The following is a 57,671-nucleotide window of genomic DNA, read 5'->3' as shown; positions in this document are numbered from 1 at the left end:
ACTTTCCAAGCTGGTCCGGTTGAGCATGCCGCTCGTTCGGGTGGGCGGGGAGATGGTGATCCTCAAGGGGCGCAGCGTCGCGGAGGAGGTCGACCCGGCACGGAAGGTCCTGCGGAAGTACGGGGCGGGCGACCCGGACATTCTTGAGGGCTCCACGGTCGAGGGCGTGGAGTCCACGACGATCGTGCGCGTACGTCGGGGGAAGTAGTCCTCGCGAGGAAGATGTTTCACGTGAAACGGGAGCGGCTGCCTGAGGGTGGCCGCTCCCGCTTTGGTTGAGAACCTGGGCGGGAGATTATCTCGTTCGAGGACTGTCGGGCGTTGGGGTTCAAGTCCCCCTCCGGACAGTCTTTGGGATGACACCGGGCAAGGGCGCTGACTGAGGACTGACCATCATGACCGACGGGCCGGGCCGCGACTTCCCGAGCACGTCGGCTCGTTTCACGTGAAACGGAAGCAGTGCTGGAGGTCGTATCGGCGGTGGCTCTCGCCAGGCGGCGAAAGCGGAGGGCCAAGACGTCAACGGCGTGGACAGACTCGGAGGGGCGATTCCTCGGATGTGCGGAGGCAGATGGCTGTGGGCTAGCGGCAACCTCGACGGGGGAGGAGCGAGCGGGCGGCGTCTGGCCGGCGACGATGGGGATCCGGTTGGGGACCGCTCCGACGGTCTGTTTCACGTGAAACCAGACCGGGCGGATCGTCTGCGACGCCGGATCGTACTTCGGGCACCTTTCGGACTCGGAGTGGCCGAAACGCATCGCCTGACGCTGAGCGAGCCCGAACGTCGACAAAGAGTGGATCTGATCACCCTGAGGTCGGCGTTTCGACGGAGCTGAACAGGCCGCCGACCTTAGCGTTACTCGGGTGTGCTTCTTCAGACGAAAGTCCAAGCGAGTAGCGGCAGCCAAGTCCGTTGCGGCGCCGGCTGCCGCCACAACGGCGCCCGACTCGTCCGCTTCCGAACCGGGCCCCGTTCTGGAGGAGCCCGCGACAGAGGGCGCGCGGTCGGCGGCTATGGCGTCGTCACCGGCGGCGAGCTTCACTGTGCTTGCCGACCGCCCGGAGTCGGAGGACAGCAGTGGGCAGCAGGAGGCAGTTCCGGTGAGTGATGGCGCCCTGACCGACGCCCCGGTCGAGCGCGTTGCTCCCTCGGGATCTCCTGAATTCCAGGATGGTGTCCCGGCACGCGCTGACAGTGAATCGAGAACTGGCTCCGTCGATGACGCCGCAGGCTTCGTCACCACCGAGCCTGCCACCCCCCGGCCCGAGGGCGACACCGCAGACGTCACCATCGAGAGCCTCGGAGCACCGGAGCCTCATGCGGATGGAACCGAGCGCGGCGATCCGGAGGTGGATGAACCTCCGACAGCGGCGCCGTCGACCGCCGGCGCCGAGAACCACGAGGCGACGCCCATCTCGTCCGAGGACATGGCGCCGTCCCAGCCTGAGATCGCAGGCAACGTGCCGCGGGATCAGGTCTGGGGCCAGGACCGTCCTGGCGATGAGAGCAAGAGCGTCGCTGCGCTGAGCGAGCTGATCGAGTCCGTGACGATGCCCGCTTCCGGGACCGAAGATCAGGAACCAGACATGACCGCTGTGACGGAGTCCGCCGAACCGACCAAAGTGCTGGAGCGTGCCGCGGACCCGGGCACGACCGAGTGGGGGACCGACGCGGCACCCACCGACGTCGATCCCGATCAGATGGAAGAGCTGCCGTCAGATCGGCCTGTCCCGGCGGACGCGATCCGCCGAGCGAGTGAAGCTCTCGACGCTGCGGTGAACGCTGCGCCTGCAGTCCTCGGACCGCCCACGCCGGTCGACGATGACGAGTCGGTGGTTCTCGTGGACGCGGAATTCACACATTTCGACGGAGAAACAGAGCCGGAGTCCGGGCCAGAAGGCGTAGCCAGCGATTACAGTGGCCGCGTGACGGATCCGATTCCTGTGCAGAGCCTCTCCGCTCCCGGTGTTTCACGTGAAACACCCGGGTCGGCGCAGACGCCCAATGGCACGCAGCAGCCCACGGGCGGCCCGCACGGTGGCGATGACGAGCGTCGGTCAGCCCTCATCGCAACCGTTCCGGCCGTTGACGATACGACGCCTGTCGCCGCCGAGCTCGCGATGGACGCTCGCCGACGTATTGAACTGCAAGGGCGTAAGTTCCCGCGCCCAGCCAAGACGCGGATCATCACGGTGGCCAATCAGAAGGGCGGCGTCGGCAAGACGACTACGACGGTGAACGTCGCCGCGGGCCTGGCCCAGTCCGGCCTGAACGTGCTGGTCATCGACAACGACCCGCAGGGAAACGCCTCCACGGCTCTCGGCATCGAGCACCGTGCGGGGACGCCCTCGGTGTACGAGATTCTCGTGGAGGGAGAGTCGCTGGCCAGCACGATCCAGCAGTGCCCCGACGTCCCGAACCTCTGGGGTGTTCCGGCGACGATCGACCTCTCGGGTTCCGAGATCGAGCTCGTGTCCCTCGTTTCACGTGAAACAAGGCTCCGGAAGGCGATCGACAAGTACCTTGCCGACCGCGTCGCTGCCGGCGAGGAACGGATCGACTACGTCCTCATCGACTGCCCGCCGAGCCTGGGACTCCTCACGGTCAACGCGTTCGTGGCAGGCCGCGAGGTCTTCATACCGATCCAGTGCGAGTACTACGCCCTTGAGGGCCTGAGCCAGCTGCTCAAGACCATCGACCTGATCCGCTCCCACCTCAATCCAGAGCTGCGCGTCTCGTCGATACTGCTCACCATGTACGACGGTCGAACCAACCTTGCGCAGCAGGTTGCGGGCGAGGTCCGCTCGCACTTTCCGGCCGAGACGTTCAAGACGACGATCCCGCGGTCGGTGCGTATCTCCGAGGCCCCAAGCTACGGCCAGACGGTGATGACCTACGACGCGACATCTACGGGTGCGCTGGCGTACCTTCAGGCATCCCGTGAACTGGCCGAGCGCGGCCAGGGTGGTTCGAGCCCGCGTCGTGCGATGCAGGCGGAGCCGGTCGGAGCACAGGACTGATGGTGCGCAGTGAAGCACGGGACGCGACGCGGACCGTGGCGATGGAGAAGATGCCTGTCCGCGCTGGGCGCGAGACCGGAACCGACGAGGAGACACGATGAGTGCGAAGCGACGCGGGCTCGGGCGGGGCCTGGGCGCCCTGATCCCGACGGGTCCCGAGCCGGATGAGCTTGGTGCCGGAACAGGGCCGGGCGAGTCCGACGGCGCCGAGTACGCATTGGGGGGTTCGGTAGCGACCGTCGTGGAAGAGCGCCCGTCACCGGCGCTGGACGCGACGGACGAGGTGCCGGTGAGCACCATCTCTGTGGACACCGCCTCGGCGGAGCCGTTGGCGGAGAAGAAGGCCGCCAAGAACAGCGGCCCTCGACCGAGCACCATGAACTGGGACTCCGCGATCGCCAGCGGCCGACTCTCGGTCGCGAACGAGGCCGCGGAGGGTGGTGGTGCGTCCGCCCTCGACGACACGTTCTTCAGCCGTGAGGAGGGCGAGACGTCCTCTGTTTCACGTGAAACAGGGGACCTCCTTCCGGTTCCGGGCGCGCGTTTCGCCGAGCTGCCCGTCACGTCGATTCGACCGAACACCTGGCAGCCCCGCACGGTCTTCGACGAGGGAGACCTCGACGAGCTGGTCGAGTCGATCAGGGAGATCGGTGTCCTCCAGCCGATCGTCGTCCGTCCGGACAAGGAACACCCGGGTGAGTACGAGCTCATCATGGGCGAGCGGCGCTGGCGAGCGACGCAGGCGGCCCAGCTCGAGACCATCCCGGCGATCGTTCGGGAGACCGACGACGGCGACATGCTCCGTGACGCGCTCCTGGAGAACCTGCACCGCTCGGACCTGAACCCGCTCGAGGAGGCCGCGGCCTACCGGCAGCTCCTCGATGACTTCGGCTGCACGCACGAAGAGCTTGCGAACCGGATCGCGCGTAGCCGTCCCCAGATCTCGAACACGCTTCGTCTGCTCAGGCTGCCTCCGCTGGTACAGCGACGTGTCGCCGCGGGGGTGCTCTCGGCCGGACATGCTCGCGCACTCCTCGGCCTGAGCGACGGTGCGGAGATCGAACGACTCGCTCAGCGCATCGTGTCGGAAGGACTCTCGGTGCGGGCGACCGAGGAGATCGTCATGCTGACGGAGTCCGACGGCAGCGGCAGCAAGACCCGCAAGGCGCCGCGAGCCGGCACCCGCAGCGAAGCGGTGGACGAGCTGGCGACCCGGCTCTCCGACCGGTTCGAGACCAGGGTCAAAGTGGCGCTCGGCAAGACCAAGGGCCGCATGACCGTCGAGTTCGCCTCGGTCGAAGACCTCAACCGGATCCTCAATGTGATGGCTCCCGAGGAGCGCGGTCTTCTGAAGCCGCCCTCTGGCGCCTGACCCGCCGCAGCGCGACCGCGGAGGCGGTAGCCGCACAGAAAGACGCTGGGCCGGTATCTCTCACGGGGAGATACCGGCCCAGCGTCGCTTCAGCGGTGGGCGCTGTTGTCAGCGCACCGGAGCCAGCGTCGTGTCGACTATCTCGCGGTACAGCGCCGCGACGTCGCGACCGCTCGCGGCGATCGCCTGGGGCAGGACCGACATCTCTGTCATGCCCGGCGCGACGCTGACCTCGAGGATCTGGGCGGTGCCCGAGGCGTCGAGGATCAGGTCGGTGCGGGACAGGTGACGCAGGTGCAGAGCCTGGTGGGCGCGCACCGCGACGTCGGACACCAGGGTGGTCTGGGCCGGCGTGAGGCGAGCGGGTGCGAAGAACTCGGCCTCGCCGGCGACGTAGCGAGCGGCGTAGTCGTAGCCGCCGTCGGCGACTATTTCCACAGCCGGCAGCGCCTCCGGCCCGCCGGGCCCGTCGATCACGCTGACGGCCAGCTCGATGCCGATGATCGCCTGCTCGATGAGTGCTGTCTCGCCGTACGCGAAGCACTCCACCATCGCTCGCGGCAGGTCTTCCGCCCGGGTCACGACGGTGACGCCGAGCGCGGAGCCGCCCTCTGTCGGCTTGACCACGAGGGGCAGCCCCAGCCGCCGCACCACCGTGTCGAGCACCGGCTGCGCCCCGAGGTCCCGGAAGAGGCTCTGGGGGAGTGTCACGTAGTCGGGCGTCGAGAGGCCCGCGTCGAGGAGGGCCGCCTTCGAGATCGGCTTGTTCCACGCCGCACGGCTGGCGCGCGGGCCGGTGCCCACGTACTGCAGGCCGAGCATGTCGAGCACATCGCGCACCGAGCCGTCTTCACCGGAAGTGCCGTGCAGCAGCGGCCAGACGACGTCGGGCCGGGCATCGCGGAGGAACGCCAGGAGGTCGGCGTCGACATCGTGCAGCACGACCTCCAGACCGGTGGAGCGCAGCGCCTCCGCGACCCGACGCCCTGACCGGAGCGAGACGTCCCGCTCGTGCGACAGTCCGCCGGCGAGGATGACCACCAGCGGAGGGTTGTCCGCGGAATCGGGCCCGGCAGGGCGCTTGGGCAAGTCAACGGCGGCGCCGGCGGACGTCGGAGCGGACGGAGCAGGGGCGGAACTGGTCATCGAGAGACTCACTCGGTTGTGATCGACGGGTCAGCTGCCATCGTGCCAGACAGCCCGATCTTCGGGGTGGCCCGCACTTGCGACGTCGGGCACGACGTCATGCCAGGTTCGGAGCCGGGGCTTCGACGTCGTCCGTGTCGGGGTCGGGGCGCGCCGCGGTGCCGAAGATCCGCACCAGCTCGGCCTCACCGTTGACGACGCCGGCCAGCCGGCGCACACCCTCACGGATACGCTCCGGCGTGGGGAAGCAGAACGACAGCCGCATGTGGTCGGAGCCGCTCCCGTCGTAGTAGAACGCCGTGCCGGGGACGTACGCCACGCGCGCGGTGACGGCCCGGGGAAGCATGGCGCGGGAGTCGAGGCCCTCCGGCAGCCGCACCCATACGAAGAACCCGCCCTTCGGCACGTTCCACGACGCGCTCGGGAGATGTTCGCCGAGCGCGCCCACCAGAGCGTCGCGCCGTTCGCGATACAGCTCGCGGTAGGCCTTGATCTGCGCCTTCCAGTCGCATGTCTCGAGGTACGTCGCCACGGCGAGCTGCGAGGCGTTGGAGGGAGACAGGACCGCCGACTCGCTCGCCAGGACCAGCTTGTCGCGCACGGCGTGCGGTGCGATCACGAACCCGACGCGGTATCCAGGGGCGAACGTCTTGGAGAACGAACCCAGGTACAGCACGCCGTCGCTGTCGTAGGAGCGCAACGCGGGCAGGGGCTCCTCGTCGAAGCCGAGCAGACCGTACGGGTTGTCCTCGACGACGAGGACGCCGTGCCGGCGGCAGATCTCCAGCAGCTGCGGGCGACGCTCGGCGGAGAGCGAGACACCCGCAGGGTTCTGGAACGTCGGGACCGTGTAGAGGAACTTCACGCGGCGGCCCTCGGCCGCGAGGCGGGTCAGCGTCGCGTCCAGCTCCGCGGGGACGAGCCCGTCGGCATCGAGCGGCACCTGGACGACGTCGGCCTGGTAGGACCGGAACACGCCGAGCGCTCCGACGTAGGACGGCGCCTCGGCGATGACGACGTCACCCGGGTCGATGAAGATGCGGGTCACCAGGTCGAGCGCGGACTGCGAGCCGGTGGTGACGACGACGTCGTCAGGGTGGGCTGAGACACCTTCGAGCGCGACGACCTGCGTGATGTGCTCACGCAGGCTCTCTTCGCCCTGACCGGAGCCGTACTGCAGGGCAGTGGTTCCCTTGGTGGCTATGAGCCGCTGCATGGTGTCCGCGATGACGTCGAGGGGGAGACCCTCGAGGTACGGCATCCCACCCGCGAGCGACACGACCTCGGGACGGTTCGCGACCGAGAAGAGTGCTCGGATCTCCGAGGCTCGCATGCCGTGCGCCCGCGCCGCGTACGCGCCGAACCACGGGTCGAGGCGGTTTCCGGCGGTCTCGGGAAGCTCGTTCACGCGGCCCAGTCTCGCACGGGGGTGGTGTGGGGCAGAGTGCCCGTCCGTGGCGAAACGGTGAGACTACGCGGCCTGCGACGACAAAGAGCGCGTGTCCCGAGCCCCCCGATGACGGCATCGGGCGAGACGGACACGCGCTCTTCGGCGCGGTGCACGCGGGGTCAGCCCGCGAGGACCTCGTCGATCTCCTCGGTCAGCGCGCGCTTGGGGCGGGCACCGATGATCGACTTGACGACCTCACCGCCCTTGTAGACGTTGAGCGTCGGGATCGACACGATGCCGTAGTCCATGGCGGTCTGGCGGTTCTCGTCGGTGTCGATCTTGACGATCTTGATCTTGCCCTCGTACTCCTCCGACAGTTCCTCGAGGATCGGCGCCACCATGCGGCACGGGCCGCACCAGGTTGCCCAGAAGTCGACGAAGACAGGAATGTCAGAGTCGAGGACCTCGGTCTTGAAGGTGTCGTCGGTGACCTTGATGGTGCTCATCCAGCATCTCCTTGTTCGTGGCCCATGGGGGGGGCCGAGAGGGGCGGGGGCGGTGGGAACCGGCCGGGAGATCAGTCGTTCAGCGAGTCGAGGAAGGCCTGAGCGTCGAGCGCCGCGGAGCAGCCCGACCCGGCGGCCGTGATCGCCTGGCGGTAGGTGTGGTCGACGGCGTCACCGCAGGCGAAGACACCGGGAAGGTTGGTCCGAGTGCTCCGACCCTCGACGAGGATGTAGCCGTTCTCGTCCAGGTCGACCTGGCCCTTGACCAGGTCGGTACGGGGCTCGTGACCGATCGCGACGAACAGGCCGGTCGCGTCCAGGTCCCGGATCTCGCCGGTGACCGTGTCGCGCAGGCTGATGCCCGAGACCTTGCTGTCACCGGAGATACCGGCGACCTCGCTGTTCCAGGCGAACTCGATCTTCGGGTCCGCGAGGGCACGCTCGGCCATGATCTTCGAGGCGCGCAGGTCGTCGCGACGGTGCACGACGGTGACCTTGGACGCGAACCGGGTGAGGAACGTGGCCTCCTCCATCGCGGAGTCACCACCACCCACCACTGCGATGTCCTGGTCACGGAAGAAGAAGCCGTCGCAGGTCGCGCACCACGAGACGCCGCGCCCGGAGAGGCGCTTCTCGTCGGAGATGCCCAGCTCGCGGTACGCGGATCCGGTGGCGAGGATGACGGCGCGGGCGCGGTAGGTGTCGCCGCCGCCGGTCACGACGGTCTTGACGTCACCGGACAGCTCGACCTGCTCGGCGTCGTCCCAGATGACCTTGGCGCCGAACTTCTCGGCCTGCTCGCGCATGGCCTCCATCATGTCGGGACCCTGGATCCCGGCAGGGAAGCCGGGGAAGTTCTCGACCTCGGTGGTGTTCATGAGTGCGCCACCGGCAGTGACCGAGCCCGCGATGACAACGGGCGCAAAACCCGCGCGCGCCGCGTAGATGGCAGCGGTATATCCCGCGGGGCCGGACCCCACGATGACGACGTCGAGCACGGGGGCGTCGGTGGTCCCGGCAGCCGCAGCGGTGGTCTGTTCGGTCAAGGTGTTCTCCTCGAGTTCCATGGGCACACGCCATAACACGCGACCGTGTCCTAGTGTTCCAGGCCAGGCCATCTGTGGCGCCATCGCGAGCGTGAACCTCGCCACACAACATCGACATTCTTCGATGGACCACCGGACCCACGTGCTGAGACGCCCAGAACGCCGGGGAAACGAACCATCGACATCATGTGTTCGTTCCCACCGGCGTTCTGGATTGCTCCTGCTGGCTGACGACAGGTCAGCTCAGGACTACCTCGTACAGCTCCAGCCGGAAGCCGTCCGACACCTGCGGCAGCTCGGTCACCCAGATGGTGAACGCATCACTGACGACGGGTTCGGTCAGCTCGAACGTGGTCGTCTTGGAGAAGGTGCCCTCGGCGAGCACCTCACCGCCCGCACCGCCCTTGAGGATCTGCACCTTGCCGCCCGGAGTGTTGGTCAGCAGCTCCACCTTGCTGACCGAGGCCGGCTCGCGCAGCTTGAGCTCCATGCCGAGCGAGTCCTTGAAACCACCGAAAGCGGCCTGCTGGTACGTGGTCGTGTAGTAGAACGTGGCCGGGTCGGTGTCGTAGGCGGACTCGACCTTCTCGGGGTGGTCGATCGTCTCGCCGTTCCAGTCGAGCGTGCCGAGGAGTGCGGCCGAGTCGATCACCGGTCGCGCCTCCGTCTGCGCCGAGGGAGAGGGCGGTGAGCTGCCCTCACCCTCACCGCCTGCGCCACCGGCGGAGGCGGTCACCTCAGGCGACGGCGAAGCATCGGCGATCAGCTCCGGAGTAGGCGAGAGCACCGAATTGATGGCCCAGATCAGACCGGCCACCACGGCGACACCGACCAGCCCGAGCACGATCGGCGTCGGGTTGACGCCACCGCGCTTCGGCGCGGGCTGCGTGGCGAACCCGCCGTCCTGGTCGTAGTAGCCGCCACCCTGGTCGTAACCGCCCGGGGCGTACTGCGGCGGGTACTGCTGAGGCGCGCCCTGCTGGGCGTACTGCGCCTGGTCGTAGCCAGGCGGGACCTGGCCGACCGGCTGGCCGAACTGGTCGTAGCCGACCGGTACGCCTCCGTCCGGAGGAGGTGGCGGCACAGGGGCGTGCCCGCCGAACGCCTGCGGCTCGTACGTGTAATCGTTCTGCGGCTCGGGATAACCGGCGGGCACGTTACCCGCTCCCGTCGCCATCGTCTCGTCGTTGCGTGCGATCCGGCCGGTGACTGGGCGTCGAACGGGCGGCGTACCGTCGCCGCCGAAAGCGTCGGCGATTGACTGCCGTCGCGGCCCCTCCGGCTCGGGCTGCACAAATCCAGGCAGCGATGCCACTACGGAAACCTCTCCCCACGGCTGAAGAGCCGTGGTCACGTCGTCGGGGTTCATCGGTCCGTCGGTGCTGCCGGTCGCGTCGAACGTCCGGCCCACCAGAGCATCGATGTCGGGGTCCACGTGGGGAACCAGCGTGGAAAGCGGCGCCACAGCGCCGGAAGCGTCGAGCAGCGCGGGCAGTGGGATCAGGGTGTCCTTGGCGATCCAGTCGGCCTCGAGATCCTGGCCCGGCCAGCGTGCCGTCATCGCGTAGTAGAGCAGGGCCACCAGACCCTGAGCATCGAGCTGCGCGGGCTGGACGTTGAGCGTCTCACCGGAAGCGAGACCGCCGTCGAGCCCCAGGCCGGTGATCCGGACCTGGTGGCCGTCCACCCGAACGGCCTCGGGGCGCAGCGCGGTGTGGTGCACACCGCGCGCGTGCGCCACGCCGAGGGCGGCGGCCGCCTCACCTGCGATCGCCCGGGCCTGCTGCTCGTCCACCAGACCGCTCGAGACGATCTCGGTCAGCGTTGAGCCGGTGTGCGGTTCCGTGACGACGTACTTGCGGTCGTCGGCATCGGACCCGGCGTCGAGGACCCGGACCAGACGAGGGTCCGTGACGAGCGCAGCGCGTCGGGCGGAGTCCAGGGCGTCACCGGCATAAGGCCCGGTCACAAGAGTCACGCGGACCTCGCGGTCCAGGATCAGGTCGTGTGCCTCCCAGGCGGTTGCCGCGGCAAGGTCGGTCGACACCTGCTGGCCAAGCCGGTATCTCTCGACCAGCACAATGCCTGGCTCGACGGTGCTCACGCGGACCTCCTCGCTCGCTCGGGGGACAGTAGCAGGTGCGCGACCGCAGGGGTCGGGCACCGTCGCCATGCTACGCGGAACCGCCGACAGCCCGTCGAAATGTCGCCGAGACGCAACGAAAGCGCAGATCAACGATCTGCGCTTCCGGTACGACGACGGAGCGGGTCAGCGCTTGAGCCGCGCGAGCAGCGGGCCGAGCAGGCGGTCGAGCTCCTTGACCCGGAGCAGGCGGAGCAGCACCACGTAGATGACGACCATGGCCAGGCCGCACAGTGCCGAAACCCACAGGCCGCTGAGCATCGTCAGCACCCAGCCATTGCCGAACGAGAGCACCTCGAACCCGCCGACCAGCCGGTACACACCCCAGCCGGCCAGGCCGGAGACGACGGCAGCGAGGAGCGTCTTGGCGTGGAGCGTGAGCACGCGGCCGCCGTCGAGCCGCCCGCCGAGCTTGGTCCTGAGGCCCCGGGTGCGCAGGAGCACGGTGATCCAGTTCGACAGGGCGTAGGCGCCGGCCGCAGCGATCACCCAGGTCTCGATCGGCAGCCAGATCTGCGCTGCGATCAGCCCGGCCACCAGTGCCAGCGTGGACGGCACGGTGATCCAGAAGACGGAGCGCCCGTCCTCGTACGCGTAGTAGACCCACTTCATGAGGGCCATCGCGCCGAGCGGCACCAGACCGAACGAGAGCGCGACCAGCACCGGCGCGATGAGCGCGGTGCCTTCCTCGCCCGCCGTGGGGACGATGAACGCCGTGGCCGGGGCAGCCAGCACCGTCAGGGCGGCAGTGGCGAACACCGTGAAGACGCCGATCGTGCGCAGACCCGTCGAGAGGTCGTCACGGACGCGGTCCGTGTCGCCCTCCTGTGCGGCCTTGCTGATGCCCGTGAACAGGGCGGTCGCGATGGAGACCGTGACGAGGGAGTGCGGCAGCAGGTAGATCAGGAGTGCCTGCGCATAGGACATATTGCCCGCGACCGCCTCCAAGGGAGTGCTCATCGCGCCGGCCTCGGACGTGACCCGCGTCAGGTACAGGACACCGGCCTGCTCCAGCACCACCGCGGCGAACGTCCACAGGGCCACCGATCCGGCCGATCGCAGTCCCACACCGCGCAGGCCCAGGCGGAAGTGCCAGCGGAAGCCGGAGCGGAGCAGGGGGACCAGCAGGACCAGCGCCTGCACGGCGATGCCGAGGGTGGCGGTACCCGCAAGCAGGATCGTGCGCGGGGTGTCCCATTCCGACAGGTCGTTGATGCCGAGCACGGGCGAGGTGCCGAACACCACGAGGAAGATGCCGAACCCGATGACCGAGACGACGTTGTTGGCCACCGGCGCCCACATGAACGGGCCGAACTGCTCGCGCGCGTTCAGCACCTGGCCCAGCAGCGTGTACAGGCCGTAGAAGAAGAGCTGCGGGATGCACCAGAAGGCGAAGACGGTGCCCAGCGCGAGCTGCTCCGCGCTCCAGCCGTTCGTGTAGAGCATCACCACCCACGCCGACGCGCCGGTAAGGATCGCGGTGACGGCGAGGATGCCCACCGCCGAGACGGTGAGCAGCTTGTCGATCCGCTCCTGCGTGTTGTGCGCGCGGAACGCCTTGACGATCTGCGGCACCAGGACGGCGTTCAGCATGCCGCCCGCGAGGATCGCGAACATCACGTTGGGCAGCTTGTTCGCGACGTCGAACGCGATGGAGACGCTGCCCACCGAGCCGACGGCGGCCACAAGCATCAGGTTTCGCACGAGGCCGCCGAGGCGGGAGGCGGCAGTACCTGCCGCCATCACCATCGAGTTGCGGCCCAGGCCGCGGGACGGCGGCGACGCGGCGGGCGCGCCCGGACCGCTCGCGGCCTCCGCGCTGGGGTCCGACGCTGGGTCGGTCGGTACGGTCACGGCTTTCTCCTGGGTCAAGCGACTACTCCCGTGGTCTGGGGCCTTGCCCGGTGCTGCGCGGCCGAAGTGTGCGGCGGCCGAAACACTACTCTGCCCGGACGGCCACGGAGTCCGCCGTCGTCGTCGAGGTCGACTCGGGTGCCTCGGCCGCCGTCACCGTCGCCTCTTCGACGTCCTCGCGGGTGGCCCGGTACGGCGAGCGGCCGCGCCGCACCGTACGCCAGATCCCGGCAATGAACAGCAGTGCGACGAGCCCCGCCGCGATCCAGGTGCCGACCTCTTCCCAGCCCGCGCGGACGCGGACCTGGAACGACGAGTCGTCGGTGATCTTGGCGCCGGTCGGCGTGAGGACCTGTGCGGTGACCTCGACGTCGCCGGAGCCGATGGCGCGCACCGGAACCTGTACGTCGATCTCCTGCCCTGCCGGCACCGTCTCGGCCTTACGGGCGCCGACCGTGAGGCGCGGGTGGTCCGGGCGTAGCACCACGGTCACCGTCGCGTCCATGCCGAGCGAGTTGCGCACGCGCACCGGGATGTTGCCCACATCGGTGATGAAGTTGATGTCCTGGCGGGGCACCACCGATATGGACTGCTGCGTGAGCTGGTTGCTCGCATCCAGCGTCCGCCGGACGAGCAGCTCCCGGAGGCCTGGGTCCGCCCGCTGCGCGACGGCCAGCGGTGCGGTCAGGCGGGTCACGCCCGGCCGCCAGATCGTGCCAGGGTTGTCGACGGCGACCGAGGAGAACGTCACCACCGCGTCGCGTGTCTTCTCCAGCGCCGCGACGCTGGTGGTGGACAGCTCGGCGTCCGCCACGCGGCGGTTCGGGAGAGACGTGCGGACGACGTCCGGCGCATCGTGCGCGAACACCTTGTCCAGCGTGGTCGTCTCGACCCACTCGGCCTCGTCGAGCGCCTTCAGGATCGCGGTAGCGGCTGCGGCGTCAGGCGTCCAGGTGCGCGGCGCGACTATCGACATGGTCGGCGGATCGGCGGGCGCCTGGCTGACGACAGCGGCCGTCTCCGCGAGGAGGCGTTGGGTCCCCTCCGCGGCGGTGGTGGTCGTACCCGCCGACCTCGTGTCGGCGGTGTTCTCGGTGCTCGTGGCCTCTGCCTGCGACAGGTCGGTCGCGGACAGGAAGGCGTGCGTGAGGGTGGAGTCCGTGACGGCGGCGTGCGCGGTGCCCGACGAGGTGCGGACCTCGGCGCGGCCGGTCGCCGTGCCACCCTCCTTGACTCCCAGCCCACCGCTGACCACGACGTTCGGCCGACCGGCGGAGACGGCGAGTCCGAGCGTCTGCACGTCCGGCACGAACCCGTCGGCGGGCCAGGCGAAGTTCGACCGCCAGTTCTCCGGGACGGGCCAGCTGCCCATCCGGGGTGCACGGAGGAAGCTCCGCGGGCCGGTCGTACGGATGTTGGCGTGCGCCAGCGCGGCGAGGTCGGGGTCCCGGTCGGGGAGCGCGTAGGTGGCGGTGTTGTCCGCGGCCTCGAGCAGGCGGTCCGACCAGGCGGCGAGCGCGGAGTCGTTGGACCTCACTGCCACGGCAACCACCGCGGGGTCCACCGCGAGCGACAGCATGCCGCCCTCCGCGACCTCCACCACGCCGTCCAGGCGCTGACCGGCAGCCGCCAGCTGCGCCAGCTCGATCTCCACCATGCTCCGGTCGGCGGGATCGGTGGCGGGCCCTGTCACCCCGGCGAGCACACTGAGCTGCACGGGTGGGCGCTCGGCGCCGTCGGCGTCGTAAAGCAGGAACGAGCGCACGATGCCGAGCCGGCCCGTGGCGTCGTCGGCGCTGACCGCGATCCGTCGAGGGCCGAAACCTTGCAGTGCGTCGACACCAGGGTCGTAGGTGAAGGACACGTCCTTGGACGCACCCGGGCTCAGCCGCCCGAGCGGCTTCGTGGCGGGCGCTCCCTTGACCGGGTCCAGCAGGTCGGCGGACGCCCACTGGGAGACCTGGCTGCGGGACGTCAGCGCCGCGTAGTCGACGTACAGGCTCGCGCCCGCGCCCGAGACCGCGGCACCGGTGTGGTTGGTGACCTTGGCCCGGATGGTGACCTTGTCGCCCGGCTTCGCCGTCGGGTGCGAGATGGCGGTGATCGAGACATCCAGCGTGCCCTGGGCCGACGGCGCGGCGGGGACACCCTCGGAGAGATCGGCGGCGACCGTGTCGGAGACAGGAGCCGGGGCCGTACCGGTGGTGGCACCTCCCGACGTCGGAAGGGTGGCGTGCGCCGGAACCATGGTGGACCCGGCAAGCAGCATGGCCGCCAGGAGCACGGCGCCTGTCTTGCCGGTGTGGCGGGCCGCCCGGCGGAGGGCGGAACTGTGTGCGAGGTCGGGGTGCTGCGTCATGGCAGGTCGGGGCGCTCCGTGGGAAAGGCGTCAGCACGCAGCGCGTCCCGGAGATTCCTCGACGACTCGAGGAGGTCCAGGGCGGCGACGGCCAGTCGCTGCTCGTTCGGGTACGACAGGCGCGCAGCGAGCTCGTCGACCCTGACCCAGAGAGCGTCCTCGGCTTCGCCGTCCGGATCGTCCTCCACGGTCAGGCGACCGCCCTCAGCGCGCAAGAGGTAATGGTGCACCACCTTGTGGACTCTCCGGTCCTCACCGGTGAACCAGTAGTCGATCACGCCGAGCTCCGCCTGGATCGAGCCGCGGATCCCGGTCTCCTCGCGGATCTCGCGGATCGCCGCCTCCTGGGGCGTCTCGCGGCCCTCGAGGTGTCCCTTCGGCAGGCACCACTCCAGGCGGCCCGTCCGGTTCCGGCGCAGCAGCACTGCGGCACTGAAGTCCTCGGGCCGCTCGGAGCCGCCGCGCAGCACCAGGCCGCCCGCGGAGGTCTCGTCGACGATCGGCAGGTGCGTCGGGCTGTTCGCCGCAGCGCGCCGGGCAGGATTCACCCGCAAGGGCGCTCCGCCGGGCGGCGGGGGCACCTCCGGGCGACCGTCAGGACGGTCGCTCGCCGGAACTGGGGTGGACATGCCCCAACACTACCGACTGAGCACCGTTGGTCTGGTCAGGAGCAGGGGCGCGGGCGGTTTCGGGCACTGGTTCGGAGGCCAGGACCGCGTTTGCCGGTGCGGGTGATCTTGCGGTGAGTGTTGTCCGGCCGCGTCTGGGAGAATCTTGGGCTGTGTCTACCCCTGAGCAGGATCTGTTGCGGCGCGCGCTCAGCGTGCTGACCGAGATGGCGCCCGCCGCGCTCGAGCTGGGTGACCAGTTCCGCGCCGCTGGGCACGAGCTCTCGCTGGTCGGTGGCCCGGTCCGGGACGCGTTCCTGGGTCGAGCGAGCAACGACCTGGACTTCGCGACGTCGGCCTCGCCGAACCAGACGCAGAAGATCCTCGCGCGCTGGGGCGACTCGAACTGGGACATCGGCCGGGAGTTCGGCACCATCGGCGCACGGCGCGGGGACGTCGTCGTCGAGGTGACGACGTACCGGACCGACAAGTACGACCCGGCGTCGCGCAAGCCGCTGGTCGAGTTCGGGGACTCGCTCGACGGTGACCTGTCGCGCCGCGACTTCACCGTGAACGCGATGGCCGTACGCGTGCCGGACCTGACGTTCGTGGACCCGTTCAACGGCCTGAGCGACCTCGCGGCAGGAGTGCTGCGCACGCCCATCGCCCCCGAGCGCTCGTTCGACGACGACCCGCTGCGCATGATGCGCGCCGCTCGGTTCGCGGCCCAGCTCTCGTTTCACGTGGAACCAGGGACGCTCGCCGCGCTGGTCGCGATGGCTGAGCGGATCGAGATCGTGTCGGCAGAGCGGGTGCAGGCGGAGATCACCAAGCTGCTCCTGAGCGACAACCCGCGCGCGGGTCTCGAGGTCCTCGTCGACACCGGCCTTGCCGAGCAGGTGCTGCCCGAGCTGCCCGCGCTCCAGCTCGAGATCGACGAGCACCACCGGCACAAGGACGTCTACCAGCACTCGCTCACCGTGCTGGAGCAGGCGATCGCCCAGGAGACCGGCCCGGACGGCGCGGTGCCGGCACCGGACCTGGTGCTGCGCCTGGCCTCACTGCTGCACGACATCGGCAAGCCCGCCACGCGACGGTTCGAGCCCGGCGGCGGAGTCAGCTTTCACCACCACGAGGTCGTCGGGGCCAAGCTCACCGCCAAGCGGCTCAAGGCCCTCAAGTTCGAGAAGCAGGTGGTCAAGGACGTGTCGCGGCTCGTAGAGCTGCACCTGAGGTTCCATGGGTACGGGGAGGGCGCATGGACGGACTCCGCCGTCCGCCGCTACGTGACCGACGCCGGCCCGCTCCTCGAGCGGCTGCACCGCCTCACCCGCGCCGACTCGACGACACGCAACAAGCGGAAGGCCAAGCGGCTGTCCGACGCGTACACGGACCTGGAGGACCGGATCTCCGCCCTGCGCGAGCAGGAGGAGATCGACGCGATCCGCCCGGACCTGGACGGGACACAGATCATGGAGATCCTCGGGATCTCGCCGTCGCGTGAGGTGGGTGAGGCGTACAAGTACCTGCTGAGCCTGCGCATGGATCGTGGCCCGCTGGGCGAGGAAGCGGCGACGGAAGAACTGAAGAAGTGGTGGGCGGAGCGGTAGCTCCCCGAAGGGCCCAGGTGTCAGACGTGGGTCGGGTCGAAGAGGGCGCTGACCGACTCGCCGCTGTGGATCCGGCGTACCGCTTCGGCGAACGCCGGCGCGACGCTGATCACCGTCAGCTTGTCGTGCGCCAGCAGCCCCGTCGACGGCACCGTGTTGGTGGTGACGATCTCGGCCACGTCAGGGTCGGCAGCGATGCGGTGGACCGCATCGTTGGCGAAGATCCCGTGCGTGCAGGCGATCCGCACGCTGCGGGCGCCGTGCTCGCGCAGCAGGTCGAGGATGGCGATGATCGTCCACCCGTTGGCTATCTCGTCGTCGAGCACGATGATGTCGCGGCCGGTGACGTCGCCGATCAGGGACGTGATCTCGACCCGGTCGCCGTCGAACCGCTCCTTCGCGGCCGCCGCGACGGGAACACCGAGCATCTTGGCGAACGCCGACGCGCTCTTCGCGTTCCCGAGGTCGGGGGAGACCACGGTGGCCTTCGACAGGTCGCTCGGCAGAAAGTGCGCCGCGAGCTCGCGGAGCGCGTTGAGCTGATCGGTCGGAACCCGGAAGAACGCGTGCACCTGCGGTGCGTGCAGCGTCATGGTGAGAATGCGGTTCACGCCCGCCGTCTCCAGCAGGTCCGCGACGAGGCGGCCACCGAGCGAGATGCGCGGCGCATCCTTCTTGTCGGAGCGGGCATACGCGAAGTGCGGCATGACGGCGGTGATCCGGGCCGCCGAGGCACCCTTCGCGGCGTCGATCATCAGCAGGAGCTCCATCAGGCTCTCCTGGGCGGGACGCACCACTGACTGCACCAGGTACACGTCGCGCTCGCGGCAGTTCTCCAGGAGCTGGACCTGCAGGCAGTCGTTGGCGAAGCGCTGGATGTTGATCGGGCTCAGCGCGACGTCGAGATCAGCGCACATCTCGTGAGCGAAGCGCTGACCTCCGGTACCCGCGAAGACCCGTACCTCGGCCATGGCTGGAAGTCTACGGAACGTCGAGCCGACGTGCCCAGCAGCGAGACGGCATCATGTGGTTGGTGAGCCTCACCGACTGGCAGACCTGGGAACCGTTCGTCGACGCGCTGCGTCGTTCCGCACCGCCCGGGACGGACGTGAGCGAGTTCGTCGGCACCGTCGGCCGCGGCGCGTGGCAGGGCACCTACCTGGACGACGGTGACGCCGACCTCCGCCGCGACCACTACCGCAAGCTCGCGCGCGAGGCCGCTCGGACCGGCGACCGTGGTCCGAAGGCAGATCTCGACGGGGCACTGCGTGCGCTCGCCGAGCTCGCGCCGGACGCCGAGCAGCTCGTGCGGGTAGTTGCCGCCGGTCGCCCCGACGATGACGCGGTAGAGCTCGTCGCGCTGCCGCCGGCAGTCGTCTCGGGGCCGGTCACGCCGATCCTCGAGGTCGTGCTCGAGCCGGGAGCGCTCCCGGCGCAGTACCTCGCGACGATAGTGCCGCCATCTGACGCTGCCGTGGCGCCGTCCGCCGATCCGGATGCGGTGGCGCGCGTGATCGCGGAGCGGATGCCCGACGCCGTCGGCGCGACACCCGACGAGATGGCCGCCGCCGAGGCGAACCTGCCCGCGGGATCGCACCTGCCTGACGAGGTACGTGCGCTGTATGCGTCAGCGGGTTCGGGCAACCTGAAGCTCACGCCCGAGGAGGACCGGTTCGGCGGGTTCGAGATAGTGCCGCTGAGCGGCAGCTTTCTCCGGGAGGCGTTCCTGCCTGCCGCACGCTTCAGCACCTGGACCGCCGACGTCGGTACGTTCGCCCCTGAGGATCCGTCCGGCAGAGTGCAGTCGGTGGTCGGCTCGCCGCTCTGGTTCCCCGTGGGGACCGACGGCGCCGGGAACGTCTACGCCGCCGATCTCGCACCGGGTGTGAACGGGCACGTCGGACAGATCCTGCTGCTCGACCACGAGATGCGCGCCGGGGCGGTGTACCGCGCGGAGAGCCTGGCAGCGCTGCTCGTCGGGCGGACGGCGAGCCCGGCGCAACCGGGTCCCGACGAGGTCGGTCAAGGGAGCGGTGACCAGTCGAGTGGGACCTCCGGCCCGGTGGAAGGGGCCGGCCCGGTGGAGGCGGGCCGGGCGCCGTCGTCGGACCCAGAGGCCCTGAACCTTGACCCGGCCACCTGGCTCGAGCGGCTCGACGCGGGGACGGTGCCCGAGACGCTCAAGGCCGCTGGCCTGGCACCCGACCGGGCGCACCCGCCGGCGCTCCCCGACGCGATCTTGGTGGCGAACCGGCTGCTCGGACTGCGTGGCCTGCCGCCGATCGAGGTCACCCGGCTGACCCGCCCCGCTGACCAGAAGCGCGATGGCCTGCTCGGGCGGATCTTCGGCCGGTAGTCCGGCAGAGCTGTTGGAGCTACCAACATCGGTCGGTTGCTGGCAGACGAGAACGACTTCGGTCCGTTGTGCTGAGATCGGTCAATCAACCGACCGATCTCAGCACAACGGACCGAAGTTGCGTGGGCCGCTCATCAACGGACCGAACTCGCGCGACCCATCAACGCACGGGCTCAGTGCCCGCCCTGGAACTCGCCGTTCGACTCCGGGCGCTTGACCATCAGCGCGAGGCCGACCGCGACGACCAGCACGCTCGCGCCCACGATGAACGCGAGGCTGGCTCCGCCGGTCAGGGCATCGGCGGTCCCCGCACCGGCGTTGGCCAGCGACGTGGAGCGGATGGTGAGCAGTGCGACGAAGAGCGCGGTGCCGGCGGCGCCCGCCACCTGCTGCACCGTGTTGATCGTCGCGGAGCCGTGCGAGAACAGGTGCGGCTCGAGCTCACCCATGGCCGCGCTGAACAGCGGAGTGAACGTGCAGCTCAGACCGAGCATCAGCAGGAGCTGCGAGACGACGATCACGTACCAGGGCATCGCCGGGTTGATGAATGCCAGCATGCCCGTACCGATGACCACCGCGATCAGGCCGGGGACCATGACCGGCCGAGGTCCGTACTTGTCATACAGACGCCCGACGACGGGACCGGACAAGCCCATCGCCAGCCCGCCGGGCAGGATGACCAGGCCGGACTGGGTGGGCGTGTAGCCCAGGGCGTCCTGCAGCACCAGTGGGAGCATGACCATGGTGCCCAGCATCGCCAGCATCGCGATCGCCATGATCCCGATCGACAGCGAGAAGTTCCTGGAGCGGAAGGTGCGCAGGTCAAGCAGAGCGGAGTCGGTGCGCTGCCGGGCGAGCTGGCGCCACACGAACACCCCGAGGACCAGCACGCCGGTGCCAAGCGGCAGCCACGGGTTGACCGCCGTCTCGCCGCGTGCGGACTCGCCGAGCTCGGACAGGCCCCACACCACGCCACCGAACGCGACGAGGGCGAGGAGCAGGGAGAGCGGGTCGAGCGGGTGGTGTTCCTTCTCCGACACGTCCTTGATCCAGAGCAGCCCCGCGACGAGTGCTGCGACGGCGATGGGCAGGACGACAGCGAATACGTACCGCCAGCCCAGGGCGTCAGCGATGATCCCGGACACGGTCGGACCCATGGCCGGGGCTAGCGCGATGACCAGGGTGATGTTGCCCATGATCCGGCCGCGCAGGTGCGGCGGCACGATCGTCATGATCGTCGTCATGAGCAGCGGCATCATGATCGCGGTCCCGGTCGCCTGCACCACGCGCCCCGTGACGAGGACACCGAATGACGGGGACACCAGCGCGATCAGCGTTCCCGTGCTGAACAGCGCCATCGCGAGCAGGTACGCCCACCGCGTGCCCAGCCGGTTGATGAGGAAGCCCGTCGCCGGGATAACAACCGCCATGGTGAGCAGGAACGCGGTCGTCAGCCACTGGCCGACGGTCGCGGTGATATGGAGGTCCTCCATGACGAGCGGCAGGGCCACGCCCATGGTGGTCTCGTTCAGGATCACGGTGAACGCGCTCGCCATGAGCAGTGCGATGACCCGGAAGTGGCCGGGGGCCAGCTTGTCCGTGCGGGTCGGTGCGACCTCGTCGCCCGCAGCGGGCGACGTGGCAGGTGGTTCGTTCAGGTGGTCGGATGTGTCGATGATGTCGGTACTCATAGGCTTGCCCTCTCGGTACGGTGCGCGCGGGCCGAGATCGAGAGCGACATTGCACACGACCTACGTCTAAACGACGCCGGAACATCGTCGGGTATTCCCTCCGATGATTGCGACCTCTTTTTACCGACGTCTGCGGTCAGCAGAAATCATCGGTTCGGCCCGCAGTCGTTCGCCCCGCCAGCGAGACGTCAGCTCCCCGACGCGTCCGCGGGCTCCCCGGAGTCCGTCGCGTCTCCGGGAGACACCGACTCCGTGACCGGTGCGGCCACGCCGAGCGTCACGCCCTGCGCGGCCATGAACGGCTCGGGGTCCACCGCCTGGCCGTTGACCCGCACCTCGTAGTGGAGGTGGCAGCCCGACGACGTGCCCGCGCCCGCCGGGTCGATGCGCGAGTCGCCGCCCATCGACGCGATCTGCTGCCCGGCCTGCACCGTCTCGCCGACCCGCACCAGGTTGGTGCCGGTGAGCAGGTGTCCGTACGTCGAGTCGAGGCCCAATCCGTGTTCGATGCGGATCGTGTTGCCGGTGCCCCAACCGGTCGCTCCGGAGATCACCACGCGCCCCGCTGCGGCCGCGTACACCTGCGTACCGCAGGACGCCGCGATGTCCTGGCCCAGGTGGTAGGTCGACGCGCCGGCGATGCCCGTGCTGCGCGGCCCGAACCCCGACGCCTTGGCACCGACCGCCGGGTTGGCCCACCCACCGGCGCCGACGACGGCGTGCCCGACCGAGCCGGACATGCACGGCGCGCCGGCCGCCGCACCCTGGATGGACCGGGAGAGCGCCGCGAGATCCTGCTTGTCAGCCCCGCTGACGAGCTGGATCACCTGGAGAGCCTGGTCCCAGTACTTCTGGTAGTGGTGCGGGTCGGCATTGCGCTGCGCCTTGTGCGCGGCAAGCGTCGGCTCCAGCGTCTCCCAGCCGGTGACCGCGAGCAGACGGTCGTAGAACCTGCCCGACGACTGCACGGGATCGAGGCGCTCCTCGACGGTCCCGTACCACTTCTGCTCCTGGAACATGCCTATCGACGACGTGAGCGTCCCGTCGGGGTTGCGCACCCCGAACCGGTCGTCGCCGTAGGACAAGTTGCGCATGCCGGACTCGCCGAGCGCCGTCATCACCGCGATGGCCTGGGCGCGGGCCGGCACCCCGCGGTCCTGGCCCACCTGGAGGATCACCGTCGCGTTCTGCAGCTGCTCGCCCGTGAAGCCGCCGGCCGACGTCGCCTGACCGTCCGCGGGCACCACGGAGGCCGACATGCTGCAGCCGTTCTGCGACTGGTTCTCGCTCACCGCGCCACCCACGAGCACGACCATCGCGATCACCGCGGCAGGCACCGCCATGACGGCGGCGACCAGCACGGCCAGCACCAGCATCGCGCGCCTGGCCGGATCGTCCTTCTTCCTGCCTCTGCCAGGCCGTCCGCCTCCGGACCGGACCGCCTGTGACACCGCACGCGTCGCGATCCCGGCGGCGGCCCGCCCGTTCACGATCCCTCCGGCGGCCTGATCTGCTCGGCGAGCCAGGGGGCCGCGCCGTCCGCCCGGGTCAGGAGCACCGTGTAGGCGCCGATGTCTGTCGGTACCGCGACCTCGGCGAGCAGCGTCGACGTCTCGTCGGTGACCTCCGGGTCACCGGTCACCTCGGTGACCGGCACGAGCCGCGGGTCCACGTCCTGGTAGACGGGCCGGGCCTGCGGGGTGAGCAGCGGCTTCAGGTCTGCCCACCAGGCGTCCGCGGTCTGGTCGGTCGCCGCGAACGCGGTGATCGTCGCGAGCGCCGCTTCGCGCGCCGCCGTCCGGACGGTCTCGTCCCAGATCGCCTCGACCGGCTCGCTGGGCGCCGTCTCGTCGAACTCCGGTTCGGCGGTCACCTCGACAGCGGGGTCGCCGGCGCCCGGCTCGCCCTCGACCTCCTCGGTGGCGGCGACCTCGCCCGTCTCGTTCTCGGGGGAGCCCTCGGGATTCGCGAAGTCGTCCTGCCCCCTTGGCGTGACGACACCGTCACTCTCCTGCGCGGTCGGGTCGACGAAGCCGCCTTCGCGCGGCCAGCCGATCCAGGTCCCGATCGCGAGAGCGACCACGGTGATCACCACGATGACTACACGTTTCATCAGCGGCCCAGCCCTCGCATCTGACGGCGGCCGGGGTTGTGGACGATCGCCGACGGCTGCGGCCCGCCGGCCTGCGGCGCCCCACCCTGACGTGCCGCGTTGAGCGACTGGGCCAGCCGGGCGGCGCTCTTCGACCGCTCACCCCGCTTGCCGAGACCACGCGCGGCGCCGAGCGCCTGCTTGGCCTGACGGGCCTTCTGCACCACGCTGAGCGCCTTGGAGGCGCCGACGGCTGCGCCGGACGTGCCACCGCTCGCGACCATTGCCCCCGCCTGCAGCGCTACCGAGGTCCCCGTGCGGCGTGCGCCGCCCAGCCGGTCGCTGAGGCGCTCGCCGGCCGTCGGCGGCAGGTGCGGGCTGGGCTCGTTCGACGGCTTCTCACCGGCGTTCGTCCCGTCCGGCAACGGCTCGGTGCCCGCGCGTCCGCCGTCGGGCGAACCGTCCTGGACGGTACGTGCGGCAGTGGTCCAGGCGTTGCCGCTGCCGTCCCCGCCGGTCGGGGCGCCGTCGGGCCCTACCGGTTGTCCGGCGGCGCCCACGGGGATGGGGACCGTGCGGTTGTCGTCACCCGGCGCGCCGTTCGACATGCCCCCGCTGCCCCCTGCCGAGCTGCCGACCGGCCCGCCACCAGGAGTCCCGTCCATGGCGGACGGGCCGGCGGCCTGTATGTCGTTGCCGTCTATCTGGACGCCGTCGCCGTTCGGCTTCACCGGGGCGGGCCCGATGCCGACGCCCGCCCACTCCCTCGCCTTGTTGTAGCGGTCGCGCCACTTCGCGGTGCCGTCCCACGGCATCGCGGCGGGCTCGCCCACCTGTGAGGAGACGCCGGCGGCCGCGAGCTTGTCGGCGAGGCCGCGCAGGGCCTGGCGAACGCTGGCGCCCATGAGCACGTAGAAGACGGCGCCCGCGATGACCAGCGTGTTGAACAGGTACAGCCGGACCAGGAACGGCAGGCCGCTCGTGGCGTCGTAGAAGCCGAGCAGCATCCTCATCCACGCGACCAGGAACATCGTGGCCATGGCCACCAGGACCGCGCCGAACGCCACGCTCGCGAACGTGCGGAAGAGCTGGGCCCGCGTACCGCTGGAGATGACGCCGACGGGGAGCTGCCACAGCAGCTTGATCGCCGACCAGCCCAGCAGCAGCACCGCGAAGATGGTGCCGCCGACGATCACCACGGACAGCAGCAGAAACACGAAGCCAGTGGTGAGCAGGCTGAGCGTCGAGACGACGGTGCCGGCGTCGACGGTGGACGCCGCCTCCTGGTAGGCCTCGTCACAGCCACCGATCGCCTCGACAGCGTTCTCCCGGCCGACGTTCTCGGTGTAGGTGTCCTCGCAGCCCGTGCCGTCGATGACCGTGCCGTAGTTGATGATCTGGTGCGGCGCGCGGAGCAGGGTGTCGACGAGCTGGCCCTTGAGACCCTCGCGGATCGCCACCGAGTCGCGCTCGAACGAGGCACCCTCCGTCGCGAAACCGGTGGCGATGTCCATGCCGGCGTTCCGCGACTGCATGATGACGCCCTGCTCACCGCCGATGGTCGCCATCGGGTTGGCGAGGAACCCCGTGGCCAGGGCGGCGATCAGGCAGCCGATCAACAGCTCCATGAACCCGCCCGCGTACCGGCCCTTGAGCAGCCAGAAGCCCACCACGAACGCCAGGATGATCAGCATCAGGTTGAGCAGGCCGATCTGCGCGATCATGCCCTGGATGATGATGCTCAGCCCCGCGAGCGGCGCCAGGATGTAGCCGAGCCAGTCCATGCCGAGCACCCAGTCGAGCACCCAGATCTGCACGGCGACCATGTCCCGGTACCAGACCCAGAACATGCCGGCGAGGGTCGAGAAGATCTCGGAGTCGACGTTCAGCGGGTTCCACGGCGAACCCGTGTCCCACTGGAGCATGAACCGGTCGATGTTCACGCCCTGGGTGTCCTCCAGGTTCAGCCCACCGCCTGGATCAGCCGCTGCCGCGAGCGGCGCCAGCCGGATCATGACCCGATCACCGCGCCCGTTGAGCTCGTCGGTGTGGTCTTGACGGTCTGTGCACGCGACTCCACCAACGGTGCCATGACCTTGGCGCGGCCGTACCGGGCCTGGAAGTCGCGGATGAGGCATTCGCCCCGCCGCTCCTCCGTCACGCCGACGGCGGCGTCGGTCACCGGGGCGGTGCCCTCGGTGACGAGCTTGACGAGTCCTTCGTCCACCGGGGCGGTCACGGGCAACCCGTGGAGCCAGCGCAGCCCGCGGCGCGCGAGGTTGGCGTCCCGGTGGCGCAGCAGCACGCGGAACGGGATCAGCCCGCGGACCACCTCGTTGCCGAAGTCCTCCTCCGCGTCGTGGCTGCCGAGCAGGAGGGCGGCCTTGTGCTTACGGCCGTCCCGGATGAACATGCCGATCTCCTCGGCCGCCTCCGGCGACGACATCGTCTTGGACGCCTCGTCGGCGGCGAAGATGTCGAGCCGGGAGCGGTCGGCGAAGCAGCGGTACCTGGCCAGCGCCGCGATCAGCGCGAACGTGGCCCGGCCGAACACCTTCTCGGCCTTGAGCTCAGCGAACAGGTGCCCGTGCTCCATGTCGGCCTTCGAGGGCAGCTGCATCTTGTGGGTGTGCAGCACTATCGCCGGCGAGCTCAGGTCGAGCGGCGGCAGCGAGTCGTCGAAGAGGGCGCGGCCGAAGTCGAGCTCGGAGAAGATCCGCATCTCGTCGGCGAGCATCCGGGCGCCCGCGTACTCGCAGTCCTCCTCGAGGTGCCGGGCGAGCGAGCCGAGCGAGGTGATCTTGTTCCGCCACATGTACTCGGTCTGGAGCACCTTGGACAGCAGCACGTTCTGCTCGGACTTGGTCTGCACCGACAGCAGGACGGTGATGAAGGCACGGGCCACACGGGGTGCCTGGGCGGGTGGCAGGATCCGCAGCGGGTCCATGGAGACCGTGGCGTCCTCGGAGATCTCGACCACCTGTGAGCCCGGGATCTCCGAGACGGCGACACCCCACTCGCCCATCTCGGTGTGGTCCACCGCCATGAGCGTGGCACCCATGTCGACGTTGTCCATGGCCACCGTCTTCATGCTGACCGAGTTGTGGGTCGGGATCATCGCGTCGCCCGCCAGGAACAGGCTTGATTCCGCCGCAACCCGGATGCACCGCACCGGGACGGACTCCACCGGCCGGATCTCGGTGATGTACCGGTAGGCATTCCGTGCGCGGCTGACCTTCTCACCGCGATCCAGGTGGGCATCGACCTTTCGCTGGAGCATGAAGACGTCGTCGGTGGTCGTGAAGGTGACAGTCCACTTCGGACCGATGTCCCGCCCGTTCAGGCGGGCGCGCCCCTCCCGGAGCGCCGAGCGGTACCCGAGTGACAGTGCGAGCTCATGGACGTCACGCGCCAGCTGTTCGTTCGTGTTTGTGAACTCCACGCTGCCCGACGGCGACACGGTGCCGTCGGAGTCCATCAGCCCGGCGAGGAGGCTCCTCCGCTGGATCGTTCCTGCGCGCAGGTACGCGATCGGGATGTGCTTGTTCTTGAGAACGCGGAGCGAGTCCAGCCGTCCGGTCATGGAGGATGCCTTGCGGCAGTCCGCACACCGTCGGCCGGTGCTGGTTCTGAGCATCGGCTTGTCACACCTGCCGCACTGGCGCGGCGGCAAGGGCTGCACACCGGCCTTGCGCCCGGCGGCTTCGCATACCTTGCCGCAATAACGACGCTGCTCGTACCGCGCGACGTACTGGTCTCCGCACCGGATGCAGGCCCGCTGCTCCGGCGTGAAGACGTCGTCCACCTCGTGCGGGAGCCGGACGGCGTACGCGTACTTCGCCGACAGCGTCCTGACCTCGTACCCGCACAGCTCGAGGCGGGTGAGTACCTCGGGGTCTGCGGTGGTGATCTCGGAGCGCCATGCGCTCCCGTCGCCGAGCCAGAGGCCGAGGTAGTACGGATTGATCGGGAGGTCCACGGGCGGAAGCTCCAGGGCGCCGGCGACCGGTACCGCGTGGTTGAGCTGTTTGCCCGCCAGGAGTGTCTCGCGGAGCTGCTCGGTCGTTGCGACCGTGCCGTGTTCGTGCCACCCGGGTCCACTCAGGTCGAGCGTCACGTCGAGCAGGTCGACGGGCGCCTCGCCGCGCTGCTTGCGCTTGTGGTTGAGCTTTGCCTGGTGGTCGCGCGCGCGACGAGGAACTGTTGTCCACAGGTGCTCGGCGTCGGCCATGATCGTCGATCCGTCGGAGAAGACGACCTCGTAGCACTGGTGGTCCCGCATGACTGGCGAGATACCGACGACTTCGGTCGGTACTCCGTTCTCGTCGAAGACACGGTCGCCCGGCGCCAGGTCGCCCATGGTGGTCCAGCCGCTCGGCGTCGGGATGGGTGTGTCCAGCGCGAGCGCCTTACCCGCGCCCAGCTCGCCGACGAATCCCATCGCCAGCGCGACGTCCAGCTTGTCGGTGGCGCCCGCCAGGTTCACGAAGACCGGGTTCGGTCGCGCGGCTCCGTTCGAGATCTCCAGGGCGAACAGCGCGCCGGAGGTGTCCCCGAGCTCCGTCGTGGCGAACGGCACCGCCGCCGAGAAGGCCCGTGCGGTGGTGATCTGCGAGTACTCCCGCACCGCCCGCGGCGTCGGCATGCCGGGCAGGGTGGCGTCGAACAGCGTCGGCTGGATGGTGGGGTCGGTGCGCAGCGAGAACTGCATGGCGGCGAAGTACTTGGTCAGGTCGCGGGCGTCGTCGAGCGCCTGCTCCGGGGTGTGGCCCGACACCGTGAACATCGTGGTGGCGTCTACCTCCACCTCGAGCTCGTCCGCGTCCATCACCGCCTGGTACTCGCCCAGCGCACGTGCGGTCGTGTCGAGGGAGGATCCGGCGCGCTCCTCCTCGGAGCGCTGGTCGAACTGGTCGTTCAGGGTGCGCACGGCGCGCCGGTTGCGGTTGGTCACCTCGTCGCGGGACCGCACGGTCATGCGGATCGCCCAGTCGCAGGGCACTCCCGACTCGTCGATGCGTCCTATCCACTCGCAGCCCGGGTACACGATCCCGCCCGACGGCGTATCGCTCACCACGAGCGTCGTCTGGTACGAGGCGAGCTCTGGGTTGGTCGGGTCGATCACCTTGACGTAGGGCCGCTTCAGGATCTGCAGCGGGCCAAGCTTTTTCTCGGAGTCGGTCTGTCCGGCGGGGTCCACCAGTGCGGACGGCAGGACGGAGGGTCCGGACAGGTGCATCTCGGCGTCCAGGGACCCGTCGACGGGCACCGCGGTGTCGAGGCCCAGGCCACGCTGCATCGCGTGGCCGAACATCCAGGCCATCTCGGCGACCGTCGCCGGCCGGGGGTCGAATGCGGAGGGCATCTCCTTGCGCAGTGCCTCCGCCTGCGCCGCCCGCTCGCCCACCGCATGCCTGCCGGGCACGGAGCGCGGCATCATCAGCGTGTCCTGGAGCGTGGTCCAGCTCGCGTGCAGCGGCTCCATGAACGCCTTCGCGCCCGGGTTGGCCAGTGGCGCGGCGATCCAGTGGACGCGCCGTCCGATCGGGATCTGCTCGAGGAAGTCGAGGGTGGCCTCGCACTCGGCGGCCCACGCCTCGCGCTCGGTCAGGTCGACTCCCTCGATCATCGAGAGCACCACCGACGCCGGGTCGGTGGCCGCCGTCAGGCCGAGGTGCAGGGACTCGCCGCGCAGCGCGCGGTAGAGCGCCGTGTGGTGCCGCCGCGCGGCGTGCTTCTTGTCGTCGGGCTGAAATGCGTACGGCACGGGTGACACGCGCCAGACCGCCCACACGGTCCCGGTGCGGGTCCACATGAGGCCGTCGGTCAGGGCCGAGATGTGGCTCAGCATGGGGGCTCAGTCCTCTCGCGGGGTGGTGGGGGCCGTGCGGTCTTTGTCCTGCGGCTTGCCGGCGAGCAGCTGCCCGACGCCGGTGAGGTCGGCGGTCCTGCGTTCGGCGGCCGCCGCTGCTGCTGCCGCCCAAGGCCCTCGCCCGGTCAGCTCGGGCAGGAGCTCGGTCGGGATCGGCCGGGCCACGGCTGGGGGCTGTGGCTCGACTGTTCCGGCTCGCGCCCCGGCCACCGGCCGGAACCGATCGGCCGCCGTCTCGGCACGGGACGTGGTGACGGTCTGCCGCGGCAGCACGACCATCACCCGGTGGGTGATCAGCCGCGGCTTGGGCAGCGATACCTGTCCGCCCGCCAATCGCCCAGGGGTGGTGGTCAGGTTCATCGCGTCCATGACGAACGCGACGGGGTTACGGCCGCTGCTCGGGAGCTTGCCCGTTGCCCAGACGACACCCACGACCACGCCGACGGCGACCACTATGTTCATCAAGCCGCCCAGCCGCGCCCACAACGGGGCGGTCTGCCACAGCGCGAACGCCACCACGGCGCCCGCCCCCACCTGGGTGATCGTGTACGGGCCGCCCCAGATGCGCCCACCGCTGGGTAGCTTCCCCACCAGCATGGGGATGCGTCGGGCCTTCGTGTAGAACTTCGCGGTCTCGGTCACCGGACACCCTCCTCACCACATGCCGGGCGCGCGAACGCGCCCACCTGACCAACCCTGTGTCGTGCCCTCAGCGTCCTGCCCATATGCCTGGCCCCGTCGGCCCAGCTGCCGTCAGAGAACTCTCTGCGTGTTCAGGATCTGTGTGTTCACGATCGCCGGAGCGGAGTCGAACTCGTCCCTGGCGAGGTCGGAGGTGACGTTGATGCCTCCGTTCACCAGCCACAGGACGATGCCGCCGACGATCGCGGACATCAGGATCGCGGCGATCGACATCTTGGTCTTCACCGCCGTGATGACGACCATGAGGATGACGACCACGAAGGTCACCGATTCGATAGCACTCTTGACCTCCTCGGACTTGACGGTGATGAGGTCGAGGAAACCGCCGGCCATAACTATCTCGTTGATCATGGTTCTCTCCTTCTAGTCCCCGGCGGTGCCGGGGTCGGTCGTGCCGGATGGCGTCGTGTTGATACGGACGGCCGGCTCGAGGCCGGCCACCTCCCAGCGGCCGTCCCGCGCGACGAGCGTGAGGACATACTGGGCGGTGGTCTTGTTGCCGTCGAGCCGGGTGAGCTCGGCGGTGATCAGGGCGTGCGTGCCGTCGTCGTCGGCGGGGTCGTCCGTGACCTCGTGCGTGCCCTTGATACCCGACACGGTCACTGCCGTGTAGGGGGCGGGGGTGATCGCGGAGATCGACGTGCCGGGTCGGAGGTAACGCGTGATCTCGCCGTCGCCGGCGATCATGGCCGCGAGGAACCCGGCGGCCGACTGGCCGGCGGCGGACGTCGGAGAGATGGTCTCGGGGTAGTCGAGGTCCGGCGGCTCGGCGGCCGCGGCGGGCCCCGGCACGGGCGCGGGCAGCGCGAGGGCGGTCACCGCCAGGTTGGGGCCTGACCACTCGGTGTCCGTGCGGTCGACCAGGACCGGCACCTGGAAGTAGCGGCGCACCCAGACGAGCGGCACCTCGGTCTCCTGGCCGGGCTTCGCCCCGTCACCCGCGGGCGGCGGTGTCGAACCGGGCGCCGGCTCCGCGACGTCGACGCCGACGGTCACCGACCACACGTCGTCGTCCGCCGGCTCGATCTGCGCCACCGACGAGTCGCGGATGGTCAGGCCCGTCTGGGGAAGAGAGCCGACCGGGGCGTTCGTCAGGGAGGCGATGAGCTGCTGGTCGTTGCTGTCGGCCCGCAGCCAGGTCTCCACGAGCTCGACCGCACGCTCGTTCGCGGCGGCTTCCTCGGCGGTGCTCGCCGCACCGGCCGCTGCGGACACAGGGACAGGCTGGGGGCGCAGCAGGGTCCACGCCAGGGCGGCGGGCCCGGCCAGCAGCGCGAGCGCGAGCACCGCGCCCCAGGCCTTGGTCACCAGGGCGGGCCCGTTGGACCACTCCACCACCTGGGGCGGGGGGTTCTCGCCGTCGCCTCCGCCGCCCGACGACGGGGGAGTCGCGGGCTGGTCGGGTCCTCCGGCCCAGGGTGAGCCGGTACCGGGGGCGCCGTCGGCCGGTCCAGGCAGCTCGGCCGGCTGTGCCGCCTTCTTGCCGCGCCGGCGCACGAGGAGCGAGCTCATCGCGTCCGCACCTCGTTCTGCAGGTCCGCGCGGATGCGCTCGCGAGCCTCACGGGCGCTGCGTACGCGAGGGCTGTCGAGCGCCTCGGTCAGGCGGACGGTCGTGTCTTCCTCGCCGAGGGGGTCCTCGGAGAGGGATGCGATGAGGTCGCGCATCAAGGGCGCCACCTCACCGCGGGCTGCGTGCACCTCAGCGGTGTCGCGCAGCAGCGACCACGTGTGGTCGAAGTCCGGTGCATCGGGATCCGCACTGCGGACGCCCGCACTGCCGATGTCGGTGCTGCCGAGTCCGGCGCCGGGCGCCTGGTCGAGCTCGTCCTCGCTCATCTCGCCTCTCCCGTTTCTCCGTCTCCTACGTTCTCTTGCGTCTGCTCAGCACAAATGGCAGGTCGGCAGTTCGTGTGACATCGGTGATGCCCGGGTTTTGGCCAACTGTGACGCAGGTCACACAGGTTCGGACGGAGCGGGCAACAGTGGCGGGCAACACCCCCTCGGTGGACTCAGGGCAGACGGAGGGGGGAATCGCCATGCCTGCACGAACACCTGCACCGGCATCAGGAACGCTGATGCGAGAGCTTGACCATGACTGGGCCGACCTGGTCCGTACGCGGTCGTTCGCGATGGAGATCGCGCGTCTCGTCGGACGTTTCCCGCAGCTCGCCGGACTGCGTACGGGTGGCACCGTGCAGCTCGCCCCCGACGACGCCGACAAGGTGCTGTACGCGCTCATCGTCGAGCACGCGGGCGGCAGCTTCGCCGCAGGCCGCGCGGTGCTGCAGTGCATGCTTCCCGCGATCCGCACCATCGTGCGCCGGTCCCGCCGCCACTACCCGGACGTGCAGGACCTCGAGCAGGAGGCCGCCGCCGCGATGTGGGACGCGATCACCCACTACGACCTCGAGCGCAGCAGCCGGGTGGCGATGCGGCTGCAGGGGCACACCCTGACGCGCGTCGTCGGCGACCGGGCACCGCACGCGCAGGGCGGGCGGGCGAGCCGCGGTCCGCGGGTGGCGGAGATTCCCACCGACACGAGCACGCTGACCGTCCTCGAGCGGCCGACGACGCCCGAGCCAGGGCCGGACGTCGTCTACTCGCTCGCGAGCATGTCGCTCGGTACCACCGGCGAGGTCCTCGACGTCATCGCGTGGGGCCTCGACAAGAGCGTCCTGACGCAGGACGAGTCAGCACTTCTGGCGCGGCTGTACGCGCCGGACCCAGATCTCCCGGAGTACGCCGAGCTCGGCTCGGGTCGCGGGAACTATCAGCGGCGGGTGGCCCACGAGCTGGGCATCTCGCACGCAGCCTTGCGCCAGCGGGCGAGTCGCGCAGTGCGACGGCTGGCGGAAGCCGTTCAGTCCGGTGGTCTGTCTGGGGGGCAGCCGGGCGAACGGGACGGTGAGGGACGACGACGGCCGACGGGCTGAGCACTGGGGGGTGCGTGAAGCCCTGAAGTTGTCGGAAGTTCATGTCATCGCGAGAGGGCCCCACCGCCAGCGGGGCCCTCTCGGTCTGTCCGAAAGTTCACCCGGGCCCGCCTTTGCGCAGGCCAGGCGGTGGGGGACCCTCTTCTCATGGCCTGACCTGCCGAGTCAACACCACGGTCGTGGTATCGACCCGTAATCGGCAGATCGTTTCAAGGTCACTCAATATTCAAGCCATCTCCACAACTTTGAAGTCTCCTTGACCTAGCGGTCACCTGGAACGCTGATTAGCGTTCAACCTGCCGGGTCCGCCCGCGTAGTTGAGGATTACCTGCGGTGACACTCGCGTGACACCCGCAGGAGGCCCTCGACCAGCATGGGCAGGGAGCACGGTGGAGACAGGCGCACGGATGGGAACCTCGATGGGTCCCGCACCGGGGGAACCCGAGGCGGACTCCGCCGACGGGCTCGGAGGAGACGGCACGGTGAGCAGTAGCACGAAGGTCGCCAACCAGGACCAGCACGCCCGGTCGGCGGCAAGACCCCAGCGACCCGCACCCCCCGGGCCGCTCAAACCGACGCGCGCCCGGCGCCGGCCGGCACTCATCGCGCTCGGGCTCGCGCTCGTGGCACTGAGCGTGCTGGGGTCGGTGTACCTGGCTACCTCGCTCGGGCAGACCTACCAGGTCCTGGCGGTCACGAATGACGTCGCGCGCGGCGCCCCGATCATGCCCGCGGACCTCGGGGTCGCCGAGCTGCCCGTGGGGTCGGGGTCGACCCTGCTCAAGCCGGTCCGCGCCGACCAGCTCGACGAGATGACGACTGGCAAGGTAGCCACGGCCGACCTCAAGGCCGGCCAGCTCCTGACGGCCGACAGCGTCGCGACCGAGCTCCGGCCACCGGCCGGGCAGTCCATCGTGGGCATCGCGCTCGCCCCCAACCAGATGCCTACCCAGGACCTCAAGGCCGGCGACAGCGTGCGCGTGGTCGAGACGCCCGCGACCGGTGGCGAGCCGCCCGTCCGAGCGCCGTTCGCGATCGCCGCCACCGTGGTCGCCACAGGTGAGACCGACATCGGCGACCAGACAGTCGTCGACGTGCAGGTCACCTCGTCGAACGCGGCAGCGCTCGCGGCCCGCGCCGCGACCGGTCGCGTGGCCATCGTGATCGACGCCGTCGGGGCCGGGTGATTGGTGTGGCCCTCATCGCCCTCGCCAGTGCGAAGGGTTCGCCGGGAACCACCACGGCAGCCCTCGTGCTGGCGCTCCAGTGGCCTCGGCCGGTGCTCCTCGTGGAGGCCGACCTGGCAGGATCCTCGATCCTCGCCGGGTACTTCCGCGGCCAGCTGCCGCACGACCGCGGCCTGCAGCCGCTCGCGATCGCGCACTCCCACGGTGACCTCGAAGCCTCCTTCTGGGGGCAGACGATTCCTCTCGTTCGAAACGATCCGGACAAGAAGCTGCTGCCCGGCATCGTCAGTCCGCACACCGCACCCGCCGTCGCGAACCTCTGGGGGCCGCTCGCCAACCAGCTGGTCGCGCTGGAACGTGGTGGCATCGACGTCCTGGTCGACCTGGGACGGCTCGGCACCGGTGGCATCGTGCGAGAGGACCGCGAACCGCTCGTCCGGCTCGCGGACCAGGTCCTGATCACCACGGGTTCCCGCCTGCCCGACATCGCGGTGACGCGCGAGCTGGTCAAGTCCCGTACCTCGGTGGTGGACGCCGCCGCGCGCGAGCTCACCAACCTCACCGCCCTGACCGTCGGGCCCGGACGACCGTACGACGCGAACGAGATAGCGCGCACGCTCGGTCTCGGAACCGTTGGCTCGATCGCGTGGGACCCGGTGAACGCCGAGGTGCTGTCCGTGGGGTCGCCCGCAGGGCGCCGGTACCCGACCTCACCGCTCGTCCGGTCGGCAGGGCCGGTGATCTCGCGCCTCCAGGAGCGCATCGACAAGCGGCGTGCCCGGTTCGCCACCGGTCCGCGCGACGGCGGCAGCGGGTCCGGCCCGCGCCGCCCACCCGCATACGCCGACGGTGGGAGGCACGTATGACCCCGCCGGAGTTCCCCGACCTCTCCTCGCTGCCGATCTTCCACGAGGAGAACCGTGAGGCGGACCGCGAGGCCTCCGGGCTGCCCCGGCGCACCCGCGCCGGCGATAGCGGTCCAGGGCAGGCCCAGCGCCAGGCTCCGCCGCTGTACCGGAACCCGCCAGTGGAAACGGCGGGCGGCGCCCGCGCCACCGGTTCCGGAGCTTCCACGACGAACGGCGGCGCTCCGCACTCGTCCGGCGGCACCTCTCCCTGGGTCGGGGCGGTCGCCCGCGCCGGCCGGGAGTACCACGGCCAGCCCGGCAACCCGCGGCTGCGTGACTCCGAGTTCTGGCGCCAGGTCAACAGCCTGCGCGGCGAGGTCTCCGCACGGCTGACGACGGCGCTCGCGACACGTGAGCTGGACGAGGAGCAGCGCGAGGCCCTCGGCCAGGAGCTGATCCAGCAGGTGGTGCGGGACCACAACGACGCCCTGCTCTCCGGCGGCCAGCGCAACTGGACCCCGGAATACCAGGTAGAGGTCACGCGTGCGCTGTTCGACGCCCTGTTCCGGCTCGGCCGGCTGCAGCCGCTGATCGACACGCCGGACGTGGAGAACATCGAGATCACGGGTACCGCGCCCGTCCTCATGCTGATGGGCGACGGCCGCCGTGCCTACGCGGAGCCCATCGCGGACTCCGACGCCGAGCTCATCGACTTCCTGCAGTTCCTCGCGGCGCGCGACCCAGCGAACGAGCGGTCGTTCACGCGCGCCAACCCGTTCCTCAACCTGGACCTGCCCGGTCGCGTGCGGCTCGCCGCCGTCGGCTGGGTGGTGCCGTGGCCGCGGGTCACCATCCGGCTGCAGCGACTGCAGTCGGTAGACCTGGAGCTGCTGCGCCGGAACAACACCATCGACTCGGTGCTCGCCGAGTTCCTGACGGCGGCGGTCCGGGCGCGCAAGTCGATAGTCGTCTCCGGGCAGGGCCAGGGGTCGGGCAAGACGACCATGCTCCGAGCGCTCTGCGCCGGCCTGGACTCCTGGGAGTCCATCGCCACCATCGAGACCGACTACGAGCTCTACCTGCACCTCGAGCCCGAGAAGCACAAGCGCGTCGTGGCCCTGCGTACGCGCGAGGGCTCCGGCGAGATGAATACCTCGGGCCGCCGCGTGGGCGAGATCAACACGAACGTCAATGTGTACGAGTCACTGCGGCACAACATCTCGCGCATCATCGTGGGCGAGGTGCGCGGGCCCGAGATCGTGTCCATGTTCCAGGCGATGCAGATGGGCAACGGCTCGCTGTCGACGGTGCACGCCGACGGTGCGCGTGACGTCGTCGAACGCCTGGTCGGCATGGCCGTGCAGGACTCCACGCTCTCCGAGACGTATGCGTACCGGCAGGTGGCGCAGTCGGTCGACCTCATCGTCTTCCTCCGGGTCGACGTCGGGGCCGACGGCCTCCGCCGTCGGTACGTCTCCGAGGTGATCGAGGTGACGCGCGGCGAGGCAGGCAACCCGGTGGCGATCACCGACGTGTTCGAGCCGGGCCCGAACGGCCGCGCCGTGCCGAAGACGACCCCGTCGTTCCTCGCCGACCTGGAGGCGGAAGGTTTCGACGCGGGCCTGCTGAACTACCGGGACGGGCTCTGGGGGAACCCATGACCACGCTCATCGCGGTGCTGGTCGGCCTGGCCCTGGGCCTCGGGCTGTGGTTCGTCGCCGTCGGCGCGCAGAAGTACGAGGCGACGCCGAAGCCCGTCCGGACCACGCCGCCCTTCTACGGGCTGCTCCGGCTGTTCGGCCTGACCAAGGGCGGGCCGCTCTACGCGCAGCGCAGGCTGCTCGGCATCGGCGCGGTGGTGGGCCTCGTGATCGGGATAGTGACCGGATGGTGGTCCCTCATCCTCATCGTGCCGGTGCTGATCGTCGGCCTGCCCTCGCTGTTCCGCACCACCACGCAGTCCAACGAGGTGGAGAAGCTGACCGACCTGACCGCCTGGGTGCGGTCGCTGATCGGCGTGCTGTCCGGCGGAGCCGTCGGGTTGGAGCAGGGAATCGCGGCAACCCTGCACAGCGCGGCGCCGTCCGTGCGGCCTTCGGTCGCCCGGCTCGTGGCGCGCCTGGAGGCACGCCAGCCCATCAAGCCCGCCCTCTACCGGTGGGCGGACGAGATGGACGACTACTCGGCGGACATGATCGCCTCGGCGATGATCCTCGAGTCGGACAACCGCACGGGTGCCGTCGCGCCGGCACTCCGGCAGCTCGCCGAGTCGCTCTCGGCGCAGGCCAAGGCGCGGCGCGAGATCGAGACGGAGCGCTCGACCGGCCGCGCGACGGTGCGCTGGGTGACCATCGTGACCCTCGTGGTGCTCGGCTTCACGGCGATGACCGGGTACCTCAGCGGGTACGACTCCGCGCTGGGCCAGCTCGTGGCGGTCATCCTGTTCTGCGCCTACGTGGCCTGCCTGCTGTGGATGCGCAAGATCAGCCTCGGGCAGCCGATCCCGCGGTTCCTTCCGGACGAGCGGGGGGCCTGACATGTGGCCATGGGCATTGGGGAGTGGCGTGGTTGCCGGGCTCGGCCTGTTCCTCGTCGTGCGCGAGCTGTTGCCGTCGACGCCGCGGCTCCAGTCCGCGCTGGACCGTCTGAGCGGTGACGACAAGGTAGAGCCCATCACGGTGTCCGACGGCGGCGAGCAGACCGCCACCCAGCGGTACACCCAGACGTTCGGCGCGTGGGCACAGCGCAGGCTGCCCGTCGCGGTGCTCGGCCGGTGGGGTCCGACCCGATCGGACCTCGACCTGATCGGCAAGACGGCTACGGACCACTACGGCGAGAAGGCGCTCGGCACGGTCGTCGTCCTGGTCGGGGTGCCGTTCCTCGGACTGTGCGTGAGCATGCTGAACCTGGGCATTCCGGTGTCGGTGCCGCTCGGGGTGACGCTCGTGTTCGCGCTCGGTGCCTGGTTCCTGCCCGACCTCGATGCTCGGAGCAAGGCGAAGCGCGCCCGGCAGGAGTTCTCCCGTGCGGTGTCGACCTATCTCGAGCTGCTCGCGATCGAGCGCATCTCGGGCGCGGGCGCGACACAGGCCACGTTCGCCGCGGCGCAGGTGGCCGGTTCCTGGCCGTTCCGGCGGATCGCCGCTGCTCTCGAGCGGAGCCGCTGGGAGGGGCAGGCGCCGTGGGTGGCGCTGCGCGAGCTCGGCGAGGAGGTCGAGGTGGATGCGCTCGGCGAGGTCGCCTCCATCGTGGAGCTCGCCGGCACGCAGGGTTCGGCGATCCACGACCAGCTGCAGTCCAAGGCGGCGGCGATGCGCGACGCCCAGCTCGACGTCGAGCAACAGCTCGCCCACGATGCGACCGTCCGCATGACCGTGCCGGGAACCATGACAGTCTTCGTGTACTTTTTGATGCTTATTTTCCCCATCGGGGTCACAATGTTTCAGACTGCGCCCTGATGCGGCCCGCTTCGGGAGGTACCCGGATGTCACACGAGCCGTGTCTTACCCATTTGTTGAAGTCGACAGCACCCCCAGGAGTCAACATGAACCAGCACCTGAGCCAGGGCCGTGCGGTGGCGTCGCGCGCCGCCGTACGTGCTTCGCTGCGCGCGGCCGCGGCGCGTGGTCGCGTCGACGCCCTGAACAACCGCTTCGTCGAGCGCTCGGCGGAGCTCCGCCGTCGGCTGGCCGCGGGGCGAGACGGTGAGCCCGACGAGGCTGGCCTGGAGTCGATCGAGGTGGTGGTGCTGTCCGTGATCGGCCTGGGCATCGCCGTCGCACTCGGCGCCGCGATCCAGGGTCTGGTCAGGCGCTTCATGGCGCAGCTCGAGGGCGGCGGGTAGAGCATGGACGAACGCGGTGCCGTCTCGATCCAGACCGTCCTGACGTACCCGATGGTCCTGATGCTCATCTTCGCGATGGTGCAGGGCATGCTTTACTTCCACGCGCAGAACACCGCCCAGTCGGTGGCCAACGGGGCCGTCCAGGCCGCGCGCGTCGAGGGCGGCAGCGTCGAGTCGGGTTACGCGGAGGCTGCCGCGCGCCTCGTTCGTGGTGGCGATGCGTTCGCGTCGGTCAACGTGTCGGTGACACGTGGGGAAGAGATGGCTACCGCGACCGTGGCGGGGTTGGCTCCGTCACTGGTGCCGGGATTCCGTGGCCTACGGATCGAGCAGTCGGCCACCGGGCCGGTGGAGCGGTTCACCTCCGGAGCGGTGGGGCCATGAGTCCCGGGCACTCCGAGCGTGGCAACGTCGCGATCAACACCGCCGTCGTCGTCCCGATGCTGCTGCTCATCGGGCTGCTGCTCGTGATGGCGGGGCGGCTGGTGCTGGCCGAGGGCGTGGTCCAGTCCGCGGCGAACGAGGCCGCACGGGCGGCGTCGATCAGTCGGACGGCGGCCGTGGCCGGCGCCCAGGCGACGTCGACCGCGACGTCGACCCTGGCGAACTCCGGGGTGAGCTGTGCGTCGACGTCGGTCATGCCGGCGACCGACGCGTTCGACCTGCCGCTCGGGACCGTCGGGACCATCACCGTGCGCGTGGAGTGCGTGGTGCCGCTGAGCGATCTCGGGCTGCCGGGAGCGCCCGGATCACGCACCATCAGTGCTACCGGGACATCGGTGCTGGACGCCTACCGGGGGCGGTCATGACCAGGGGGGTCGGGCGGATGTGGGTACGTCGCTTGCGGACCGAGCGGGGCGAGGTCAACATCCTCGCGGCCGGCATGGTGCCCGCGCTCATCATCGCGATAGGCCTGGTGGTGGACGGCGGCGGTCGGCTGCAGGCCCTGGACGAGGCCGAGTACGCCGCCGACCAGGCGGCACGAGCCGCGGCGCAGCAGATCCGGATCGACCGCGCCCAGATGGGGCTGCCCCCTGAGGTCGATCCCGCGCGCGCGACACAGGCCGCCGCCGACACTCTTGCCGCGCTGGGCGTGCAGGGCGGCGTGACCGCCGTCAACGGTGCGACCGTCACCGTCGGTACCCAGCTCACCTACGAGACCACGTTCCTCACGTTGATCGGAATCAGCTCGCTCAGTGTTACGGCCGATGCCGAGGCGCGAGCAGTCCGCGGGATAGGACAGGAGGAACCCTGATGAGCACCTCGACAGTCCAGGGTCGTGCGGCGACGGGCGAGCCCGGCGGACCGCAGTCAGGTACGGGCGCACGTGTGGTCAGAGGACTGGGCGCGGCGCTGCTGCTGATCGCGCTCGTCGTCGGGATCCCGGTCGGCCTGTGGATACTCGGCGGGCCGGTGTGGACCGGACCGGTCAGCATCAACCGGATCATCTCTATGCTGTCCAGCCCCGACGTGACCGGCTCCGTGCTGATCGGGCTCGTCAAGATCGTGGGCTGGATCGCGTGGCTCACGTTCGCCCTCGCGGTGGTCGTCGAGGTGATCGCCGCGCTGCGTGGACGGCGTTCGCCGCACGTGCGCGGGCTCGGGACGCAGCAGCGTGCCGCGGCGGCTCTGGTCGGCGCGGTGATCACGATGCTCGTCGCGGCTCCGGCGGTCGCGCCGGCCATGGCTGCGACGACGCCGCTCGAGACGGGAGCGACCGGGACTGCCGTGTCCGCGCCGGTCTCGCCCGGTGCCGTGGCCGGGGTTGCTGCCGGCGCTGCCGAGAACGTTCAGGAGCGGGTCCGGGCAGACGAGGCGCCGTCGGCCACCTATACGGTGCAGCCCGGTGACTCACTGTGGCGGATCGCCGAGCTCACGCTCGGCGACGGCGCCCTGTTCAAGCAGATCGCCGACCTCAACTACGGCGTCCGCCAGGCCGACGGCAACGCGCTCGACGCCGGGCACTGGATCGAGCCGGGGTGGGTGCTGAAACTGCCGGCAACTGTTGATGTAGGGGTCGCCGCGACCTCGGTCGGCCAGCCCGGCGACGGCGCTGACGCCGGTGGCGGCGAGCCGGTCGGCATCGCGCCGTCGAAGAGCACTGCCGGCGATACCGCCGAACCGGTCGGGTCGAGCGATCCGGAAGGCACTGTCGATGTGCACAACCGTGGCGCCGAGGCCGTAGAGGTCGTCGTCGAGCCGGGCGACACGCTCTGGGGCATCGCCGAGGAGGAGCTCGGCGACGGGACCAAGTACCCGGAGGTCTACGAGGCCTCCCGGGACACCGAGCAGCCAGGCGGGGCCCGGCTCACGGACCCCGACCTCATCTACCCCGGCTGGACCGTCACGGTCCCGGGTGCGGGGGAGTCCACGGGGGACACCGGTACCGGGGGTGAGCGGGCCGACGACGCCGCGCAGCCCTCGCCCGGTGCCGGCGAGCAGGAGGACGAGCCGGCCGACAAGGCTGAGGAGCCGGCCGAGCAGGGCGCCGACGCCGGGGCGGACGAGCCGAGCGAGTCCGCCGGGCCCGCGGAGTCGGCGCCGGAGGATGCCGGCGCTGATGACCCGAGCAGCGATGAACCGGGCGTGGAGTCCGCGGCCGGGGCGGCCGGGCGGGCGCAGAAGTCGGCCCCGCCCGCGCCGGTGCAGCCCGAGCAGGCCGTACCGAGCACCGAGGTGACGCCTGAGGGCGCGGTGGAGGTCGAGCCGGAGGATATCCAGGAGCCGGGTGGCGCAGGGAACGACGTCGTGGAGCCGGGCGGGGAGCAGCCTGCCGACGAGCAGCCTGCCGGCGAGGCCCCTGCCGCCACGGAGCCGAACCGCGTCGGCCAGAACGCGGGACCCAAGGCGCCCAGTGCGAACCAGGACGGTGCAGACCAGAGCGGTTCCGAACGTACGGGCACGCCCGACCCCGCGGACGCAGGAACCGGCGCCGCCGGTCTCGGCGGGCCCGGGACCAGGGAACCCGCTCCGGAGGAGACCGCGGAGGGGAACCTCGTCCCGCAGGCTCCGCCCGCCGGCGAGGAGAAGATCGAGCCCCAGTTCGACGAGGTAACACCCGAGGACCTCCGGAACGACGACGTCCTCGAGCCCGACGAGTCGGCGCCGCAGAACCGCACGCCGTGGGACCCGACGCTCGGCGAAGGCCTGATCGCGGACGAGCTCTTGCCGCAGGAGGAGCCCTCCGCGGACGAGACGGCTTCCGGCAGCGGCACCACGGGCAGCGATCCGACGTCGGACGACGAGCGGACAGCCGAGACCGGCGCCGAAGGCCCGGTCGAAGAAGCCGCCCCCGTACCGGACTCCGACGTGAGCGAGACCTCGGTCGGCGATGCCGTCACCGAGGAGGTTCTGCCCGACGAGCTCACCAGTGACGAACCCGTCGCCGGGGACTACGCACCCGAGGTCGCCGTGGAGACGTCGCCGCCGGTGTCAGCTTCGGAGACCGTCGACGTGGCCGGTGCCACCACCGCGCGGCCCACGGCGTCAACGGGAGCAGCAGCCATCGTCACCGCCGGCGGCACGGCGCCGCTCGACTCGGCGTCCGACGTCATGTCCGACGTTGTCGAAGACATCGACGAATCCGTAGACATCCGCACGGTGGCCGGCGTCGGCGGGCTGCTCGCAGCCGGGCTCATCGCGCTCGTCGCCGTGAAGCGCCGCCGCGTGCACAAGGGCCGTACGCCCGGGGAGACAGTCGTCGTACCCAGGCCGGACACTCCGGCAGGCGCACTCGAACGCGACCTCCGCACCGTCGAGGACCCGTTCGGGCGCAGCCAGGTCGACGGCGCGCTGCGCAGCCTCGCGCGCTGGCACCGCGAACGCGGCCTCCCACTGCCAGGCGTACGCGTCGCACGGCTGAAGAGCGGCGAGTTCGTCGAGCTCCACCTCGATCGCGCCGCCGACCTGCCCGAACCCTGGGCCGGCACCACCGACCGGTTCGTCTGGCAGCTCGCGGCAGGCGACGCCGATGCAGCCGCACAGGTCGATGCGCAGGCCTCTACCACCGGTGGGGACGCCGGCGAGGCGCCCTACCCGGCACTCGTCACCGTCGGCCACGACGACGAGGACACGCACCTCATGCTCGACCTCGAACACCTCGCATGCCTCGACATCCGCGGCACCGACGCCGCCGCACAGGCGACGCTCGCTGCGCTCGCGGTCGAGCTGGCGACGAGCCTGTGGGCCGACGACCTGCAGGTCACAGTGGTCGGCACCCTTGGCGAGCTGCCGGGCGTCGTCGACACGGGCCGGGTGCGGCACGTGCCCAGCCTCGCGGGCATCATCCGCGAGCTGGAGGCCCGCGCGGCCGACGTCGACCGGACGCTCGCCCAGGTGGGCGCAGGGTCAGTCGCCGAAGCGCGTGGTCGTGGGCTGGCGACGGATGCCTGGACGCCCGAGATCCTGCTGGTGGGGGAGCGGCTCGGCCTGGTCGAGCGCGCCAAGCTCGAGAGCCTGGTCGAACGAGTGCCTGGTGTGGGCATCGCGGCCGTGACGTCCAGCGCCGAGGTCGGCGACTGGGCACTCGACCTCACGGGCGAGCTCACCAACGGCGACACCACCCGCGGCATCCTCATGCCTGTCTACATCGCGGTGCGTCCACAGCAGCTCGACGCCGCCACCTACGCACAAGCCCTGGCCTTGTTGGCCGACCCCGAGACCGCACCTGGCCCCAGCTGGAGCCGTTCGATCGACCGCACCGAACCGACGTTGGAGGAGATCCCGATGGACGTAGTCCGCGCCGGTGCCGCGGATTCCGACGTCGCGGTCGGTGAGGTGGCCGGGCATGCGCCGGCGCCCGCATTCGGGACGGGTGACGGAGGGGGCGGGTCAGCGTCCGGACAGCCCGAGAGGTTCTCGCCGTGGGCGACGGCCGCCGTGAGCGTCGCGACGCCGCCGTTGGGTACGCCGGTCGTCTCGGATCCGCGGTCGCGGGTCGAGCTTGCGTCGCGGGTCGAGTCCGATTCGTTGGCCGGGCCCGGTTCGTTGGTCGAGCCTGGTTCGTTGGTCGAGCCTGTCGAGACCCAGGTCCTCCAAGCGCCGGTCGTGCGAGTGCTCGGCAGCGTCGAGCTCGCCGGGACGACGGGCGTCGAGCTGCCGACCACTCACCAGCGGCAGGCGACGGAGCTGATCGCGTTCCTGGCGTTCAACCCGGGTTCGCGCGGGTCGGACATCTCAAAGGCGCTGTGGCCCTCGCGTGAGCCCAACCTCGCGACCCGGCGCTCAGCGGTCTCGCGGGCGCGGCGCTGGCTCGGCACGGACCCCGATGGCTTCGAGTACCTGCCGCGCTACTGGTCCGCCGACGACGGCGGCCAGGCCGACCTCGAGTCCGCCGGCTACCGCCTGCGTGGGGTCAGGACCGACTGGCACTCCTTCTGCGACCTGGTCGGTCCAGACCTCACGCAGACCCCGACGCCGGACCTCCTGGCTGCCCTCGACCTGGTGCGCGGCCGGCCGTTCGAGGGTGTGGCGCTGCGCAAGTACGTGTGGGCGGAGCAGCTGATGCACACGATCTCGTCGGGCGTCGTGGACGTGTCGCACGAGGTCGCGCGCCGCGCGCTGCTCGCCGGCGACGTGGCGATGGCACGGCACGCGTCGCAGGTGGGGCGGCTCGCCGACCCTGTGGACGAGCGGTCGTGGCGCAACGGGATCCGCGCGGAGATCGCCTCCGGACGACGGGACGCGGTGGGCCGGCTCGTCGACCGTCTGCGCGACCACCTGGAGCAGCTCGCCATGGAGCCGGAGCCGGACACCGAGGAACTGCTGGCACAGGTGGACGAGCAGGACCGCCGCCGGGAGGCGGACGCAGGCCGAAGCGCCCGGGGCTAGCCCGCCCCAGCGTTGGTCGAGCCTGTCGAGTCCCATCTCGACAGGCTCGACCTCGGTTATCCACAGCACCCACTTTCCGGATTCCGCCGGTCGGGCTAGCGTCATTCTCGGCTGTTGCGGATACGCAACGGTGGGGCGTGAGCGGCAGGGGGACGCGGATGGATGGCGCGGCGATGCGTATTGCAGGGCTGGCCTTGGCGGCTGGCCTGGCCTTGTCCGCTTGCACGGGTGCAGCCCCAGATCCTGAGGTGGCCACCAGCCCGACCGGTGATCCGACGCCGACGGCGTCTGCGAGCCCGTCCCCGTCCCCGTCTGTGCCGACCAAGCCGGAGCGCCCGAAAGCGATGGAGCGCGAAGACGCGAAGGGTGCCGCTGCTGCGGCGGAGTACTTCATCGAGCTCTACCCGTACGTGATGGCGACGGGGGATACCGAGGAGTTCGAGGCAATGTCGCACCGGGCTTGTGGATTCTGCGAACAGGCGCTGAGAGATACAGGTCGGATACAGGCTCGTGACCAGGGTTTCGTGGGCGGAACAACTGAGGTCAAGGTTCTCGACCAGTACGTTCGTGACGACTTGACGGGAATCTATCCGCTAGACGTCGAGGTGAGCCAGGATGCGTCTACGACGCTAGATCCGGCGGGCTCCGTAGTTGCTTCTGCCGAATCACAGACCTCAGTGCACCGCATTGAGATGGGCCGTAAGGATGATCGCTGGGTCGTCGTTGCAATCGCACCGAGGCCCGAATCGTGAGTGCCGCAACTGCAATGACTGTAGTAGTCGCCTTAACCTTGGCCGCGGTTGTCCAGCCCGAAGAGCAGCCGACCTTCAGCGGCACCTCGGAGCACGATCAGATTTCGGTTGAAGCGATCGCCCCATCATGGGATCTAAACCTCCAGGTCGGGAAGGGCCGTAGCGGAAGACTGGTCCCAGATGCCCCGCCCGTCCGCCAATGGCGTGTCACGCCCGCCATGTGTTTCCTCCGCGACCTCGGAGGTGCCACCGCGTTCGCCGAATCCTGCGACGAGGGCCACCAGCTCGCTTACGCCGGGATTGAGTGCGAGGCCGACGAACAGGCGGTCGGCGCCCTGTTCGAGCAGCGACGTGAGGCGGACGGCTGGTCAGATGCCGCACTCGTCGAGGACGAGTCCTGCCTGGCCGAACGCCGCCAGCAGGTCGATATCCCGGCCGCTGCGGCGAGGGCGTTCCGGGAGATGCAGATCGCACCGTCCGAGGTGAACGTGCAGCCACCGGACGGCTGGACCCTCGTCAACGTCGACACGATCGCCTTCACCGAGAGCCAACCCCGCACAATGAGCACCAGTTTGTTCGGCATACCCGTGGAAATCCGGGCGGTACCGAGCAACTACTCGTGGGACTTCGGCGACGGATCGACCCCACTGGTGACCAGCGACCCCGGCGCGCCTTACCCGGCGCATACGGTCGCCCACGCCTACGCGGAGACGGGCGAGGCGATCATCTCCCTCACCACCACGTGGCACGGACAGTTCCGATTGGCTGGCGAACCGACCTGGTATGACGTGGCGGGAGAGGGGACGACCGTGTCGTCGTCGGACAGTTTGGAGATCCTTGAGGCAAGGGCGCGACTGGTGGAAGACCTGTACGGCGGCTGACGCTCAGCGCGAACCTACAAGGTCGTAGCGAGTAGTCAGGGTGTCGAGGACCGGGATCCGGTCGTGTCGAGACAGCGGTCGATGAGCGCGGTGAGCTCCACCGACAGCGGGAGCTCAGCCTGTTCGGCGGCGCCAACGCCGTCGTAGAGCGTGATGGCGACGGGCCCAGGCTGCTGGTCAGCTGCAGCATCGGTACAGAGCAGGACGCCAACTGTGGGGCCGTGAACTTCAGGCACGCGAACCAGGTCATCCACCAGGTCGAGCGCGTAGCGGGCCCGCGCGACAAGCGCAGGATCGAACCGGCCGGCCTGGACCTGAATCGCGATGTAGCGCATCTGGGTCACGTGGAAGAGCAGCAGATCGACCGTGTAGTCCCGGTCATCCTCCGTGAGGCTCACGTGGCGGTCGACCAGGCACATGTGACGCTCCGGGGTGGCCAGCAGGTCCTCAAGGTGATCCACGACGATTCCGGTGAACGAACGTCGGATCGAGTCGACGAGCTCGCCCACTACGTCCTCGAACCCTTCAGGCCGGAAGTCTTCGGTGCGCTGGAAGAAGCTCATGGCTCGATCGCCTCGATCTCGTCCTCGCGATCGGGACGGCGCTTGGCATCGGTGCTGGTGAAATCGCTCATAGCCCAAGCCTGTAGAGGCATTACAGCATCCGCCACCCGAGTTGCATATGTGCAACGAAACCGTAGGAGCAGGAGCCGGGGAAGCGGCGCCTCATGGCGAGTTGCTGGCCTGTCCATGTCCTACGTTGGCTGGATGTTGTGAATTATCACAGAAGCACCTTGCCGGGAAGGTGGATGTAGCGCACCCTTGCTACGGCCGTGTTCACTGAGTTCTGCCCGAAGTTGAGGGAGTCGCCGGATGGTCTCGTCCGCCATCACGCCTACGCGCACCATCGCCATCCTCATCGGAGTCGCAGTCATTGCGGTAGCCGGGTTCGCGGTCGTGCGCTCGGGAGTGTTCGAGCCGGAGACGATCCAAGGTGCGATCCCTGGCCCGGGCTCGTCATCGCCCTCGGTCTCGGCGTCACGGAGCCCGTCGGCATCGCCATCCCCGACGCCGACGGCCGCACCCGAGCCGACGACGCCCGCTCAGATCAAGGCGAAGAACATCGCAGACGCGAAGGCGCGTCTCGTGGAGTACTACGAGACGACGGCAGCCGTGGCGAACAACGGGTACCAGGACTGGGATTCGGAGCTTAGGCCTTTTTGGGGACACCCAGCGCTTCGCGCTTCGCTCCGAGGGGTGTACTCAGAATCGGCAGAGACTGGGGACTACACGACGGGTGCAGCATCGGTCGAGACGATGAGCGTGACCGACTACAGGACATCTGATGTCGGGAACGAAGAGGTGCACCTAAACGCCTGCGTTGACTTTGGTGATGTTCGTACCTTTGCAGAGGATGGCGAGGAAATTCCGCGTGCGGCAGGTGCTCCCAAGCGCTATCAGTTCGACTATGTGATGCGCCACCAGGGACCTGAAAGTTACTGGACGGTCAACGAACAGACACCCCATCCGGAGCAGGCATGTTGACCTCGAAGCCGACCCAGGTGGTCCTACGAGCCTTGGCTGCGTCAATGGCCGTACTGGCGGCCTTGCTTATCATGCTCGTACCGGCTCCGATGGCTTCCGCCGATGAATGCACACCAACGACGTCACCAGATGGAGTCGTGATTCCGTGCGTAGGGGACGGTAGCGGTGGTGATGACGGAGGCGATACCGACGGTGGGGACGGTGGTCCGCAGGTATGCCGTGACCTGAGTGAGATAGTGCCCTGTAGTAATGAGTACGGGGGATGGAACGGCGATTGCTATGTACGCAACGCGAGCCCGCAACCTCCCGCAGGCGACCCGGCGTGGGAAGGACACGAACCGGGGGACGGGGTCGTACTCGAGTGCACCTCGCCCGACTGTGCAGAAGCGGGTGGTGATGTGACAACTTGCGAGGGTCACTCGTATCACTGGTCTGCTGATCCAGTTGCGGCAGTTGGCCCCACCGCCGAAGAGCTAGCCCAGGACATCGTGGCAGCGATGATGCTTTCCACCGGCCAGCCCGGTTCCACCCCACCATCGTCGAACGGTGCGTCTAGTTCGGTCGGAGCCATCGGACTTCCCATATGGCTCTGGATCGCCAATCCCGCGCCGAACACGACTGGCCCAATCGACAGATCCTCTCCGCCCGGGTTGGGCCTCAGAGTCACGGCGAGAGGCACGCTCGACCGTGTCGAGTGGACATTGACCACTGAGAACGGCGCCACTGTCGGTGCAATTTCGTGTGACGGACCCAATGCAGCAGGCACGACTTACGACGGCCGTAACAGCGCGGAGCCGTCGCCCACCTGTGGATTCGGTGCCGATCTGAACAACAGTGCGGGCAACCTGACCCTAACTGGAACGTCGCACTGGATCGTCGATTGGGAGAGCACCAATGGGGAGTCTGGCCAGATTCTCTTCGCGTCCGAACCCAACAGCACCCAGATCCAGATCGGCGAACTCCAGGCGATCGTGCGGAACTGATCGGCCTGCGCCCTCCACTGCGGCGCAACGTTCGATCTCGAATCCGATGCGGCGACGCGCAGACTTCGTGTGACCATCGGTGTCCATGCCGTTCGAGTTCGAGACGACCAGTGGGGCACGCCCCAGATCGATACGGTCGGGCAGTTCGGCTGAAGGTCATGAGCTCGATATGGCTGGGAGAGCGATACTTCGTATGCCGAGCACTGCTCGGCATGGTGGAGCCTGTCGAAAGTGGTTTCGAAAGGCAAGCCACCGATCCCCGACAGAGGATGGAGCCCATGGCGACCACGAGAACCATCATCCGCGGCATCGGCCAGGTGGCGCTCGGCGCCCTCCTTCTGACGGCCGGCGTCGGACACCTCACCAAGGCGCGCAAGGAGTTCCAAGCTCAGGTTCCGACCTGGGTGCCCGTCGATCCCGACACTGTCGTGGTCGGATCGGGGATTGTCGAGATCAGCCTCGGTGCCGCGCTGGTGGCCACCTGGAAGCAGCCCCTCCGACGTCGACTCGGGGCGTTGGTGGCCGCGTTCTTCGTCGCGGTGTTCCCTGGGAACATCGCTCAGCTCGTGGAGCGTCGGGACGGGTTCGGCCTCGACACGGATCGCAAGCGCGCGCTCCGGCTCATCGGGCAGCCGGTTCTGGTCGCGTGGGCGTTGGCTGCGACCCGCAGATAGGTCTCGGCAGGTTCGCCCGGCGGATGCCCACATGCTCAATGGGCATCCGAACCGGGAGCGGCTTTCACGCCCCGTCGAGCATCCCAAGCCCGCTTGCAAACCTAGTTAGTTCGAATGTCGAGTCGGTGACCAAGGAGGCACCAGAGGCCTCGGCCTCCCGGACGCGGGTGGCACGGCCTGCTTGGCTGAAACTTGTGTACAGCACAAAAGGCGTGACCGGGTCGCCCGTCCGGACCTTGAGTAGCAATTGGAGCCCGGCGTCTGGCACGTCTTCTCCGGACTCGCGGCGGCCCATGTCGGAGATGATCAGCCCGTATTTGTGATGCTCAAGGAGGTACAACGCCGCGCTGGTCGAGCGTGCGATATCAACTTGAGCGCCATCGCGCCGCCACGACTCCGCGAGGATCGCGTTGTTCTCAGGATGGTCGTCGACCCAGAGGATCGAGCGAGGGGGAGTAATACGCCTCTCCTGCTCCTCCAACATCCACGAGGTGTCGACTGGCTCCCGCGTTGGACCTTCGAGTTCCTCGGCAGCGTCCGCCTCCGGATTCGGTAAGACGTAGCCCGGCGGGGTTCGCTCCCCTGCTTGGGGCGTGCTTCCCCCGGGAACACTGGCCGCGTGGTCCAGCCGTCGCTTCAGCGAGGCCACCTCGCGCTGCAGGTCGGTGATCATGTCCGACTGCTGGTCGGTCGCCTGCTTGAAGTTGAGCTTCTGTCCGCCGATCTCGAGCGTCACGTCGTCGGAGTTTCTCAGCTTCGACAGGAGCTGCCGTCCGAAGACCAGCAGCACGACGATCACGAGCAGGGGCCACAGGAGGGCGGCGATAGCGCTGATCAGGTCGGCCACGGGGTAAAGGTACCGGTCAGAGGATGATGGGACAGGACGAACGCCCGCCACCACAGACGATGGAGGCCCATCGGTGACCGAGTCTCTCGATCGTGTCCGCGAGATCTGCCTCGCTCTTCCCGAGGCGACCGAGAAACTGAGCCACGGCTCGCCAACGTGGTTCGTGAAGAAGACCTTTGTGAGTTTCTCCGATCACGGGCACGGCGGTCCGCTCGCGATCTGGTGTGCGGCCGCGCCTGGTGCGCAGGAAGAAGCGATAGAGAAGGAACCGGACCGGTTCTACCGGCCGCCGTACGTCGGGGTGCGTGGGTGGTTAGGAGTGCGGCTCGACATCGACGTCGACTGGGAGGAGATCGCAGCGATCGTCGAGGATGCGTATCGGCAGGTTGCGCCTCGGCGGTTGGTGGCGGAGCTGGACGAGGGATAAGGGCTCGACCATCAGATGGTGGCCAGCTCGAGCAGGGTCAAGCCTCCAGCAGGCCCCGGATCTCTTCCGGGCCCAGCGAGCCCGCGAACGCCCCGGCATCATCGCTCAGCACCGCATCAAAGAGCCGGGCCTTGCGCGCCTTGAGCGCCATCACCTTGTCCTCGATGGTGTTCTCCGAGACCATCCGGAACACCATCACGTTCCGCGTCTGCCCGATCCGGTGCGTCCGGTCGATCGCCTGCGCCTCCGTCGCCGGGTTCCACCAGGGGTCCAGCAGATAGACGTAGTCGGCCTCGGTGAGGTTGAGCCCGAATCCGCCTGCCTTGAGGCTGATCAGGAACACGGGAGCGGTGCCGTCCTTGAAGCGGTTGATCACCTCGGCGCGCTTGCGGGTGGAGCCGTCGAGGTACTCATAGGGGATCCCCAGCGACGTGCACACCTCCGCCGCCTTGGCCAGGAACGACGTGAACTGCGAGAACACCAGGGCGCGGTGTCCTTCGGCGGCGACCTCCGCGAGCTGGTCCGCGAGCAGGCTCAGCTTGGCGGACGGGACACCCTCGTACTCCGGGTCCACCAGCGAGGCGTCCAACGCCATGCGGCGCAGCGTCGTCAGGGCGCGGAAGACCGCTACCCGGTTCTCGTCGAAACTCTCGAGCAGCCCCAGCAGCCGCGACCGTTCGCGCTGCAGGTGCGTGTCGTAGATCCGGCGGTGCTTCGGGTCCAGCGTCACGCGGAGCACCTGCTCCTGCCGCTCGGGCAGCTCGGGCGCCACCTGCTCCTTGGTGCGGCGCAGCAGCAGCGGCCGGATCCGACGGCGGAGCCGGGCCAGCAGCGGCGTCGAGTCGCCCTCACCCGTGATCGGCTTGACGTAGTCCTCGCGGAACTTGGTCGGTGACCCGTACAGTCCCGGCGCTACTATCGCGAGCAGGGCCCACAGCTCCATGAGGTTGTTCTCCATGGGCGTGCCGGTGATCGCCAGCTTGAACGGCGCCTTGAGGCGACGGGCGGACTCGTTGGCGCGCGTCTGGTGGTTCTTGGCGAACTGCGCCTCGTCCAGGATCAGTCCGCTCCACCCGACGTCGGCGAACGCCTCGAAGTCCAGGCGGAAGATCGCGTACGACGTCACGACGATGTCGGCGTCCGCGGCCACCTGGGCGACGGTGGTCCGTGCCTTCGCGGCGGTGGTCGACAGCATCGCCACCTTGAGGTCCGGCGTGAACTTGGCGGCCTCGGCAGCCCAGTTGCTCACCACCGACGCCGGCGCGACGACCAGGAACGGTGCGCCGTCGGCGGGCCGCTCCTGCCTGGCCTGGGCGACGAAGGCGAGCGTCTGCACGGTCTTGCCGAGGCCCATGTCGTCGGCGAGGATCCCGCCGAGCCCGTGCCGCCAGAGGAAGGTGAGCCACTCGAAACCGTGCTGCTGGTACGGCCGCAGATCGGCCTTGAGCCCGACGGGCGGCGGTACCGGTTCGGGCCCGTCGACGCCGTCGGCCGTCAGCGACACCAGGTCGCTCACCGAGCGGCGCCACCGGTCGGACTGCTCGACGATGTCGGCCACCTGCTCCAGCTCTGCCCACAGGCCCGCGTTGAACCGGCTGATCCGCAGCTTGCCCGGCTGGTCGGAGAGTCGCTGCGCCTCCTCGATCAGTGCCCGGAGCTGCGCGAACACGGGTAGGTCTGTCCGCAGCCAGGTGCCGTCGGTGAGCATGAACCGCTTCTTGCCCCGAGCGAGCGCATCGAACACCGGGCCGAACGGGATCTCGCGCCCGTTGATCGTGACCATGACACCCAGGTCGAACCAGTCCAGGTCGGTGCTGTCGTCCGCACGCATGCTGACCACTGGCGTCGCCTCGAGGCCTTGGTACTCGGGCAGCTTCTCGCTCTCCACGCGCACGTCCGACTGCTCCTTGAGCACGGGCAGCACTGTGGTGGCGAAGTCCATCGCCGCCAGCCCGCGGAACACCTCGGGCGCCACCCGGAAGTGACCGAAGCCCGGCACCTCGCGTACGGCGGCGATCACCCTGCCCAGGGTCGTGGCCTCCGCCGCGAGATCACGCAGGTCCGCACCCGCTTCCATGGCGGTGGTCAGCGGATATTCCTTGTCCGACGGCGGGTACGCCCACCGCCACGCCACGCTGATCTCCGCCGGCGAGACCGCCTTGACGGTGGCCACCAGCTCGGGCTGAGGCAGGTCCGGCAGCTCGACGTCGGGGTCGGCGTGCACCTGTACCTCCCGGCGCAGCAGCGGTAGGTAGTCCGCCAGGAACTCGTCGACCGCTTCTGCGGGAATCTTGAGATCGGCCAGATGGACCGCCGCGTGCTCCTGGTCGGTGAGGGGTGCCGTGGTCGGGCCGAGGGTGATGATGCGGCCGGAGGGGGACTCCTCGATGGCGAACAGGCCGTGCCGGCCGAGCGCGCCGACCGAGGTCGCCAGGGTGACCGCGCCGTCGAAGGCAACGGTCCGCTCGAGGCGCGCGCCGCCGTCGGGCAGGGAGAGGTCGAGGGCGATGGATGCCTCGCCGGCCAGCCGCAACGACTCCCGCTTCGACTTGCCGACGAGCTCGATGCCGAGGTCGGCGGCGTCGGCGAGGTGACGCCAGAACGGGCGGGGGAGTACGTCGTCCAGACTGATCCAGTCACCCGAGCTGATGTAGCCGTAGCCGCGCGGACTGGTGGCGCGCAGGGCGTCGAGCGTGGTGAACCATTCCCGGACGACGGGATCAAGGCCACGCAGGAACCCGTTGCGGATGTAGTTCCACGACGCGGTGCCGCCCACCCACGAGCCCTTGTCGTTGCGCTGGACCGGCCGCATCGAGAGGGAGAGGTTGTTGTCGATGGTCGTGCCGTCCACGCGGAGCTGCAGCGCCAGCACGGGCCGGGGATCGGCGGTCGACGGGTGTGCCGGCGGAGCCTCGACCGGCCCCGTCGGCACGAGCTGCTGCACTGCCGCCTTCCACTCCGGTACCTGCGGCGTGCGCTTCAGCGAGGATGCGGGCCGGACCATCGAGGCCAGGCCGTCCGACCCGGACTCGATGAGCGTTGCGACGACGTGCTTGCAGGCGGACCCGACCGGGCACGTGCAGTCCGTGCCGACGACGACGGGCGGCCCGGGGCTGTTGGTCCTGAACTGGATGGAGCAGGAGTAGGTGCTGCGGCCGCTGCCGCGCACCCAGGAGATGAGCAGGAGGTCGTCCGGCAGCCACTCCCACGAGATGACCCGGCCCTGCTTCTGGTAGTCCTCGCCCCGCAGGTATGCGCCACTGCCCACCAGGAGCTTGATCGCCGCGGGGTGGATGCGCGGGGCGGGAACGGTTGCGGGCACCCTCCATGGTTCCACGCCCGGACCACTGGTCCGCGGAGTTATCCACAGCGTGCCTTCAATGCCACGGTGTGGGTGGCCTCTGGGAGAGTGTCGCCATGCACACTCTGCCCGACGCCGGACGCCGGCCCGCCGCGCTCGGCGTCCTTCTCCTCGCGGCCGCCGTGTGGACGTCCGTCCCGATGCGCCTGCTGGTTCCCGGCAACGAGCTCGATCTCGGCTTCACGGTGGACAACGCGGTCCTCGTGATCGAGAACGCGGCGATGGCCGGAACGGTCGTGCTCGGGGTCGGAGCCGCAGCTCTTCGGGCCAGACGCGTCCTCGTCGGGGCGTTGGCGGTCGCCGGTCTGCACCTGCTGCTCCAGCTCGGCACGGCTGGGGTGCAGCTCGTGAACGGTGCCCGGCCAGAGCTGGTCCTCGGCACGCTCGTCGCGATCCTCGTCCTGACGGTGCTGCTGGTCGGGATGCTGATCGCCCTGTTCGTGCGCAAGCCAGCGACGGCGCGCCGAACCGGTCTTGCCGTGGCCCTGGCCGGGGCACTTATCCACACCCTGTGGACGAACGTGCTGCTTCCGGTGGTAGCGGCCCTGCCCTACGGCGGGCCGCCACCTGGGATGGTCGGGTCACTCGTCGTCGCGATGGCCCTCAACCTGCTGGTCGTCGCGGCGGCGGCCCTGTGCGGCTGGGCCGCGCCGATCACGCGGCGGATCGGCGCCCTGCTGGCCGCCGTGGTCGGGGTCCTGGGGATCGCGGCGGCGGCCGAGACGCTGGATGCCTTCGGTGCGGGCTACGGCACGGCGCAGTTCGTTCAGGCATTGCTGACCCTGGGGGCCGTGCCGCTCGCGGTCATCGCAGGCCGGCGGCAGGCAGCAGCCCGCCAGGCGGAGCACTGACTCGCTGCCCTACTTTGCCGTGCTCACCCGGATCTCCTCGAGTGCGACTACCTCGAGGATCTGCTTCACGATGATCGGGCCGACCGATTCCCACGAGAGCATCTCGGCGATCACCATGTAGGACAGGTCGTCCCCGGTGAAGCAGCCGCCGCGGTGCAGCGCGTTGACGAGTCGGTGCTTGGGCCAGTCGAGCTCGTCGAGGCGCTCGACCCGCCGCACTGCGGGGAAGAGCCGGCCGACGGGCAACGACTTGAGGCGGGTTACGGCGGCCTCGGCGAGGCGGGCGGTACCGATGTCGGTCTTGCTGTCGACCTGACCGACGTACCAGGCGTCGTCCTCAGCCATGACCTCGCGGAACCATGGGAACACCTCGCCCCAGGTGGGTGTCGGGGTGACGGCGGGTGCGTCGGACATGAACGAATGCCTCCAGTCCCTGTGTAGGTAAGTGCGTCAATCCTTGCACCGTTCGGCCGGCAAAACAGGCACGATCGGCTCTAGAGACCGGACCTCATCCACTAATTCACCCGTCCAGCGGTTGCCGAGGAAGGGAAGCCGTGCGAGAGCCGCGCATGCCGAACACGATCGCGGTTGCCAGGTACCCGAGAGAGAGGGCGACGAAGAGCCCGGGCGACCATCCGGCGTCCGGCACGAGGAAGGCGGCGAGGGCTGCCGCACCCACGAAGGCCGCGTTGTAGAGGACGTCGTAGAAGGCGAACGCGCGGCCGCGGTAGGCGTCCTCGGAGTCGCGCTGCACGATCGTGTCCACCGCGATCTTCGCGCCCTGCGCGGCGAGCCCGAGCAGTCCGGCGGCGGTGACCACGCCGACGAAGCCGGGCTCGGGCACGAGGATCAGCTGCGACATCCCGGCCACCACCAGCATCACGGCGATCCAGGACTGCGGGGCCATCCGCCGGGCCAGCACAGCCGTGAGCAGGATCGCGAGCCCGCCGCCGACGCCCGTCGCACCGATCACCGTGGCGAAGGTGGTCAGACCGGCTGTGCGGTCGCCCGGCTCGGCCAGGAGGTTGCGCGACATCAGGATCGCCGCGATGAACACCACCCCGTACAGGAAGCGGTGCAGCGCCATCACCAGCAGCGCCTGGCCGGGGGTGCGGCGTGCGGCGAGGTAGCGGGCGCCGTCGACCAGGCCGCTCGCCACTGCCGCCAGCTCGTTCCGGATCGAGCCGACGGCGGGCTGCAGCGGTCCCAGCAGCGTGCGGGACATCCGCAGCCCGAGCAGCGAGGCACAACCCATGACGACGCAGGCGCAGGTCAGGGCCGCCGCGTCCTGGATGCGTCCGGTCGGCACGGCCAGGCCGAGTACAAAGCCGATGCCGCCTCCAAGGAACGCGGCGCCCGCACCGAGCGTCGGCGTCAGTGCGTTCGCCGTGAGCAGCAGTTCGCCCTGGACCACGCGAGGCAGGCCCGCCGAGAGGCCGGCAAGAAGGAACCGGTTGACGCTCAGGGCGGCGAGTCCCAGGACGTAGATCGCGGGCGTGACGCCCTGCGTGAGCATCAGCACCGCCATCGTGCCGGTGATCAGCACGCGGACGGCGTTGCCGTACACCAGCACCTGCCGCCGCTGCCACCGGTCCAGGAACACGCCGGCGAACGGGCCCACGATCGTGAACGGCGCCAGCATGATCGCGAACGCGCCCGCGATAGCGGCCGCCGACCCCTGCGACGCCGGGCTGAAGAACAGCAGGTTGGCGAGGCCCACCTGGAACATGCCGTCGCCGGCCTGGGACACGAGACGCACGGTGAACAGCTTGCGGAACCCGGGCAGGCGCAGCAGCGCGCGTAGTTCGGCAAGGACGGTCACTCGCTCACACTAGTTGTCGGGCCTGCTGCGGCGACGGGGAACGGCGACGGGCGACGGCGGTGCGGGCACGGGGGAGCGTGACCAGGCCGCGGCAAGGGCGTCCCGGCGGTGATCGACCGCGAGATCGTTGTGACCCTCCAGTGCGGCCTGGTCACCTCACCCGGCGACCAGGTCTGCGGGGTCTGTTGCTCTGCGTAGACATGGTCTACGCAGAGCAACAGACCCCGCACTCGTACTAGTTCTCCCGGAGCTCTCGCTCAGCCCCGGGCGTTCACGTGGATCGCAAGCGCCCCGTACGCCGGGACCGTCGCGGTGAACCAGCCGTCAGCGTTGACGGTCCGCTTCACCGAGCAGTTCGAGGCCGCGACGACGTCGCAGTACGTCCCGGCCGGGAGCGGCGTCTGGAACGAGCGCTGCACTGCCGACGCCGTGTTGTTGAGCACCACGTATCCGCGGTTGCCGCGGCCATAGGTGACCAGGTTGCCGCCGTCGTCCCACCAGTTGGTGACCGCGGTGCCCGCCACCGCGTTGTGGAAGCCGACCATGCCGCGGATCTCGGTCCAGCGCTGCGTGCACGTCCACCGTCCGGCGCCGCAGGTCGCGTCGGGAACCGTGGTCTCGGTCGCGCCGGGTGCGCCCGAGTCGTTGTTCGAGAACTCGTACCCCGAGTACACGGTGGGCGACCCGTACGGCCAGGACAGCAGGAACGTATTGGCCAGGACGTACTTCGCGCCCCACTTGTAGCTCATCGACTCGCCGTTGCGCTCGGTGTCGTGGTTGTCCACGAACACGCCGGCCCGGCCGGACTGCAGCTTGCCGTCGCCGATGAACCGCAGGTTCTTGATCTGCCCGTCGAAGTCGTGCTTGAGCTGGCGCGCGTAGTTGAACTCGTGCGAGTCGCCGCTGCCCAGGTACTCGGACGGCTGGATCGGCTCCCCGGCGGCGCCGATCACCTCGTGCACCCAGAAGACGTTCGGGTTCCGCATCCGCGACTTGACGGCCTCCAGGTCCGACGCCGGCACGTGCTTCGATGCGTCGATCCGGAACCCGTCGACGCCGAGCGAGACCAGGTCGTCGAAGTACGCGGCGAGCCTGCCGCGGACGTAGTCGGAGCCGGT

Annotated in this window: 47 protein-coding genes (1 of these 47 running past the window's edge); 23 read left to right on the top strand and 24 right to left on the bottom strand. The window is 69.5% G+C overall.

Features of this window, described 5'->3' with window-relative positions; translation table 11 throughout:
- From rsmG to AB0F70_RS12070, 3 genes are all read left to right on the top strand, one after another.
- Positions 1–208: the end of a 16S rRNA (guanine(527)-N(7))-methyltransferase RsmG gene (gene rsmG, locus AB0F70_RS12080; RefSeq protein WP_357448142.1), read on the top strand. It extends 467 nt beyond the left edge of the window; the window shows 208 of its 675 coding nt (coding positions 468–675); its start codon lies off the left edge, out of view; its stop codon occupies positions 206–208.
- Between the two features lie 893 nt (positions 209–1,101).
- On the top strand, positions 1,102–3,021 hold the full coding sequence (locus AB0F70_RS12075; RefSeq protein WP_357448140.1) for an AAA family ATPase: 1,920 nt from the start codon (positions 1,102–1,104) through the stop codon (positions 3,019–3,021).
- 97 nt (positions 3,022–3,118) lie between these two features.
- A complete protein-coding gene (locus AB0F70_RS12070; protein ID WP_357448138.1) occupies positions 3,119–4,393 on the top strand; it encodes a ParB/RepB/Spo0J family partition protein in 1,275 nt (424 codons plus the stop codon).
- A 108-nt stretch (positions 4,394–4,501) separates the two neighbouring features.
- Here the strand turns inward: AB0F70_RS12070 and AB0F70_RS12065 are convergent, their stop codons facing one another.
- The 8 genes from AB0F70_RS12065 to AB0F70_RS12030 all read right to left on the bottom strand — a co-directional run bounded on the left by AB0F70_RS12065 (position 4,502) and on the right by AB0F70_RS12030 (position 15,466).
- On the bottom strand, positions 4,502–5,434 hold the full coding sequence (locus AB0F70_RS12065) for a D-alanine--D-alanine ligase (RefSeq protein ID WP_357448136.1): 933 nt from the start codon (positions 5,432–5,434) through the stop codon (positions 4,502–4,504).
- 202 nt (positions 5,435–5,636) lie between these two features.
- Entirely contained in the window at positions 5,637–6,872 is a 1,236-nt protein-coding gene (locus AB0F70_RS12060) for a PLP-dependent aminotransferase family protein (protein WP_357448358.1), read from the bottom strand.
- Positions 6,873–7,108: 236 nt separating this feature from the next.
- Positions 7,109–7,435 (bottom strand): thioredoxin, encoded by a 327-nt coding sequence (gene trxA / locus AB0F70_RS12055; RefSeq protein WP_357448134.1) that lies wholly within the window; start codon positions 7,433–7,435, stop codon positions 7,109–7,111.
- Positions 7,436–7,506: 71 nt separating this feature from the next.
- Positions 7,507–8,502: a thioredoxin-disulfide reductase gene (gene trxB, locus AB0F70_RS12050; RefSeq protein ID WP_357448131.1), complete on the bottom strand. Its 996-nt coding sequence runs from the start codon at positions 8,500–8,502 to the stop codon at positions 7,507–7,509.
- A gap of 217 nt (positions 8,503–8,719) precedes the next feature.
- On the bottom strand, positions 8,720–10,585 hold the full coding sequence (locus tag AB0F70_RS12045; RefSeq protein WP_357448129.1) for a hypothetical protein: 1,866 nt from the start codon (positions 10,583–10,585) through the stop codon (positions 8,720–8,722).
- Between the two features lie 165 nt (positions 10,586–10,750).
- Complete coding sequence (murJ, locus tag AB0F70_RS12040; protein WP_357448127.1) at positions 10,751–12,478, bottom strand: murein biosynthesis integral membrane protein MurJ; 1,728 nt, start codon at positions 12,476–12,478, stop codon at positions 10,751–10,753.
- An 85-nt stretch (positions 12,479–12,563) separates the two neighbouring features.
- Positions 12,564–14,837, bottom strand: a complete 2,274-nt coding sequence (locus AB0F70_RS12035; RefSeq protein WP_357448125.1) for a DUF6049 family protein — start codon at positions 14,835–14,837, stop codon at positions 12,564–12,566.
- Positions 14,834–15,466, bottom strand: coding sequence for an NUDIX hydrolase (locus AB0F70_RS12030; protein ID WP_357448123.1), 633 nt, complete (start codon positions 15,464–15,466; stop codon positions 14,834–14,836). The genes AB0F70_RS12035 and AB0F70_RS12030 overlap by 4 nt, the downstream gene beginning before the upstream one ends.
- A gap of 152 nt (positions 15,467–15,618) precedes the next feature.
- Here AB0F70_RS12030 and AB0F70_RS12025 point away from each other — a divergent pair, with 152 nt between their 5' ends.
- Entirely contained in the window at positions 15,619–17,055 is a 1,437-nt protein-coding gene (locus AB0F70_RS12025; protein ID WP_357448121.1) for a CCA tRNA nucleotidyltransferase, read from the top strand.
- 20 nt (positions 17,056–17,075) lie between these two features.
- Here the strand turns inward: AB0F70_RS12025 and AB0F70_RS12020 are convergent, their stop codons facing one another.
- Positions 17,076–18,026 carry a ribose-phosphate pyrophosphokinase gene (locus AB0F70_RS12020; protein ID WP_357448119.1) on the bottom strand — a complete coding sequence of 317 codons (951 nt, stop codon included), beginning with the start codon at positions 18,024–18,026 and terminating at the stop codon, positions 17,076–17,078.
- A gap of 62 nt (positions 18,027–18,088) precedes the next feature.
- Between AB0F70_RS12020 and AB0F70_RS12015 the strand changes: the two genes are divergently transcribed.
- Positions 18,089–19,411 carry an SMI1/KNR4 family protein gene (locus AB0F70_RS12015; protein ID WP_357448117.1) on the top strand — a complete coding sequence of 441 codons (1,323 nt, stop codon included), beginning with the start codon at positions 18,089–18,091 and terminating at the stop codon, positions 19,409–19,411.
- 173 nt (positions 19,412–19,584) lie between these two features.
- Here AB0F70_RS12015 and AB0F70_RS12010 read toward each other — a convergent pair whose 3' ends face one another.
- From AB0F70_RS12010 to AB0F70_RS11970, 9 genes are all read right to left on the bottom strand, one after another.
- Complete coding sequence (locus AB0F70_RS12010) at positions 19,585–21,102, bottom strand: MDR family MFS transporter (RefSeq protein ID WP_357448115.1); 1,518 nt, start codon at positions 21,100–21,102, stop codon at positions 19,585–19,587.
- 188 nt (positions 21,103–21,290) lie between these two features.
- Positions 21,291–22,592, bottom strand: a complete 1,302-nt coding sequence (locus AB0F70_RS12005; protein WP_357448113.1) for a M23 family metallopeptidase — start codon at positions 22,590–22,592, stop codon at positions 21,291–21,293.
- Positions 22,589–23,215, bottom strand: a complete 627-nt coding sequence (locus AB0F70_RS12000; protein ID WP_357448111.1) for a hypothetical protein — start codon at positions 23,213–23,215, stop codon at positions 22,589–22,591. The genes AB0F70_RS12005 and AB0F70_RS12000 overlap by 4 nt, the downstream gene beginning before the upstream one ends.
- Positions 23,215–25,209, bottom strand: a complete 1,995-nt coding sequence (locus AB0F70_RS11995) for a hypothetical protein (protein ID WP_357448109.1) — start codon at positions 25,207–25,209, stop codon at positions 23,215–23,217. Before AB0F70_RS11995 ends, AB0F70_RS12000 begins: the two co-directional genes overlap by 1 nt.
- Complete coding sequence (locus tag AB0F70_RS11990; protein ID WP_357448107.1) at positions 25,206–29,045, bottom strand: ATP-binding protein; 3,840 nt, start codon at positions 29,043–29,045, stop codon at positions 25,206–25,208. The genes AB0F70_RS11995 and AB0F70_RS11990 overlap by 4 nt, the downstream gene beginning before the upstream one ends.
- A 6-nt stretch (positions 29,046–29,051) precedes the next feature.
- On the bottom strand, positions 29,052–29,708 hold the full coding sequence (locus AB0F70_RS11985) for a hypothetical protein (protein ID WP_357448105.1): 657 nt from the start codon (positions 29,706–29,708) through the stop codon (positions 29,052–29,054).
- Positions 29,709–29,819: 111 nt separating this feature from the next.
- On the bottom strand, positions 29,820–30,119 hold the full coding sequence (locus AB0F70_RS11980) for a hypothetical protein (protein WP_357448103.1): 300 nt from the start codon (positions 30,117–30,119) through the stop codon (positions 29,820–29,822).
- Between the two features lie 12 nt (positions 30,120–30,131).
- Complete coding sequence (locus tag AB0F70_RS11975) at positions 30,132–31,280, bottom strand: conjugal transfer protein (RefSeq protein WP_357448101.1); 1,149 nt, start codon at positions 31,278–31,280, stop codon at positions 30,132–30,134.
- The gene (locus tag AB0F70_RS11970; protein ID WP_357448100.1) at positions 31,277–31,606 is read right to left on the bottom strand and encodes a hypothetical protein; all 330 of its coding nucleotides are present in this window, start codon (positions 31,604–31,606) and stop codon (positions 31,277–31,279) included. The genes AB0F70_RS11975 and AB0F70_RS11970 overlap by 4 nt, the downstream gene beginning before the upstream one ends.
- Before the next feature lie 239 nt (positions 31,607–31,845).
- Here AB0F70_RS11970 and AB0F70_RS11965 point away from each other — a divergent pair, with 239 nt between their 5' ends.
- The 13 genes from AB0F70_RS11965 (at position 31,846) to AB0F70_RS11905 (ending at position 46,044) form a co-directional block, all read left to right on the top strand.
- The gene (locus tag AB0F70_RS11965; RefSeq protein ID WP_357448098.1) at positions 31,846–32,703 is read left to right on the top strand and encodes a hypothetical protein; all 858 of its coding nucleotides are present in this window, start codon (positions 31,846–31,848) and stop codon (positions 32,701–32,703) included.
- A gap of 482 nt (positions 32,704–33,185) precedes the next feature.
- Positions 33,186–33,890, top strand: coding sequence for an SAF domain-containing protein (locus AB0F70_RS11960; protein WP_357448096.1), 705 nt, complete (start codon positions 33,186–33,188; stop codon positions 33,888–33,890).
- A 5-nt stretch (positions 33,891–33,895) separates the two neighbouring features.
- A complete protein-coding gene (locus tag AB0F70_RS11955; RefSeq protein ID WP_357448094.1) occupies positions 33,896–34,756 on the top strand; it encodes a hypothetical protein in 861 nt (286 codons plus the stop codon).
- Positions 34,753–36,399 carry a CpaF/VirB11 family protein gene (locus AB0F70_RS11950; RefSeq protein ID WP_357448092.1) on the top strand — a complete coding sequence of 549 codons (1,647 nt, stop codon included), beginning with the start codon at positions 34,753–34,755 and terminating at the stop codon, positions 36,397–36,399. The genes AB0F70_RS11955 and AB0F70_RS11950 overlap by 4 nt, the downstream gene beginning before the upstream one ends.
- The gene (locus AB0F70_RS11945) at positions 36,396–37,274 is read left to right on the top strand and encodes a type II secretion system F family protein (RefSeq protein ID WP_357448090.1); all 879 of its coding nucleotides are present in this window, start codon (positions 36,396–36,398) and stop codon (positions 37,272–37,274) included. Before AB0F70_RS11950 ends, AB0F70_RS11945 begins: the two co-directional genes overlap by 4 nt.
- Positions 37,275–37,302: 28 nt before the next feature.
- A complete protein-coding gene (locus AB0F70_RS11940; protein ID WP_357448088.1) occupies positions 37,303–38,196 on the top strand; it encodes a hypothetical protein in 894 nt (297 codons plus the stop codon).
- 86 nt (positions 38,197–38,282) lie between these two features.
- A complete protein-coding gene (locus AB0F70_RS11935; RefSeq protein WP_357448085.1) occupies positions 38,283–38,582 on the top strand; it encodes a hypothetical protein in 300 nt (99 codons plus the stop codon).
- Between the two features lie 3 nt (positions 38,583–38,585).
- Positions 38,586–38,966, top strand: a complete 381-nt coding sequence (locus tag AB0F70_RS11930; RefSeq protein ID WP_357448083.1) for a TadE family protein — start codon at positions 38,586–38,588, stop codon at positions 38,964–38,966.
- Positions 38,963–39,391: a TadE/TadG family type IV pilus assembly protein gene (locus AB0F70_RS11925; RefSeq protein WP_357448081.1), complete on the top strand. Its 429-nt coding sequence runs from the start codon at positions 38,963–38,965 to the stop codon at positions 39,389–39,391. The genes AB0F70_RS11930 and AB0F70_RS11925 overlap by 4 nt, the downstream gene beginning before the upstream one ends.
- Positions 39,388–39,837 (top strand): pilus assembly protein TadG-related protein, encoded by a 450-nt coding sequence (locus AB0F70_RS11920; protein ID WP_357448079.1) that lies wholly within the window; start codon positions 39,388–39,390, stop codon positions 39,835–39,837. The genes AB0F70_RS11925 and AB0F70_RS11920 overlap by 4 nt, the downstream gene beginning before the upstream one ends.
- Complete coding sequence (locus AB0F70_RS11915; RefSeq protein WP_357448077.1) at positions 39,837–44,411, top strand: LysM peptidoglycan-binding domain-containing protein; 4,575 nt, start codon at positions 39,837–39,839, stop codon at positions 44,409–44,411. Before AB0F70_RS11920 ends, AB0F70_RS11915 begins: the two co-directional genes overlap by 1 nt.
- 158 nt (positions 44,412–44,569) lie before the next feature.
- Positions 44,570–45,163, top strand: coding sequence for a DUF6318 family protein (locus AB0F70_RS11910; RefSeq protein ID WP_357448075.1), 594 nt, complete (start codon positions 44,570–44,572; stop codon positions 45,161–45,163).
- A 38-nt stretch (positions 45,164–45,201) separates the two neighbouring features.
- Entirely contained in the window at positions 45,202–46,044 is an 843-nt protein-coding gene (locus tag AB0F70_RS11905) for a hypothetical protein (protein ID WP_357448073.1), read from the top strand.
- Positions 46,045–46,079: 35 nt separating this feature from the next.
- On the opposite strand, the gene AB0F70_RS11900 is transcribed toward AB0F70_RS11905, so the two are convergent.
- On the bottom strand, positions 46,080–46,553 hold the full coding sequence (locus AB0F70_RS11900) for a PDDEXK nuclease domain-containing protein (protein WP_357448071.1): 474 nt from the start codon (positions 46,551–46,553) through the stop codon (positions 46,080–46,082).
- Between the two features lie 363 nt (positions 46,554–46,916).
- Between AB0F70_RS11900 and AB0F70_RS11895 the strand changes: the two genes are divergently transcribed.
- The 3 genes from AB0F70_RS11895 (at position 46,917) to AB0F70_RS11885 (ending at position 49,245) form a co-directional block, all read left to right on the top strand.
- Entirely contained in the window at positions 46,917–47,588 is a 672-nt protein-coding gene (locus tag AB0F70_RS11895) for a hypothetical protein (RefSeq protein ID WP_357448069.1), read from the top strand.
- 497 nt (positions 47,589–48,085) lie between these two features.
- Positions 48,086–48,571, top strand: coding sequence for a hypothetical protein (locus AB0F70_RS11890; protein ID WP_357448067.1), 486 nt, complete (start codon positions 48,086–48,088; stop codon positions 48,569–48,571).
- Between the two features lie 278 nt (positions 48,572–48,849).
- Complete coding sequence (locus tag AB0F70_RS11885) at positions 48,850–49,245, top strand: MauE/DoxX family redox-associated membrane protein (protein WP_357448065.1); 396 nt, start codon at positions 48,850–48,852, stop codon at positions 49,243–49,245.
- Between the two features lie 64 nt (positions 49,246–49,309).
- Here AB0F70_RS11885 and AB0F70_RS11880 read toward each other — a convergent pair whose 3' ends face one another.
- Complete coding sequence (locus AB0F70_RS11880) at positions 49,310–50,092, bottom strand: response regulator (protein WP_357448063.1); 783 nt, start codon at positions 50,090–50,092, stop codon at positions 49,310–49,312.
- Positions 50,093–50,165: 73 nt separating this feature from the next.
- Here AB0F70_RS11880 and AB0F70_RS11875 point away from each other — a divergent pair, with 73 nt between their 5' ends.
- Positions 50,166–50,519, top strand: a complete 354-nt coding sequence (locus tag AB0F70_RS11875; RefSeq protein WP_357448061.1) for an MmcQ/YjbR family DNA-binding protein — start codon at positions 50,166–50,168, stop codon at positions 50,517–50,519.
- Positions 50,520–50,556: 37 nt separating this feature from the next.
- Here the strand turns inward: AB0F70_RS11875 and AB0F70_RS11870 are convergent, their stop codons facing one another.
- On the bottom strand, positions 50,557–53,841 hold the full coding sequence (locus AB0F70_RS11870; RefSeq protein WP_357448059.1) for a DEAD/DEAH box helicase: 3,285 nt from the start codon (positions 53,839–53,841) through the stop codon (positions 50,557–50,559).
- 95 nt (positions 53,842–53,936) lie between these two features.
- On the opposite strand from AB0F70_RS11870, the gene AB0F70_RS11865 reads away from it, so the two are divergent.
- A complete protein-coding gene (locus tag AB0F70_RS11865; RefSeq protein ID WP_357448057.1) occupies positions 53,937–54,731 on the top strand; it encodes a hypothetical protein in 795 nt (264 codons plus the stop codon).
- 9 nt (positions 54,732–54,740) lie between these two features.
- Here the strand turns inward: AB0F70_RS11865 and AB0F70_RS11860 are convergent, their stop codons facing one another.
- The 3 genes from AB0F70_RS11860 to AB0F70_RS11850 all read right to left on the bottom strand — a co-directional run.
- Positions 54,741–55,145, bottom strand: coding sequence for a hypothetical protein (locus AB0F70_RS11860; RefSeq protein ID WP_357448055.1), 405 nt, complete (start codon positions 55,143–55,145; stop codon positions 54,741–54,743).
- 106 nt (positions 55,146–55,251) lie between these two features.
- Positions 55,252–56,553, bottom strand: a complete 1,302-nt coding sequence (locus AB0F70_RS11855; RefSeq protein ID WP_357448053.1) for an MFS transporter — start codon at positions 56,551–56,553, stop codon at positions 55,252–55,254.
- Between the two features lie 257 nt (positions 56,554–56,810).
- On the bottom strand, positions 56,811–57,671 hold an 861-nt coding region (locus AB0F70_RS11850), incomplete at its 5' end, for an alpha amylase C-terminal domain-containing protein (protein WP_357448051.1).

The sequence above is a fragment of the Promicromonospora sp. NPDC023805 genome (genome assembly GCF_040639635.1).
Taxonomy (GTDB): domain Bacteria; phylum Actinomycetota; class Actinomycetes; order Actinomycetales; family Cellulomonadaceae; genus Promicromonospora.
Note: the sequence above shows the minus strand (reverse complement) of the source record. Positions and strands in the feature narration are given on the sequence as shown.

Excerpts from the sequence above, each read along its gene's own strand:
- AB0F70_RS11930 (WP_357448083.1), top strand. The coding sequence starts at position 38,586 with ATGGACGAACGCGGTGCCGTCTCGATCCAGACCGTCCTGACGTACCCG.
- AB0F70_RS11895 (WP_357448069.1), top strand. The coding sequence starts at position 46,917 with ATGGTCTCGTCCGCCATCACGCCTACGCGCACCATCGCCATCCTCATC.
- AB0F70_RS11890 (WP_357448067.1), top strand. The coding sequence starts at position 48,086 with ATGATGCTTTCCACCGGCCAGCCCGGTTCCACCCCACCATCGTCGAAC.
- AB0F70_RS12070 (WP_357448138.1), top strand. The coding sequence starts at position 3,119 with ATGAGTGCGAAGCGACGCGGGCTCGGGCGGGGCCTGGGCGCCCTGATC.
- AB0F70_RS11935 (WP_357448085.1), top strand. The coding sequence starts at position 38,283 with ATGAACCAGCACCTGAGCCAGGGCCGTGCGGTGGCGTCGCGCGCCGCC.
- AB0F70_RS11950 (WP_357448092.1), top strand. The coding sequence starts at position 34,753 with ATGACCCCGCCGGAGTTCCCCGACCTCTCCTCGCTGCCGATCTTCCAC.
- AB0F70_RS11995 (WP_357448109.1), bottom strand. The coding sequence starts at position 25,209 with ATGATCCGGCTGGCGCCGCTCGCGGCAGCGGCTGATCCAGGCGGTGGG.
- AB0F70_RS12060 (WP_357448358.1), bottom strand. The coding sequence starts at position 6,872 with ATGCGAGCCTCGGAGATCCGAGCACTCTTCTCGGTCGCGAACCGTCCC.
- AB0F70_RS12020 (WP_357448119.1), bottom strand. The coding sequence starts at position 18,026 with ATGGCCGAGGTACGGGTCTTCGCGGGTACCGGAGGTCAGCGCTTCGCT.
- AB0F70_RS12000 (WP_357448111.1), bottom strand. The coding sequence starts at position 23,215 with ATGAAACGTGTAGTCATCGTGGTGATCACCGTGGTCGCTCTCGCGATC.
- AB0F70_RS11945 (WP_357448090.1), top strand. The coding sequence starts at position 36,396 with ATGACCACGCTCATCGCGGTGCTGGTCGGCCTGGCCCTGGGCCTCGGG.
- AB0F70_RS11920 (WP_357448079.1), top strand. The coding sequence starts at position 39,388 with ATGACCAGGGGGGTCGGGCGGATGTGGGTACGTCGCTTGCGGACCGAG.
- AB0F70_RS11965 (WP_357448098.1), top strand. The coding sequence starts at position 31,846 with ATGCGAGAGCTTGACCATGACTGGGCCGACCTGGTCCGTACGCGGTCG.
- AB0F70_RS11910 (WP_357448075.1), top strand. The coding sequence starts at position 44,570 with ATGGATGGCGCGGCGATGCGTATTGCAGGGCTGGCCTTGGCGGCTGGC.
- AB0F70_RS11925 (WP_357448081.1), top strand. The coding sequence starts at position 38,963 with ATGAGTCCCGGGCACTCCGAGCGTGGCAACGTCGCGATCAACACCGCC.
- trxB (WP_357448131.1), bottom strand. The coding sequence starts at position 8,502 with ATGGAACTCGAGGAGAACACCTTGACCGAACAGACCACCGCTGCGGCT.
- AB0F70_RS12030 (WP_357448123.1), bottom strand. The coding sequence starts at position 15,466 with ATGTCCACCCCAGTTCCGGCGAGCGACCGTCCTGACGGTCGCCCGGAG.
- AB0F70_RS11915 (WP_357448077.1), top strand. The coding sequence starts at position 39,837 with ATGAGCACCTCGACAGTCCAGGGTCGTGCGGCGACGGGCGAGCCCGGC.
- trxA (WP_357448134.1), bottom strand. The coding sequence starts at position 7,435 with ATGAGCACCATCAAGGTCACCGACGACACCTTCAAGACCGAGGTCCTC.
- AB0F70_RS11885 (WP_357448065.1), top strand. The coding sequence starts at position 48,850 with ATGGCGACCACGAGAACCATCATCCGCGGCATCGGCCAGGTGGCGCTC.
- AB0F70_RS11860 (WP_357448055.1), bottom strand. The coding sequence starts at position 55,145 with ATGTCCGACGCACCCGCCGTCACCCCGACACCCACCTGGGGCGAGGTG.
- AB0F70_RS11865 (WP_357448057.1), top strand. The coding sequence starts at position 53,937 with ATGCACACTCTGCCCGACGCCGGACGCCGGCCCGCCGCGCTCGGCGTC.
- AB0F70_RS11980 (WP_357448103.1), bottom strand. The coding sequence starts at position 30,119 with ATGATCAACGAGATAGTTATGGCCGGCGGTTTCCTCGACCTCATCACC.
- AB0F70_RS11990 (WP_357448107.1), bottom strand. The coding sequence starts at position 29,045 with ATGCTGAGCCACATCTCGGCCCTGACCGACGGCCTCATGTGGACCCGC.
- AB0F70_RS12010 (WP_357448115.1), bottom strand. The coding sequence starts at position 21,102 with ATGAGTACCGACATCATCGACACATCCGACCACCTGAACGAACCACCT.
- AB0F70_RS11975 (WP_357448101.1), bottom strand. The coding sequence starts at position 31,280 with ATGAGCTCGCTCCTCGTGCGCCGGCGCGGCAAGAAGGCGGCACAGCCG.
- AB0F70_RS12035 (WP_357448125.1), bottom strand. The coding sequence starts at position 14,837 with ATGACGCAGCACCCCGACCTCGCACACAGTTCCGCCCTCCGCCGGGCG.
- AB0F70_RS11970 (WP_357448100.1), bottom strand. The coding sequence starts at position 31,606 with ATGAGCGAGGACGAGCTCGACCAGGCGCCCGGCGCCGGACTCGGCAGC.